Origin of the sequence: Desulforhopalus sp., assembly GCA_030247675.1 — a bacterium.
Taxonomy (GTDB): Bacteria; Desulfobacterota; Desulfobulbia; order Desulfobulbales; family Desulfocapsaceae; genus Desulforhopalus_A.
The window spans coordinates 57,672-115,342 of the sequence record JAOTRX010000004.1; the positions used below are offsets into that span (position 1 = coordinate 57,672).

The following is a 57,671-nucleotide window of genomic DNA, read 5'->3' on the forward strand; positions in this document are numbered from 1 at the left end:
ATCAGTACCACCAGGGAGATGAGATGGTAGCCTTGCTTTCTCAACACCTGCCAGACCGGCTGCGCCACTTCCTTAGGTGGGTTGAAATGCATCTTCCGCGCCTCAAGTTCCACCATGACCAGGGTGCCGATGTAGTACAGCAATGTCGGCATGGACACCATCACCACCACGTCCCAGAAGGAGATCTTCAGGAACTGCATAATGAGAAAGGCCCCGGCGCCCATCAAGGGCGGCGAGATCACGGCGCCGATGCCGCCAGCCGAGATGAGGCCAGCGGCCATATCGGGGGTGTAGCCCGCCTGGCGGAGGATGGGCCACATGATCGGAGTCACCGACATGGTCGTCGCCACACCGCTTGCCTGCGGTCCGCCGAGCAGGGCGGTGGTCACCACCGCACCGCGTCCGGCGCTGGCCGAACTGCGGCCCATTACCGACAGGGACATATCAAGCCAGAATCTGCCGGCTCCCGCCGCATCCATGAACACCCCATAGACCACGAAGAGCATGACAAAGGACACGCTGACCGAGATCGGCACGCCGAACACCCCTTCCAGGGTCATGGTCATATGACCGACGATGCGGTCGAGATCGTAGCCCTTATGGGCAAGCGGTCCGGGGATATAATTGCCCAGGCAGGCGTAGAGGAGAAAGCCCACCAGCACGAGGGTAAAGGCGGTGCCCACCGTCCGCCGCGACAACTCCACCAGCATGAGGATGGTCAGGATGCCGAAGACCATGTCCCAGGTTTCCGGCAGGGTCGAGCGGCGGATGAATTGGTCGAGGTCGTAAAGGGAGTAAACGATGGCGGCAATGCCAAGCAGGGCAAGGACAATGTCCACTCTGTTCAGCCATTTGTTTGCCTTTGGTGAAAACGGCAGGGTGAGAAAGCCGAGGACCAGGATAAAGGCTACATGGACCATACGGAAGGCGTAGGTCTCAATCGTCGCTGCCGCACCGTAAACTGACCAGGCCACAAAGGCGAAAAAGAGCACACCCAAGATGACCTGTTTGCTGTCTCGAAAAACTCCCATCGTCCTCTCCTTGGCTGGTTCTGAAACAAAGAGCATGTACAGGCCGGGTCAACCGGCAATGTTTGTCAACGGCTGAAAGACACGCGAAGCGGAGGGGTAACTTATGGTCAGTTTGGGCGGGTTGTGCAAAAGGCAGTGCCCTGATTTTCTTCTCCGATCAGGGCAAAATTACTCGTTTATTCGAGCATGTGCAATTTTTTTCGGCAGCTTTTCGGCCGATGCCTTGAATAGTTTTAGAAGCCGGCGGCAAGCCCGTCCTTGCGGTGGTCCGAGCCGGCGATATAGCCTTCGGAGGTCCGCCAGATGAGCTGGGCGCCGCCGAAGGCATACCTGACTGCCTCGGCGGAGGTAAGCTTGTGGCCACGTTGCCGGAGGGCATCGCCCAGTATTGCGGCAAGGGCGGGTTCGAGGCCGATGCTGCCGTCGCCATTGACTATCCAGCGCGGCGCGTCGGAGGCGGCCTGGGGGTTCTGGCCGTAGTCGCAGATGCGGGTCACCATCTGCACATGCCCCTGCGGCTGCATATGGCCGCCCATGACGCCAAAGGACATCAGTGGCCGGCCGCTGAGATCAGTGACAAAGCCTGGGATGATGGTCTGGTAGGGGCGTTTGCCCGGTCCGACGCAGTTGGGGTGGCCCGGTGTGCGCACAAAGCCATAGCCACGGTTCTGCAGGCTGATGCCCGTACCTGGCACTACCACTCCCGAGCCGAAGCCCATGTAGTTGGATTGGATGAGGCTGACCATCATGCCGCCGGCATCGGCGGTGCTGAGGTAGACCGTGCCGCCGTGGATGGGAATGCCATGGACCGGGGTTCTCGCCTGGTCCATGCGAATGAGGGCGGCGCGGGACTGCAGATAGTTCCGGCCAAGCAAGGATTCAACCGGCACATCCATGCAGGCGGGGTCGCTGATGTAGCGGAAGGCGTCGGCGAAGGCCAGCTTCATCGCCTCGATCTGCAGGTGGACGCTGTCGGCCGAATCGACCGAGTAGCGCCGCAGATCACATTCCCGGAGGATACCGAGGCAGAGAAGGGCCGCAAGCCCCTGGCCGTTTGGTGGAATCTCGTGCAGCCGGACCTGGTTGTAGTCAAGGCTTATTGGCGTAACCCATTCGGCCCGGTGGCCGGCAAAATCTTCCAGGGTGTGCACGCCGCCCTGGGCCTGGAGGTGTGCCACCATTTTTCCGGCAAGCGGGCCGCGATAGAAACTCTCTCCCCGGCTGGCGGCGATTTCTTCTAAAGTCTGTGCCTGCCCGGCAAAGCGCCACCTGCTGCCGGCCCTGGGCGGCAGGCCATTGCCGGTAAAATCGCGGTGGAGGTCAGGCGCATCAAGGGCTTCCATCTGCCGCGCCCAGCTTGCGGCGGTGATCGGTGTAACGAGGTGTCCCGTTTGGGCGTAGTGGATGGCCGGAGCGAAGAGGTCAGCAAAGGGCAGTAGGCCGAAGCGCTCGGACAGTGCCACCCATTGCGACACGGCCCCCGGGATAGTCACCGTATCGATGCCACGTTCGGGCATGCTCTGCAGGCCGGGATATTTACCGGCAAAATACTCCGGTGTCCAGGCGGCGGGGGCGCGTCCGGAGGCGTTCAGGCCATGCAGGGCCTTGCCGTCCCAGAGGATGGCAAAGCCGTCCGAGCCGATCCCGTTCGAGGTTGGTTCGACAACCGTCAGGGTGATCGCCGCGGCGATGGCCGCATCCATCGCATTGCCTCCCCGGCGCAGCATATCAAGCCCGGCTTCTACGGCCAGAGGATGGGAAGTAGCGACGACATTGTCAGCCAGAAGGGGCATACGCTGCGAGGCGTAGGGGAAATCAAAATTGAAGGGAATCATGAGTTTCGCACCAGCAGGCTGGCATTGGTGATACAGGCGACGCTGGTAGTGTCGCCAAGCCCCTGGAGATGGGCGGCAACCTGCCGGTGATCCCAGGTTTCTACCCCGATGAGCCGGCAGATGGTGTCATCAAGGCCGGTTACCAGGCCGATACGAATTCGCTGCGTTTTGGTCATCATCGCCAGTGCTGTGCCGCCATTGCCTTCGTAATGGCCGGCAAGATGACTAAAGGCAGCGGCAAAACCGCCCATCTCGAACCAGGGGAGAAAGGTTGTCGAGCCGACCCCGTCCCGGCACCTGGCGTACAGGAGCAGGAGACCGCCGTCGCGAACGAACATCGCTGCGTTGTGGACCGCCTTATGGCTCTGGATGAAGTTGATATCCTTTGGAAAACCGCCGCAGGAGGCGACAACCAGATCAAATTGGGGCGAGCTGATTTCACAGGCCTTGCCGTGGATGGCGCAGGCCTGTGTAAAGAGTTCCCGGCCCCGGCCGGCCAGGAGATCGCACAGTCTGCCCTGATCGTCAAGGATGCCGTGGATGGCAAGGTGCGCCGGCAGGGTTTCTTCGATTTCAAAGAGGTCCTCGGCGAGAGGATTGCCGTCCAGACGGCCGGGCTGACAGCCGCTGGCGATGTGCCCTGCCGCGCGGTCGAGAAACAGGGCATGGTTAGTATAGATTGCCTGGCGCTCGCCGCAACCGGGAAAGATCAGCTTGCGCCCGCCGCCGTATCCGGCAAAATAGTGATGGGAAACCGCCCCCATGGTGATGATGGCGCTGGCCGCTGCCAGGTCCCGGCGGTGGCGGATCGGGGTGTTGCGTGTCGTCTTGCCCTGCTCCGTGAAGATATCAGGTTCCCGGCAGTCATGATGGATGAAGGTCAGCTCGTCGTACAGCTGGCCGTAGGCCTGCCGGCATTCTTCATCGCTTTGCCGGGCGTGGGTGCCGTAGGCGACAATGACCCGCAGCACCCCTGGCGCCATGCCATGCGCCTGCAGTTCGCCGATCAGGACCGGCAGGTATTCGGCATAGCCGCAAAGCCTGGTTTTATCGGCCACTACCAGCACCGGCCGGGACAGGTCGAGCGGATTTGCGGCAAGGGCATGTCGCAGCCGCGTCTGAAAAAGGGCGGGGGTGATGAGGGCTTTTTGCTCCTGTGTCCGCAGGATGGCGCTGTGGACCGGCAGGTGCAGTGAGCGTATCTCATCGCCGTAGGGAAGATCGAAGGTGCTGGTGGTCATCTTATTTTTCTCCATTGTCCTTTATCCGCAGTCGATCAAGATACAAAAAAGGCCGGATTCATCTGCTAAGCACAAATGATCCGGCCTTTTAAAATGGTGCGGTGTCGGCGCGAGCTCAGGCGGGTTCGTCAAAATCCAGTTTATAAAAATCAACGGCCTGCCTGGTGAGTTCGAGCGGGCTCTTCGACTGCAGGATGTATTCCGCACTGCAGTCGGTGCAGGTGATGGAGTCACCGACAGTGAAATAATACTCGATAGGGATGTTTTTCAGGCATACTTCACATTTGAAATACTTGATGTGCTTGTCTACGTGTTTGCTGATTTTCCCCATAATCCCGCCCTTGATAATCTAAAGGTTCTTATCGCTTCACCTATACAGACATAGTATTGGTAATACTCATCTTTGATCAAGTCAATGAGAATCATGAAGACAGGGCCGGCAGACAGTCGGCAAACCGCGGCAATTGCCGGGAAAATCCAGCCGGGACGACGGTGGATTTATGAAAGGTAGCAGTGGATCAATTGCCGTCCCCGGTGATTTCCCGGCCGTGGAAGAAATTGAAGATCGTCGATGCCAGCTCCGGACCGATTCCTTTGACTTCCATGAGTTCCGGGGTAGTGGCTGCCTTGAGCCGTTTCAGGCTGCCCATGTGGCGAAGCAGTTCCTGCTTTTTGGTGGTGCCGATACCGGGGATCTGGTCGATGGCCGAGGCGAGGGTGGCCTTGCCTCGGAGTTTGCGGTGGAAGGTGATGCCGTAGCGGTGTGATTCGTCGCGGATACGCATCAGGAAAAGCAGGACTGGGTTGTGCGCCGGTAGGACAATCGGGTTCTTCCGGCCCGGCTTATAGAGTTTTTCCCCCTCTTCCTGCTTTTCCTTGGCGATCCCCAGCCAGTCGATGCTGTCAGTTATTCCCAATTCGCCTGCGACTGCAAGGGCCATGCCGAGCTGGCCCTTGCCGCCATCGACGAGGAAGAGGTCGGGAAGGTTTTCCTCCTCCATGCCGCGGCGTAATCGCCGTTCCAGAACCTCCTTCATCATCGCGTAATCGTTGGGGCCTTCGACGGTTTTTATCTTGTAATGGCGGAAATTCGCCTTGTCCGGTTCGCCCAGATGAAAAGCCACCAGCGAGCCTATTGCCTGCTTGCCGCTGATATTGGAGATATCAAGGCATTCGATGCTCAGCGGCGGACGGGCGAGATGGAGGGTCTTCTGCAAGCTCTCGCCGAGTTTGTCCCAGGATCGGCTCTTCTGTTCCTTTTCCTCGAAGGACTGCAGGGCATTGGCGGTGGCCATGGCGACCAGCTGCAGGGAATCGCCCCGCTGCGGGATCTTCAAGGAAATGCGGCCACCAGCGCTGTCGCCGAGATGCTCGGTGAGCAGCTCAAGATCGGCCGGGGCAAAGGGCAGGAGAATTTCCCCCGGGATGAGGGCGTCGCTGTCGTAGAACTGGCTGAGGACCTGGGAAAGGATCGAGGCGTCGTCGCCGTAAGGGTCGGCGAGAAAGAAAGTCCGGCTGCCGTTGAGCAGGCCGTTTCTGATAAAGAGAATGGCGATTATCACCGCCGCGTCTTTTCTGGCAAAGCCGAAGACATCCTGGTCCTTGTTGTGGCTGGCGGCAATGACTTGTTTTTCCAGGGTGGTGGAGAGGGCGGCGATCTGGTCCCTGAGTTCTGCCGCCCTTTCGAAATCAAGTTCCTCGGCGGCGGCGGACATCTGCTGGGTAAGGGTCTGGGTCAGGTCGCGGTTGCGGCCTTCAAGGAGCATGATGATTTTGTTGACATGTTCCAGGTATAAAGAACGGTCGGCACCTCCAGCGCATGGCGCCAGACACCGGCCGATCTGCCGGTTGAGGCAGGGCCGTGGCCGGGGCTTCAACTCACTGCTCTTGCAGTTTCTCAGGGGAAACAGAGCGGCAATGAGGCGGAGCGTCGCCCACATGCTGCCGACCGAGGAAAAAGGCCCGAAGTAGCGGGCCTTGTCGCGGCTCTTGCGCCTGGCCATGAATACCCGTGGCCAGGTTTCCTGAACGGTTACCTTGATGTAGGGATAGTTTTTATCATCACGGAGGATGATGTTGTACTTCGGCTTGTGTTTCTTGATGAGGGAGGCCTCAAGGATCAGCGCCTCCTTTTCGGTATTGGTGATGATGGTATCGACCTTGCGGACATGGTGCAGCATGACGGCGGTTTTGCTGTGCGCGGCCCCCGAGTAATGGGCGTAGGAAGACAGCCGCTTGAACAGATCCTTGGCCTTGCCTACATAGAGCACGACGGACTTGCCGTCCTGCATCAGGTAGACGCCCGGGGAATGGGGTGCGGATGACAGGGTCGATTCTGGAAACATATGGTGGTTGCCGGTAAAGGGATGAGGGTAGTGGCGATTTGCCACACACCATAGAACATCTTGCGGGGAACGTCATTAGTTCTGCCGGTGAAAAAATATCGGCGATTTACTTTTGCATTCGCCTTTGCTATTATCCCTGCCGAATACAATCATATCTTTCAGGTGTCGCTGCCCGCAGGGGTGGCGGTGAAAAGGGAATGCGGTGCAAATCCGCAACGCTGGGCCAGCGCTGTAAGCGGGGACGAAGACTGTGGAATGACCACTGTTCCGGATGTTTTGGGACGGGAAGGTACAGTCGGAGGGTGAGCCGCAAGTCAGAAGACCTGCCGGGGAGAAAACGACTTTCTTGTCCATATAAGTCCGTGTCGCGGCGTCAGCCCGTGGCACGGACTTTTTTATTGCCCGCCCGACAGGAATAACCAGCATGGAGGAGTATGATGAAGACCCAGCTTGAGTTGGCAAAGGAAGGAAGTGTTACACCGCTTATGGCGGCGGTGGCAAAAGACGAAGGCTTTACCGCCGAGGAGATACGGCAGGGGGTGGCTGCCGGTCATATTGTTATCCCCTGTAATCCGGCAAGGCCCCTGCAGAAGGCCTGCGGTATCGGCAAGGGGCTGCGCACCAAGGTCAATGCCTCCATCGGCACCTCCTCGGATATCGCCAATGTCGCCATGGAGATCCGTAAGGCGCGGATTGCCGAACGGGAAGGGGCGGATACCCTGATGGAGCTGTCCACTGGCGGCGATCTCGACGCCATCCGCCGGGCGGTCCTTGAACATTGCTCACTGCCGGTGGGCAATGTTCCCCTGTATCAAGCATTTGCCGAGGCGGGGAGGAAATTTCACAACCCCAACAAGCTCGATCCGGAATACCTCTTTGAGCTCATCGAGCGCCAGCTGGCCGATGGCATGTCCTTTATGGCCATCCATTGTGGCATTAACCGCTTTTCCATCGAACGCCTGCGCAAGCAGGGTTTTCGTTATGGCGGGCTGGTGTCGAAGGGCGGCACCTTCATGGTCTCATGGATGGAGTACAACAACCGGGAAAATCCCCTGTACGACCAGTTTGACCGGGTCTGCAACCTGATGAAGAAATATGATGCAGTCCTGTCGCTCGGCAATGGCATCCGTGCCGGGGCGATCCATGACAGCCACGACCGGGCGCAGATGGCCGAGATGATCATCAACTGCGAACTGGCCGAAATCGGCCGGGAGATGGGCTGTCAAACTATGGTCGAGGGCCCAGGCCATGTGCCGCTTGACGAGATTGCCGGCAATATCATGCTGGAGAAACGGATGAGCGGCGGGGCGCCGTATTATGTCCTCGGACCTCTGCCCGCCGACTCCGGCGCCGGCTACGACCACATCACCGCCGCGGTTGGCGCCGCGCAGTCGGCGTGGCATGGGGCGGATCTCATCTGCTATATCACCCCGGCCGAGCATCTGGCCCTACCGAACGAGGACGACGTCCGGGAAGGGGTCCGGGCTACCCGCCTGGCCGCCCGGATCGGCGATATCGCCAAATATCCCGAACGGCGAGAGCTGGAGAAACAGGTGGCGCTTGCCCGCCGCGACAGTGATTTCGCCGAATATTTCCGGCTATCGATGTTTCCGGAGAAGATGCGTGAGGTGCGCGACAGCAGGCAGCCGGAAAATCAGGCGACCTGTACCATGTGCGGCGATTTCTGCGCCATGGAGCGGGGCTTTGCTCTTTTTAAGGATGATATCAGCGGCGATAAATGCCGCCACGGGCGGCAGGGCCAGCCGGAGGATTAATAGACTATCAGTTTAGCCAAGGGCCGCGGCGAAGAGCGTCCTCGTATATTCCTGCACGGGGGAGGTGAAAATCTCCTGTGCAGGACCCGCCTCGATGACCTTGCCGTGCTGCATGACCGCGACATGATCGGCCAGGGCCCGGACCACCCGCAGATCATGGGAGATGAACATATAGGTCATCGTATATTTTCGTTGCAATTCGAGCAAGAGAGCGATGATCTGGCCCTGGATGGTGACATCGAGGGCCGAGGTCGGCTCGTCAAGGATGAGGAGCTTGGGGCGGAGGATGATGGCCCTGGCGATGGCGATGCGCTGCCGTTGGCCGCCGGAAAACTCATGGGGATAACGAAAGGCCATCTCCTCCTCCAGGCCGACCTCGCGGAGGGTGTCGCTGACCAGCTGCAATCGTTCCTCCCTGCTTGCCTCCGGCATATGGATACGCAGGCCCTCTTCGACGATCTCCTGGACGGTAAAGCGTGGTGACAGCGAGGAAAACGGGTCCTGAAAGACGATCTGGATATCGCTGCGCAGTGGCCGAAGGCGGCGGTTGGTCCACGGCTGAATGTCCTGGCCGTCAAAGATAATCGCTCCGGTGCTGTGGACCAGTTTGAGAATGGCCATACCGAGGGTGGTCTTGCCCGATCCTGATTCGCCGACGATGCCCCAGGTGCTGCCCCGGTGCATGGTAATGCTGACATCATCGACCGCCCGGATAAGGGTCTTCCGCCGCTTGAAGGGATGCACCCAGCCGCCGTACATGGTGAAGTGGCAGGAGAGTTTGGCCGTTGCCAGCAGCACCGGACCCGGCGGTGGGGCCTGGCGGGTGGTCTGTGGAATAGCGGCCATCAGCTTACGGGTATAGGGATGGGAAGGGGCGGAAAAGACCTTGGCCTTGTTGCCGCTTTCAACGATCCTGCCATGTTGCATGATATACAGGGTGTCGGCATGGCGGTGGACTATTTCCAGATCATGGGTGATGAGCAGCACCGCCATGCCGTATTCTTCCTGGATGTCTTTCATCAGGGCGAGGATCTGCGCCTGAATGGTGACATCCAGGGCGGTGGTCGGCTCGTCGGCGATGAGCAGGGAAGGATGGCAGGCCAGGGCCATGGCGATCATGACTCGCTGCCGCTGGCCGCCGGACAGCTGGTGCGGGTACGAGTGCATGCGCTCGGCCGGTTCGTCAATGCCGGTGCGGTCGAGGAGGCGAATGGCCTCCTTTTCCGCGGTTTTTTTGTCCATGCGCAGATGGAGCATGAGGGGTTCGAGGAGCTGATTGCCGATGGTGTATACCGGGTTGAGCGAGGTCATCGGCTCCTGAAAGATCATGGCGATTCTGTTGCCGCGGATCTTTCTGATCTCCTCCCGGGAAAGGGCCAGGAGATTGCGGTCTTCAAAGCGGATCTGCCCTTCCATGCGGATGTTGCTGCTGTCTTCGAGGAGGCGGAGGATGGAAAGGGCGGTTATCGATTTGCCCGAGCCGGATTCTCCGACCAGAGCGACGGTTTCACCTGCCCGCAGATTGAGCGAGACATCAAAGAGCACCTGGTTTTGCACAGCTTTGTTGTCATCATTAAAGCTGTTGAACCAGAGATTGAGGCGGTCTATTGCAAGAAACATGGCGATTGGCTCAGCTGAAAGGAAAGGGCGGACGCCACCTTACACCTCGGGGGAGAAGAAACGGCAGGGCTGCCTCAGTAACGGATTTCAAAGGTGGTGAAGACTTCATCCCCATCCACCTCGGTCACCTGCAGCCTGTCAACCCGTGCATACGGCGAGCCCTGGCGCAGCCACTGGAGCATGGCGGCAACCTTATTGCTCGGTCCGCGGAGCATTGCCTCAACGGAGCCGTCCGGCAGGTTGCGGACCCAGCCGGTAAGCTGGAGGATGAAGGCCTGCCGGCAGGTATAATCACGAAAACAGACACCTTGGACCAGGCCTTCAACAATAACATGGGTGGTTTGCATGCCGAGCACTCCCGGGACAAAGGGACGATGCGGGGAATACCATTACCCGCAGCTGTGGTTTATTATGCCATGATTGCGCTGCGAAGAATACCGGCAATTTCATTGTTGGCTATTTTATCCATCTCTTTGAAGGAGGTGGTCATGCCGATATCGTATTTGCCGTTTTCAAAGGCCTCGACCCGCACCACCGTGCCGATGAGGATGACCGGGGCGCCGTCGGTCACCGGAACCTTCACCTTGATGAGCGCCCCGAGGGGTAAGGGCCCGTTGTTTTCAAAGAGAATCCCGCCGATGCAGATATCCTTGCTGACGCCGGTAAAGGTATCGGAGTTATGAAAGTCGAGCTCTTTGGCGAGGACCGGTTGATGAATCTTTATCCGGAGATACCGCCTCTTTTCTTCCTTGTAGTGGCAGACGGTGTTTTTGCCGGCGCCTTTCGCCAGATACACGGCGCTGTCGGCCATGTGCAGCAACTGCAGGGGGTCCTGGGAGTTGAAGGGGAAGGAGGCGATGCCGCCGCTGACGGTCAGGTTGATTGTCTGACCGAGGTAGGAAATTTTCAGGGACTCAATCTTTTTTCTTAGTCTCTCCGCGAAGATAAATGCGCTGACGTTGTCAGTGTGGGTCATCAGGAGGACGAATTCCTCCCCGCCGAAGCGGGCGGCAATGTCACTGTCGCGTTTTTCAGCAATGATGGTTGCGGCTATCTCCTTGAGAGCCTCGTCCCCCGCCAGGTGGCCATAGGTGTCATTGATGTCTTTGAAATTGTCGATATCGAGAAAAAGTACAGTAAAATCGTCTTTGTACCTTTTGGCCAAGGCGACCTGCTGGTTGTACGCCTCGTCAAAATAGGGGCGATTGAACAGGCCGGTCAGCTTATCATGAATGGTTTCATGGATGACATTTTCGTAGTGCGAGGCCTCGATCAGTCGTGGATGGTTGAGGTAGCTGGTTGCGGACTGCAGGTAGTCGCAGAGGGCGGTGGTAATATCGATGTTCCTGCCGACTAGTTCAGTAAGTTTTCGCCGGTGTTGCTGGGTCTTTTCCCAGTGCAGGAGGCAGTTTTCTGGTGGTATGTCTATTCCGGCGAGAAGTTTGAAGAGGGTCAGCAGCACGGCAATGCCATCGGTGGCGTACAGGGCATTGACTTTTTCGATGAAGAAATCGTCGTTCTTTGATTCCAGCATGTAACGCATGAGGGTTTTTTGCAAAGTCAGATCCATGTTTTTCCTTATCACTGGGAACGGGTATCACCCGGAGGTGACGGGCAAAGACCCATTGTTTCGAGTCAGGTACATGACGACAAGGCTGAAAATCACAAAATTGTAACGGATCCCTAAGGTAACATGCTGGTGGAGTGTAGTGCAATGTAATTGTGCGTTTTTTCGCGGACAAAGCGGTAGTCGGGAAATGCCATTGTCACCATGCTGATTGGTGATGCTACCCGCTTTTCGGCACCGGTTTTCCGGCGGGCTAATGGATGGAGTGGGGTGGGGGATTTCGGAACGGCACTACGTGGTCAACCCCCGCCGATGACCGGAAAGATGGCGAGGATATCGCCAGGGGCAGGCCGGACGGCAAAGTCGGTGTGACGGGAATTGAGCATGAGCACGCCCACCTCCTCCCTGCTGATTGCCAATTGATCGACGATATCGCCGATGGTTGTTGCCTCGTCTATTTCCCGCTCCTCAACCTTGAAGCGATTTTCGCGAAAAAAGGCGAAGAGTTTAACCGTAATCTGCATTGTTATGTTGCTTTGTCTGTTGATCTTTGCACTTCTCATTATCTGCCCCGGGAAATGGACTTACTCCCCCATTTCCCGGGGCTATCCGCTTAGAAATTCCAGAAGGTGTCGATCTCTTCCCCTTTGAAATCAAAGGTTACATTGTGTGGCGGCAGGGGTTCGGTATAGAAGAACTCCGGCAGCCGGTCATCGGCCGCGGTAAAGCCCGCGGCGGTATTGAAGGCCCTTTCGGTTTTCAGGATGTATTTGCCGAGATTGACCACATCGTCGCCGGTAAGCGACAAGCCATAGCGGGCATTGATCAGATCGATCAGCGCCGGCAGACAGGCGGCGTTGTCCAGGGCGGCAAAGGCGATAAAGAGGCACATACCGGTCGAGTCGATGGCCGCCGTGGCGATCTGCAGGTTGCGCGACAACTCTACCTGGCCGACATTGGTCAGAGGATCGACCTTGCCGCCGACACTGAGGATATTGGTGGCGATGGTATAGCCCATGGTGTGGTCGGCGCCCTGGGTCGAGGTGGCGTAGGTAATGCCGATGCCCTTGATGGCCCGTGGGTCGTAGGCCGGAATTGCCTGATTCTTGACGACCGGCACCCGGGTAATGCCGAAGGCAATACCGACCGAGCCGGCACCATTGCCGATGATCCGGCCAAGGGTCGTGCCCTTGGCAACCTCTTCTTCGAGGATACGGCAAATGCCAAGACCATCACCAAAGGGCAGGACCCCGGCCTCCATGGCGACACCCATGGCGACGGATGTCTCGATGGTATCAATGCCGATGTCGTCCATCAGTTTGTCGGCAAGGGCGATGTGATCAAGGTTGTCGACGCAGCAGTCGGCGCCCATGGCCCAGATCGATTCATACTCAAACCCGGAGGTGAGCTTTTTGCCGCCGGCGTCGTTGTAAATCTGCGAGCACTGAATGACACAACCGGCATGGCAGTTATGCTTGACCTTGCCACCCCGCTGGCTGATGGTGTCGTGCATGGTCTCGCCGGAGATGCTTTCATGTCCGGCAAATTGTCCGCCGGTGAAGTTTTTTGTTGGCAGGCCACCGGATTCGTTAATGATGTTGACCAGGACGTTAGTGCCGTACTGGCCGAGGGCCTGGCTCACCGGATGGTCAACGAGGGCCTTAGAGAAGGCCTTATTGGCCTCCTTGAATTTTTCTGGATTGGCGATGGCCACTTTGCCGTCTTTCGGGTTGACGGTGATGAACTTGATTTTCTTTGACCCCATGACTGCGCCAAGACCGCCACGGCCGCAGGAGCGCAGGCCGCCGTCGGGATCTTTAATGGAGATGTTGGCCGCACGCATGCGCATCTCCCCGGCCTGGCCAATGGTCAGAACCCCCAGCTTTTCGGTGAAGCGCTTGCCGAGGGTCTCGACTACTGCAAAGTTGCCCTTGCCGATCAATTCTGACTCTTCCTGAATGGTCACTCCCTCGGGGGTCAGTGCCAGGCTGTACCAGGCGTCACCCTTGGGCAGCCCTTCAATAATCAGGGCCTTGCACCCGGCACGGGCGAGAAGCTGGGCGGCGGTGCCACCGGCGTTGGCCTCTTTAATAGTGCCGGTAAGCGGGCTCTTGGCGCCGATGGAAAGACGGCCAGAGTTGGCGGCGACCGTACCGGAAAGCAGGCCCGGGGCGATGACCAGCTTGTTTTTTGCGCCGAGGGGATGGCAGGTTGGCTCCACCTCCGCGGCAACAATGGTTGAAGTCAGTCCGCGGCCGCCATGGCCGGCCCAGGCTGCCGGGACGGCTTCAACGGAAGTGGTGAGAGTGGTCATATTGACGCGGTAGATTTTGTCTGCCATAGCAAACCTCCTTGTTGAGTGTGGTACTTCTTGAAAAAAATGTATACATTAGGCCCCTAAATGGGGCTGTTATTCAATGAAAACCCCTGATCCATGTTACTGTGCATACATGACCTCGCCGCAGTCGCGGAGGTTGTATCCTCCCAGGGCGAGGATTGCCGCATGAAAATTACTGTCATTGCGGATCAGGTCGAGGATCGCCGCGATCTTGCCATCCCCCTGGTGGTGCAGGGGTGCAATCAGGTCGTAGCGTTCTTCGGCGATCGGTACAAAGTCGAGGCCAAGGGCGTTGGCTGCCGCCCGGATACCCATGCCGACATCGACGCTGCCGTTGGCAACGGTGGCGGCGACGCTCATATGGGTATATTCCTCATGGTCATAGCCGTAGATTTCCGTTGGCTTGATACCTTCGTCGGCAAGGACCTTGTCCGTCAAAAGACGGGTGCCGGCGCCTTTCTGGCGATTGATAAAGGTATGTTTTCCTTTGGCAATATCGCCAAAACAGGTGATGTTTTTAGGGTTGCCCTTGGCGACGATCAGTCCCTGTTCGCGGTAACAGAGGTTGATCAGCTCAAGCGGCAGACCGCCAAGAAAACGCTTGATGAAGCTGATATTGTATTCTCCCGTCGTCTCGTCGAGGAGGTGGCTGCCGGCCAGATGTGCCTCGCCACGGCGAATAGCCATGATGCCGCCCATGGAGCCGACATGGGCCGAGGAGATCCGCACTATCGGCCGCCGCTTATGGAGATGATTGGCCAGGAGATCGAGGATGTTGTCGTGGCTGCCGATGATGACCGCGGTGGCGTCCACCTCGCTCTGTGACCGGAGGAGTTCGATTTTTACCTTCTCGCCCGCGCCGATCCCTTCGCTGCCCGCTGGAATGGTGAGCAGGCCGTCGGCCCTAACGAGCGACATAACCGCCCCTGCACCTTTGCCGGAGGGTGTGGCCATAAGATTGTCGCCGACCCGGCCGAGGGTAATACGGACAAACTGGTCGACGCCCATCGGCGAGTGCAGCGGCCGGGACATAATGGCCTCGACGTAGTCCGATTTCGGCTCACCCTCGCCAAGAAAGGCCGAGACCATCTCCCGGACAAAGACCCGCATGGTGAGCAGGGCGGAAACCGGGTAGCCGGGCAGGCCGATGACCGGAGTCCCGCCGATCATTGCCAGGATGACTGGCTTGCCGGGTTTCATGGCGACGCCGTGGACGATGACCTCGCCTATCTCGGCCAGTACCGACGAGCTGTAGTCGCGTGTACCGGCGGAGGCGCCGGCGTTGAGGATGACCAAGTCGTTTTCCGCCGCCGCCTTGAGCAGGGCATCCCGCAGCAGCTCCGGGTCGTCGGCAACCGGCAGGTTGCGGCTGGCGATAGCCCCCCACTCCCGCAAATAACCGGCCAGGATACGCGAGTTGAATTCGATGATCTGGCCGGGTTGGGGATGATTGACGGGGTCGATGAGCTCACTGCCGGTGGGGATGACATGGGCCTTCGGCGGCCGCTGCACCTCCACCTCAATGACTCCGGTGGCAAGCATGGCGCCCTGGTCAATCGCCCGGATTTTATGGCCTTCCGGCAGGATCAATTCGGTGGCGACGATGTCCTCGCCGATAATCCGCACATGCTGCCAGGGGGTGGCCGGACTATGCAGCTGCACCTCGTCGTCGCTGACATAATGGACGTCCTCAATCATTACCACGGCGTTGCAGCCCTCGGGAATGGCGTTGCCGGTATTCACCGGAACGAAGCGGGGACTCTTCAGGCGAACCGGTTTGGCCTCGCTGGCCCCGGCCAGATCGAGAAAATGCACGGCGATGCCGTCCATTGCCGCGGCGTTGTACGAAGGTGAGGAGCGCAGGGCAAAGACCGGTTCGGCGGTGGTCCGGCCCAGGCTGTCATCGACCCGGATGGTTTCCTGCGGCCGGCGCTGGTAAAAACCGCTACGTTCCAGGGCCGCATGCCACAATTTCTTGGCCTCGGCCAATGGTTTGTTCTTTATATAAATATCTCGCTGGTTCATGAATAGAGATAGACCTGTATCATTGAATTTTGGGTTACCCCCTGGCTGTCCTCATCAATGAGAAAATAGCCGTGGGCACGGGAAAGGGTGGAAATGGATCCCGATTTTCCGAGGATCGGGTCAGCGGTCCAGGCCTCGCCCTCTTTTGTCAGCTTAACCCGGACAACATCCAGCCGGCCAGGTGCCGAATTGAGGTTGCGGCTGAGTCGTGCGGTAATCGACGGCGCGGATGATGCCGAGTGGTCCCGCATGCCGCACAGATACTCCATTGCCGGGCGGACAAAGAAATCGAAGCAGACCATGGCCGACACCGGATGCCCCGGCAGACCGAAGATCGGGGTGGTGCCGCTCATGCCGATCAGCACCGGTTTACCCGGTTTCAGGGTGACCCCGTGGACAAGAACGCCCGGTGGGCCAAGTTCCTCGATGACCTGCTCGCCGAGATCGCGGACGCCGACCGAGCTGCCACCGGAAAAAAGGACGATGTCATTGTCGCGGATGGCCTGCTGAATGGCTGGGAGAAAAATCTCCTTGCGGTCGGAAACAATCGGGTAGTCGGTGTAGAGCCCTCCGGCCCTGAGCACCTGGCCGGCCAGGGCCAGGGAATTGATATTGCGAATCTGCCCAGGCTGGGGGGCCTCGCTGTGGGGAATGATCTCGTCCCCGGTGGCCAGGATGCCGACGCGAATTTTTTTCGCTACCGTTACGGAGCTGATGCCAAGCCCTGCCAGCAGGCCGATGTCCTGGGGGCGGAGCAGTCGGCCGGCGGCCAGGGCCACTTCGCCAAGACCGATATCTTCGCCCCTGCCGATGACATTGCTGCCGGAGCCGACGCTCTTGACGATCTCGATCAGGGTATCGTCGACCGGCACCGTTTGTTCGAACATAACCACGCTGTCGGCGCCGGGCGGCAGAAGACCGCCGGTGGGGATCTTGTGGCAGGCGCCCGGTTCGACCTGGCCCTTCGGCGCCTCGCCCATCCGCACCTCGCCGGTGATATTTAGGTAGCAGGGTGCCGACTGGCTGGCGCCAAAGGTATCGGCAGCGCGCACGGCAAAGCCGTCCATGGTCGATCTGGCCTCGGCCGGCAGGTCTTGCGGGGAAACAATCGCTTCGCCGAGCACCCGGTCAAAGGCCTCGGTCAGGGGGATGATTTCCGTGGCTGGCTTGTGGTTCTTCAGGCCGCTTAGAAGTATCTCCAGGGCCTGGGGGACGGAGATCAGGCCGCTGCGGCCAAGCATGTCTTTGTTACGCTTTGTTTCAACCATTGGCCTGAACCTCTGCGGCAGATATCTTGAGATGGATTGTTGCCGCCAGAGCAAGCTGCCGCTGCAGGGCGGCGATGTCAAACTCCCTGTCGTCAAGTTGGATACGCAGTATCGCCTGGCTCAGTTCGGGCCGCTTCGATAGGAAGGCGGCGAAGACCCCGGCCGGCAATTGAACTCCGCCACGAAGCAGTTCTTCACCGCGATCAAGGGCTATAGTATTGAAAAGCTTCAGGGTGACCGTCAGCACCTTTGGCGTATCCGGCAATGCGGCGTGAGCGAGTTTGGTGTCGCTGCGCAGTGCCGCATGAAAGCTGTTTTTGCGAAAGATTGCTCCCGCCAGACCGGGCATGGCCGCCGACAGAGCAACTGTCGGACGGTCGCCTTCCAAAGGAATAGTCAAGTCGTCAACAGGGACGCCGTTAAGGAAAATGGTCTGCACGGCACCGGCCAGATATTCGCTGGTAAAACCCGGCAGAGCACCGAGAAACTGGCCGAGACTTGACCCGGCGGGCGTCGTTATTTCTATGCCGGACTGGAAAACAGTGGTAAATAAAGGCAACTTCCCCGAAGAGATTGTCAGCTCCAGATGCGATATAGATGGTTGCTCGTCCATGGAATAGGTTTTACACTGGGGTCGTTGGGAAAAGAGGGAAGAAAGGCAACGGGGCTAATAAAAGTATGTCAAACGCTGCTTGCAGTATAGCAATTTTTTGGGTTTTTGAGAAAAGAAAAACACCCCTTTCGGATCGTATAATTCCTTAAAAGGACAAAAAATGACAACACAATCACTCACACCTCTCGCTGGCTATACCCCTTTTGCCGGACCGGTGGTGACCATCATCATGGACGGGGTGGGGATCGGGGCGCAGGATGAAAGTGATGGCGTCTACATCGCTAACACCCCGATTCTTGACAAACTTTTTCAGGAACCACTGATGGTCCGCCTGAAGGCGCACGGTACAGCGGTCGGTCTGCCCTCTGATGGCGACATGGGCAATTCCGAGGTCGGCCATAATGCCCTTGGGGCCGGGAGGGTCTTTGCCCAGGGCGCGCAACTGGTCAACGAGGCGCTGCAGTCGGGGCGCATCTTTGCAGGGGAGGCGTGGCGGCAGCTGCAACGCTCCAGCCGGGAGGGTGGGACCATCCACTTCATTGGCCTGCTCTCCGACGGCAATGTCCACAGCCATATCGATCAGCTCAATGCCTTGCTCGACCGGTGCATGGCGGAGGGTTTCCCGAAGGTGCGGGTGCATGTCCTTCTCGATGGCCGGGACGTCGATCAGAAAAGCGCCCTGCGCTATGTCGAACCCCTGGAGGCGAAACTTGCTGGCTGTTCAGCCACCGGCCGGGATTATCGCATTGCCTCCGGCGGCGGGCGAATGGTCACCACCATGGACCGCTATAACGCCAACTGGGCGGTTGTCGAAAATGGCTGGCGAGCCCATGTGCTGGGAGAGGGCAGGGCCTTCCCGTCGGCTGCCGCGGCAGTCCGGACCTATTATGCCGAAGATCCGGAGATGACCGACCAGTATATGGCCGCCTTCGTCGTCGCCGATGGCGGTGGCCCGGTCGGCAGGATAGCGGACGGCGATGGCGTGGTGTTTTTTAACTTCCGCGGGGACAGGGCGATTGAGATCTCCAGGGCCTTTGAAGAGGCCGATTTTCGCGAGTTCGACCGGCTGCGGCTGCCAAAGGTGTTCTTTGCCGGGATGATGCAGTATGATGGCGATGCGCAGATTCCGAAAAACTACCTGGTCGAGCCGCCGGCCATCGACCGCACCCTTAGCGAGTATCTGTGCGCCGCTGGAGTCACGTCCTATGCCATCTCCGAAACCCAGAAATTCGGTCATGTCACCTATTTCTGGAACGGCAACCGATCCGGTTATATAAACCGGGAGCTTGAGACCTATGAGGAAATCCTCTCCGACAAGGTGATGTTTGATCAGCGGCCATGGATGAAAGCAGGGGAGATCACCGACAAGGTTATTGCCGCTGTTGAGAGCGGCCGCCATAAGTTTATCCGGCTGAATTTTCCGAACGGCGATATGGTCGGTCATACCGGGGTGGTTCCGGCGGTACGCATTGCCGTGGAAACCGTCGATCTCTGTCTTGGCCGGATTCTCCATGCCCTGGAGAAGGCCGGGGGCCTTGCGGTGATCACCGCCGATCACGGCAACGCTGACTGTTTGTGGACCAATAAAAAGGGCAAGATTGCCCCAATGGTCGCCCATACCCTCAACCCGGTGCCGTTTATCATCAAGGATTACAGCGTTGCCAACCATTTCAAATTGACGGGCGTCGAGGGGCCGGGCCTTGCCAATGTTGCGGCAACGCTTTGCTGTCTACTCGGTTTTGCCCCACCAAAAGAATATGAGCCGGCCCTGGTCGAACTCGTTCGATAATCTTATCAATTGGATACCATGTCAGAATATATCAGCAAATCGGCACAGAAACGGCGGTTCAAGGATGAAGAGGGTGTCGCCGAAGAGCTCAGTCTGCTCACCGACAAGGATTTAAAACGCCTGCCCGCCAGCCAACTGGTGAAAGATGAGATCATCCGCTGCCGGACCGTCAAGGGTGGCGCGAGAAAACGCCAGGTGAAGTATCTCGCCAAGGTCATGCGGGAAGATCCCATGGAGGAAATCCTCGAATTTCTTGCCGATCGCAAGGGCTCGCAGGTGAAGGTGACGAAACTGCAGCGGGAGGTGGAGCGGCTACGTGACGTCATTATCAATGAGGCCATCGAGGATCAGCAAGACGCCCTCCAGGCTGGTGAGGTCTGGGAAGTCGATTGGCAGGGCCCGGAAATCGATGCCGTGGTCGGCCATTACCCGGTGGATGAAGGCGATTTGCGCCGGACCGTCCACCAGTATGTGAAGACACGAATCCATACCTATCACCGGGAGATATTCCGCATTCTCAAGGCGGCGGTCGAAAAGGAAGAAATGCTGCGGAAAAAGGAATGAGTTCTTTCCCGTATCTTTGCCCACTAGCCATTTTTTTTCATAGGAAAAGCCATGTCCATACGCGCCCTCGCCCTTGAGTTGTATCGTGCCCAAAAAAATGTTGCCGAACTGCAAAAAGCGGTGGATGCCGCTAATCCCGGTGACCTTGAGGCCCTCAGTCAGGAGCTTCGAGCGGCGCAGAAAGAAATGGCCCTGCTGCGGAAAATGCTTGATGGCGAGAAGGAATCCGGGCAGTTTCGCAAGACCTTTTCGGGGTTTGGCAGTTGGAAGGGCAAGGTCTGAGGGTTAAGGTCGTCAGAAGTAACTCACCGGAGTCAGAGGAGAATTATGGAAACGTATTTTGCTCCCGCCAAAAGAACACGTGGTGATGCTCTCAGCCGGCAGATCGACATGGTCAGCCAAAGCCCCCTCCTCAACACCTTTCTCAGCACCATGGCCGGAATTCTGGTGATTCTCAATGAGGACCGTCAGGTCATTGGCCTCAATCACGCCTTTTTGAAAATGCTGGGTATTGCCGATCCGGGAGTGGCCCTGGGGCTGCGTTTTGGCGAGAGTGTCGGTTGTCCCAACGCCAAGATCATGGCCGGCGGTTGCGGAACGAGCAAACTTTGTGCATCCTGCGGCGCGGTAATTGCCATTATGACCTCCCTGCAAACCAATGAAAAGGCCGAGCGGGTCTGTACACTTGAACTGGATGACAAGGGGCAAACCAGGAACATGGTCTTGCTGGTACGGACAAGTCCGATGGACAGCATGGGCCATCGGCTCTTAGTGGTGGCCGTCCAGGATATTACCCAGGAGCATTTCCGTGCCAATCTTGAGCGGGTATTTTATCATGATATCAATAATGTGCTGACATCCTTGCTGGGTCCGAGCGAGTTGCTTCTACGAGAAATGCCGTACCGGTGGGAGGTCGTTCAGATCAATGAGGCGGCCAAACGCTTGCGTCAGGAGGTAGCCCTCCAACGGGAGCTCAGCCTTGCCGGAGGTTCCGGTTTCAGTCCAGATCGGCGGCAGGTGTCTTTGAGCGAGATCAATAAGGACATCGAACTGCTCATGCGCGGCCACGCGGCCGCTGAGGGACGGACTATACAGATGGTGCAGGACTGCGAGGATTGTCTGATATATACCGACAAGATATTGGTCAGCCGCGTTCTTGCCAATATGCTGATCAACGCCCTGGAGGCCACCTTGGTCGGTGGCGCGGTAAAATATACCACCCGGCGAGAGGGCCCGCGTATTGTCTGGGAGGTCTGGAACAATGCCTGTATTGCCGAGGGGATCCAGGGAAGAATTTTTCAGCGGCATTTCAGTACAAAAACCGATATTGGCAGAGGCCTCGGTACCTTTTCGATGAAACTGTTCGGCGAAACCTACCTGCGGGGGAATATCTGCTTTACCTCCCGGGAAGGTAGCGGGACGGTGTTCGCCTTCAGCTTGCCGGTGCAGTTGTAATTCCAATTCTAAATCAAGAGTTATACCGCAAGGGCATAAGTTTCGTTTGAGCAGACAAGCTGCTCAACTCAGCTTTACCTTCAAGACCAGGCAAGTGCTAGCGCAGTTCGTCGCTGTCAACATAGGCATAGGCGCTATGTTTATGGATTGACTCGAAGCTTTCCACTCCGGCGGAAAACCAGATAATGTTCGGTTCGGCCAGGGCCGAGACCGCCACCTTGCGCACTACATCCTCGACAAACATCGGATTGTTAAAGGCCTTTTCCGTCACGAATTTTTCATCCGGCCGCTTGAGGAGGGCATACACATCGCAGGAAGCGGAACGCTCGATCATTTCGATCAAATCCTCTGCCCAGATGAAATTTTTGAATTTGACGTTGAGGGTAACCTCCGCCCGCTGGTTGTGAGCCCCTCCCTTGCTGATCTCCTTCGAACAGGGACAGAGGGTGGTAACCGGCACGCCTACCGTCAATATAAAGCCTTCATCGGCACCGATCCCGCCGGAAAAGGTACAGGTATATTCCATCAGGCTGTGGGTGTCGCTGACCGGTGCCCTCTTGTCGAGGAAATAGGGGAAGGTCATTTCCAGGCGGACGCTTTTTGCCTGCAAGCCGGCCTTCATCTCGGCGAGGATTGTCGAAAAGCTGGTGACCGAAAGCTCACCGAGGTGGGTGCTGAGGATAGAGGTGAAGGTCTCGACGCAATTATCCTTACTGCCATCATGAAGATGGGCCTGCATGGAAACGGTGGCGATGGTGTTTTGCAGCTTTCCGCCCTTTTCCTTGACTTTCACCGGAGTCTTCAGACCCCGTAAGCCGACCGTTTGGATATGCATTTTTTTGCTCAAAGAACCTCCATGCCAAGAAATCAGAGAGTTTTGTCGCATTGTGGGCAATGGTTGACTCGTAACCACCGGAAACCTAGATCGTATTGAAACTGTCGTTTCATACTCTTTTTACAGCGGTTCGACAATAGTCTTGGTTGACTTTTCTACTGCTGGAATATGCTGCCGGAGGTAGCGTGCTAAGCGGTAGTGAGGGGGGCTAAACCTTGATCCGTCCTTTGCCCCCCAGAGTCACTATTCCCCGCCGGGGCTGCTGAAGAGGCTTTTGTCTATCGCTTTCTCCCTGGCAGCTTCGCGGGTGATTTTGCCTTCGTTGATGAGCAATTGCAGGTGCGAATCCATGGTCTGCATACCCTGGGATTTGCCGGTTTGGATGAGCGAGTCTATCTGGGTGACTTTGCCTTCGCGGATAATGCTCGCCAGGGCCGGCGAGCCGATAAGCACCTCGACCGCCGCGCAGCGTCCCTTGCCGTCCTTAGTTTTCAGGAGTTGTTGGGCGATGACCGCCTTCAGCGATTCGGAGAGCATGGTGCGGGTCTGGGCCTGTTGCTCGGCCGGAAAGGCATTGATGATCCGGTCGATGGTCTTGCCGGCGCTGTTGGTGTGCAGGGTCCCAAAAACCAGGATCCCCAGTTCGGCGCAGGTCAGGGCCAGGGCGATCGTCTCAAGGTCGCGCATTTCTCCGACCAGGATGACGTTTGGGTCCTCGCGGCTTGCCACCTTGAGGGCCTCGGCAAAGCTTTTGGCGTGGGAGCCCACCTCCCGTTGGGAGAATATGCATTTCTTGTTGGGATGGACAAATTCCAGGGGGTCTTCTATGGTAATGATATGCTTGGCATAGGTCTCGTTGATGGCGTCGATGACGGCGGCCATTGTCGTTGATTTGCCGCTGCCGGTCGGGCCGGTTACTAGGACCAGACCTCTTTGAAAATGGGCGACCGTCTTGACTATTGCCGGCATTCCGAGTTCGTCGAGGGTGAGAATTTTGGTGGGGATGATCCGGAACACGGCGCCAATACCGCGATGCTGGAACAGAAAATTGCAGCGAAATCGCCCTACTCCCTCAATCTCGTAGGCCTTGTCGAAATCCTTTCTGGTCAGCAAGGCTTCCTGTTGGACAGGGTCAAGAATTTCAAAGAGCAGACCTTTGTTCGATTCTGGGGTCAGAACCGGGGCGTCCAGTGGCACCAGCTCTCCGCGTAGCCGCAATAGGGGAGGAAAACCGATGACCATGTGCAAATCACTTGCGCCACGATCGCGCATCTGTCTGAAATATAGATCTATTTGTGCCATGACTGTATCCCTTGCCGGCTTGTGGTGGTTATGGGCATGAGGTTGGTTTGTCCATCAGGACCTCTCATTCCGCCCTCTTCCTGTCGGCAGGAAGGTGGCGCTTTAAGAGTGCCTTGTTGTCGACATTGGCAACTGCCTCATCAAGGCTGATTTTCCCCGCCTCCAACAGTTCCAGGATGGCGTCATCCATAAGCCGCATGCCGAGATTTTTGCCGATCTGCATGGTTGAGTGGATTTGATAGGTCTTGTTATCACGAATCAGATTGGCAATCGACAGATTGCCAATGAGGATTTCCAGGGCCAAATGCATTGATTTGCCATCAGTTCCGGGAATGAGGCGTTGGGTTATGACTGCCTTGAGGGCTTCGCTGATCATAGCCCTGATCTGGTTTTGCGATCCCGAAGGGTAGGAATTGATGATCCGGTCCACAGTCTTGACGGCGCTCGATGTCGATAGGGTGCCAATCACTAAATGACCGGTTTCCGAGGCGGACAGGGCCATGGAGATGGTGTCGAGATCTCTCAGTTCACCGATGACGATGACATCCGGGTCCTGGCGCAGTGCACCCTTCAGGGCATTTTGAAAAGAAAGGGTGCTGGTGCCGAGTTCCCTTTGATTGACGACGCCTTTTTTCAAGGGATGGATGAACTCGATGGGGTCTTCGACAACCAGGATGTGGTGGGCACGCTGCTGGTTGACGTAGTCGACCATCGCCGCAAGGGTTGTCGTCTTGCCATGGCCGGTCGATCCGGTTACCAGGATGATGCCCTGATGGTTATCGAGGGTGGCGCGGACCACATCGGGAAAACCCAGCTGGGCAAGGGTAGGGACTTGCGGAGGGATGATGCGAAAGACGCTGCTCATGCCGCGATTGTGCAGCATGGCGCTTCCTCGAAAACGCCCAAGTCCACTTATTTCGTATGCGAAATCAAGTTGTTGGTGACTGTTGAGCTGGTCTCTCTGAGCCGGGCTGAGGAGTTCGGAGATGAGATGCACGGTCTGTTCGGGGGTAAGAACCTGACTTTTCAGTCGGATCAACTTGCCGGTCCTGCGAACCATGAACGGTTCGCCGGGGACGATGTGCACGTCCGAGGCCTGCAGGTCGACGGCTGCCTTGAAAACCTTGTCCAGTGTTGCCATGCCGGTAGGTATCCTGAAAGAGGTTGCGGTTATTCGGAAGGGCCGGCGGGGCGAATAATTTGGATATTATCCACCGCCACGTTGATGAATTGACTCTTGGCAATTTCTCTGCCGCTGTGGTCGCTGATCGTGGCGCCGGTCACCGCCATGAATCTCTTGACCTCGTTCATATAATCGGTGAGCCGCGCCCCCGGGATCAGGTCGATATCGCCTTTTATAGCGAAATCCTTAGTATAGATTGTCACGTGGGTTTTATCTGTAATCATTTTTGGCCCTCTTGGAGAAAAGAAATAACACGAGTTGGCAGGCAAGGCATCTCTGCGCTACAGTTCTTCTGAGTATCTTTGTTAATGCGGGAGAAGTCAACGTGGCGGAGCAGAAAATGTGCTAAACAGCCTCGGAGGTACGAAGTTTGCGGCCAGATTACTGGACGTAAACAGCTTTGGTGTGCAGGATTGCAATTGTACCGGAAAGGCAATAAAAAAGGGTTTTAAGAGACTGATATCTCTTAAAACCCTTTTTAAATTGCTGGTCGGGATGAGAGGATTTGAACCTCCGGCCCCAAGTCCCCCAGACTTGTGCGCTAACCAGGCTGCGCTACATCCCGACACGTGCTGGACTTTCTACCATGTGTTCGATTGGCTGTCAACACTATCAGCCGATGAGAACCTATTCTTTTGGTTTGTTCAGAAGACTCTGCAATTTCTGCAGTTCTTTCTTAATGATCTGTAATTTATGTGGCTGGTTCTCACGGCTTTGTCGCTTGTTGGTCGGCTGCGGAACTGGTTCGCCACCAGTGGTTCCAAGAAGCTTCCTCGCTCCAGCGATGGTGTATCTCTGATCATGCAGCAGAACCTTAATTTTCAGGATCAGTTCCACATCCTGATAGCGGTACAGCCGCTGCTGGGAATTGGCACGTTTCGGTTTGATGCCGGGAAACTCCGATTCCCAGTAACGCAGGACGTGAGCTGGAACTTCAGCCAGTTTAGCCACTTCGCCGATCTTAAAATAGAGCTTGTTAGGTATCTGCGCTGTCATGCCACCACCCATTCCTCTATAAAAGATGCCTAATACCTATCCTCAGGCGTAGCCGGTTTTCCTTGGCCAAACAACCCAGGAAGGGCCAACTCCTTTTCGTTACATAAAAAAAAGAGAAAGGAGTAGTAGCCAAATCTGCATAAACAGCTCAGTTTTTAGTAGCGGCTTCCGGGCTATTGACCAGTTCCCTCAGCTTTTTGCTGGGCCGAAAACTAATGGCCTGTCGCTTCTTAATGGTAATGGTATCGCCGGTTCGCGGATTTCTTCCTCTTCGCGGCGATTTGTTCCTGACGGTAAATGTACCGAAATGAACGAGCTTGATCGACTGCCCGTCAAGCATAAGTTGCTTCATATTATCGAGGAAGCTGTCAACGATAAGGGAGCAGCTGCTCTGCGAGAAGCCGAGTTGATTGGCAAGTGTCTCGGTCAGTTCCTTCCTGGTTAAATTATTGCCTGTGTCATGCATTACGAAATGTACCCCCAAATTGCTCTGTCAGTAAGCGTACTATTTTTTCGTGGGATTTCTCCACGTTTTTTTCGGTTAAGGTCTTGCTTGGTGATCGGTAAGTAATACTCAGGGCGACGCTTTTTTGGCCCTGCGGGATTTTTCCACCTTGGAAAATATCAAATAATTCACAGCTCTCGATGAGCTTGTCCGGATGCTTGCGTACTGCCTCAAGGAGTTCGCCGGAAGAAACGCTGTCCGGTACCACCAGCGCGATATCTCGTTTAACTGAGGGATATACAGGTAGGCTGGTAAATTTTTTATCGACGGCCTTTTGCCGGCAAAGTGCCTGGAAATCGAGGTCGAAGAAGTAGACATTGTGTTTGATGGCGAACCGCCGCAACACCTCGGGTCTTACCTTGCCAAGAAAACCGAGTTTTTGCGCCCCATGAAAAACATCAAGGGAGTAGCCTGCCTCTGCATAGGGCTCGCCGCATCCGTCTTCCGGGGCGACGAATTGGACCGCATCGTCTGCGGTGGCAGGCAACAGGCCAATTTCCCTGATGATATATTCGACACAGCCTTTAGTGTCAAAGATATCAACCTCTTCTTGTTTGAAATAGAGTGGTGAGCTCTCACCATGGCGATTGCCGGAGAGTACACCGGTAAAGCGCATGGTCTCGATCGGCTGGAGATTGTCTCCGGCCGGCTGGAACACCTTGCCTATCTCGAAGAGTTTGATATCGGTTTTCTGGAAATTGATATTTCGCCGGACATTGTCAAGCAACCCGGGTAACAGCATGGTACGAAGCACCGATTGCTCTTCACTGATCGGATTGAGCAGGGGCACCACCTGATACCGCGGATCATCATTTGCGAGATTGCACATCTCGCCGTGCTTTTCCGAGACGAAACTGTAGTTTATCGCCTCGCTGAAACCGGCCGCGGCAAGCTTGTCTGCAATGCGCAGCCGTTGTTTGCGCTCACTGTCCTGTTCCGGGTAGCTCAGGTCGACCTTGGGCAGGGTGATAGGGATTTTATTGTAACCGTACAGCCTGGCAACCTCCTCAATGAGATCGGCCTCCCGCTCTATATCCATACGGAAGGAGGGCGGGTCAACAACAATAATTTCCTCACTCTGTAGACGGCAGGGCAAGCCGATGGATCCCAAGCGATCGGCTATTTCGCTGGCGGTGATGGTGATGCCGAGGAGGGACATGGTTCTTGCGACACTGAGTGTTATGGCCGGTGCAGTTTTCTTTCCGCCATAGCAATCGACGCCGCCATCGGGTGCTTTGCCGCCTGCCACTTCACAGATCAGTTGCACGGCACGGTTCAGGGCATTGACGGTTCCCTCCGGATCCACCCCGCGCTCAAAACGGTAGGAGGCCTCCGATGCCAGATTGAGCTTCCGGGCGGTGCGGCGAATCGAAACCGGATTGAAACAGGCGCTTTCCAAAAGAATAGTGGTGGTACCCTCGCTCACCTCAGAATTCTGGCCACCCATGATACCGGCTACGGCCACAGGTTTTTCGCCATCGCAGATCATCATCATCTCGGGGCTCAGCTGACGGGCTGAGCCGTCCAGGGTGGTAAAGGTCATCTCGTCCTGCCGAGGTGCCCGAACGACGATTTTCTGCCCGGATAGGGTGGCGAAGTCAAAGGCGTGCAGTGGTTGGCCGTATTCCATCATGACAAAGTTGGTGATGTCGACGATGTTGTTGATCGGCCTTTGGCCAATGCTCAGCAGCCGCTTGCGGAGCCACCAGGGCGAGGGGGCAATTCTGACGTTCTTGATCAGCCGGGCGGCATATCGAGGGCAGAGATCAGCGGACTCAACCTCGACCGAAAATTCCTTGCTGGTATTGTCGATCTTGGCTCCGTGCACGGGCAGTACGAGAGGTTTACGGAGAACTCCGGCTACTTCCCTGGCGATGCCGATGACCGAGGCGCAGTCGGGGCGATTAGGGGTGAGATCAACCTCGATAAAGGTGTCTTTCAGGCCGAGTGCCTCAATAAAGGATTGACCATGCTTGGTGTTTTCCGGCAGCTCCATGATGCCGTCGTGAGCGGTACTGAGGCCAAGTTCTCGTTCCGAGCAGATCATACCGGCGGAAGCGACTCCCCGGATCTTTGATTTGCCGATCTTCAGGTCACCAGGCAAAACCACGCCGGGGAGGGCGACCACTACCGCCAGGCCTTTGCGGACATTGGGTGCTCCGCAGACTATCTGGTGCGTCTCGTCGCCGATCTGTACCTGACAAACCGTCAGTTTGTCGGCATCGGGATGTTTCTCGGCGGCAACGACAAGGCCGGTGCGCAGCGGGGCGAGCTCTTCGTAGAGTGGGCTTACGGCGTCAACTTCCAGGCCGAGCATGGTAAGATGGTCGGCAAGCTTCTCGGGCGTCAGGCCGTCAAGATCCACATAGTTTTGCAACCAGTCAAGAGTAAGCTTCATAGCAATTTTCTGATGTGTAGTGAAATAGACTAGAACTGTGAAAGAAAACGTTGATCGTTTTCGTAAAACAGTCGAATGTCGTCAATCCCGTACTTGAGCATAGCGATACGTTCGATACCCAGGCCAAAGGCGAAACCGCTGTAGACCTCGGGATCATAACCGACCATTTTAAAAACCTCCGGATCAATCATGCCGGAGCCGAGTATTTCCAGCCATCCTGTTTTTTTGCAGACCCGGCAACCGGAACCGCCGCAGATAACGCAGGCTATGTCCACCTCGGCGCTTGGTTCGGTAAAGGGGAAAAACGATGGCCGGAAACGAAGGGGCAATTCTTTTTCAAACATTTTTCTGGTGAAGACGGTCAACACACCCTTGAGATCGGCGAAGGAGATATTTTTGTCGACCAGGAAACCTTCCACCTGATGAAACATCGGGGTATGGGTGATATCGGAATCACAACGGTATACCTTGCCCGGGGCAATAACCCTGAGAGGCGGCGCCTGTTTCTCCATGATCCGGGCCTGCATCGGCGAGGTATGGGTGCGAAGCAGTACCGATTCGCTGATATAGAAGGTATCGTGCATGTCCCTGGCCGGGTGGTGGGCCGGAATGTTCAGCGCTTCGAAGTTGTAGTAATCAAGCTCGACATCCGGGCCTTCGGCAACAGAGAATCCGAGACTCTCGAAGATCGCACAGGTATCCCGCATGACCTGAGTAACCGGATGCAGCCTGCCGGTGGCGGGGTGCCGCCCGGGCAACGTAAGGTCGGGAGTTGTTCTGCAGGCAATTCCTTCAGCCGCGCCGGAGAGGGCAACCTTTTTTGCTTCAAAAAGAACCTCAATTTCGGCTTTTATGTTGTTCGCGAGTTGCCCGACGCGGGGGCGGTCTTCAGCGGGCACAGACCCAAGCTGGCGCATGAGGGTGCTGAAGTCACCTTTCCGTCCGAGAAAACGGACACGAAATTCCTCAAGTTGTCCGCTGTCGGTTAACTGTTCAAGATTTTTCTTGGCCTCGGCTTCCAAGCTTTGTAACTGGTGTTCCATATTCGCTGCGAAAGGTAGTTGCCCAAAGAAACAGCATGCCGGTTATTGGTTACGAAAACCAAAACCGGCATACAGAAAAAACACTGGAGGAGGGTCTGCTATGCGTTGGCTTCTCTTGCTATCTGCACCACTTTCGAGAAGGCAGCGGCATCGAGTATTGCAAGGTTAGCAAGGACCTTACGGTCAAGACCAACATTGGCTTTTTTCAGACCACCCATCAACTTGCTGTAGCTCATGTCATTCATATGAGCGCCGGCATTGATCCTGGCTATCCACAACTGGCGGAAATCTCTCTTCTTGACCCGCCGGTCACGGAAAGCATAAACCAAGGCGCGATCAACTGCCTCGGTTGCTGTTTTATAGAGGCGCGACTTGCCTCCCCGATATCCTTTGGCAAGCTTCAGCACCTTGTTTCTTCTTCTGCGGGCCTTAAAGCCCCGTGTTACGCGTGGCATTTGTAAACTCCTTTTTATCCTGCCCGCCGGGAAAACCGACGGGCTCTCTAGGCTGTCACTGACCAGCCTGCATTAAAACCAGCAGGTTGGTAATGAGCCAGAATCATTACATATACGGTAAAATCTTCCGAATTCCCTTGAGGTTGGTAGCATCAACCATATCGGATTGACGCAAACCGCGCTTTCGTTTCGTTGATTTTTTGGTCAGGATGTGGCTGGAAAACGCCTTGGAGCGTTTGATTTTTCCTGATCCAGTAACTTTGAAGCGCTTGGCGGCGCCTCGATTGGTTTTCATTTTCGGCATGATAGAACTCCTTTCACCTCAATATCACAATCGCTGGCGATTGCTCTTTCTTTTAAAAAATGAGCTTAACGGGGCTCAAACAAAAAAATTATCCTTTTGGTCCTACAAACATCACCAGTTGCCGACCTTCCATCTTCGGTTCTTGGATAATGGTTGCATCCTCTTTCAAGGCTTCGGCGATCTTATTCATTGAATCGAGGCCGATGGTTTCACAGTACACAATCTCCCGGCCACGAAAACGCATGGTGAGTTTCACCTTGTTTTTTTCGGCAAGGAATTTCTTGATATTCTTTATTTTAAAATTGAGATCGTGGTCATCGGTTTTTGGCCGGAACTTGATCTCTTTTGTTTCAATAACTGTCTGCTTCTTTTTAGCTTCTTGTGTTTTTTTCTTCTGCTCGTAGCGAAATTTATCGTAATTCATCACCCGGCAAACGGGTGGGTCAGCATTCTCCGAAACAACCACCAAATCGAGACCTGCTTCAAATGCTATGTTTTTTGCTTCTTCGGACGAAACAATTCCCAATTGATTGCCATCAGCATCAATAAGTCTGACCTTGGGGAAGCGAATTGCCTCGTTGGTTACTGATTGTCCTTCTCGCTGTGCCGGTACACTCCTGCCTTTTCTGTTAATAACTTTACCTCCTCGATTCTACGAGCTTGATATTGCAAATCGTCCTGAGAGGATGCCAATGGCATGCACCCAGGCAATACATTCTACCGTTTTCGCCTAGTATCCGCGCCCTGTCCGGACCTCAGATGCTATTTTTTCGGCAAACTCGGCTATGGCCATTGGTGGCAGGTTAGCCCCGTCACGCTGGCGAACGGTTACCGTCTGTTCAGATTTTTCTTTGTCACCGATGATAAGCATGTACGGTATTTTAGCAACTTGCGCTTCTCTGATTTTATAGTTCAATTTTTCGTTACGCAAATCCTTTTCTACTCGCACACCGGCTTTGCGAAGCTGTTGATATATTTCTTCACAATAATCGGCCTGGTCGTCAGTGATATTCAGAATTCGTGCCTGCACCGGGGCAAACCATAGGGGGAAGGCCCCAGCATAGTGCTCAATGAGCACGCCGATAAAACGTTCCAGGGAGCCCATCAAGGCTCGATGAATCATTATCGGTTGGTGGTCGGCGTTATCGGTGCCAGTAAAGTGCATCTGAAATCGTTCCGGCAGATTGAAGTCGACTTGGATGGTCGAACACTGCCAGGAGCGGCCCAGCTGGTCCTTGATTTTAATATCGATCTTCGGTCCGTAAAAAACGCCTTCGCCTGGATCGATTTTGTAGGCAAGCCCCCTGTTTTCTAGGGCGAGCTTCAATGCCTCAGTGGCCTTTTCCCAGTTTTCGTCGCTGCCGACGTACTTGGCCGGGCGAGTCGATAAGTAAATATCATAATCGGCAAAGCCAAAAGAACGCAGGATATGCAGGTTGAGATCGAGAATATTGAGGATCTCATCTTCAAGCTGGTCCGGCCGGCAAAAGATGTGGGCGTCGTCCTGGGTAAAACCGCGAACCCTGAGCAGCCCATGCAGTGCGCCGGCCCGTTCGTAGCGATAGACTGTGCCCAGTTCGCACCAGCGGATCGGCAAATCGCGATAACTTCTTTTGTCGCTGTTGAAAATACCGATATGGAAAGGGCAATTCATCGGCTTCAGCTGATACTTCACTTCATCGATATCCATCGACGAGTACATATTCTCGCTGTAGAAATCGAGATGGCCCGAGGTTTTCCAAAGATCCTGCCGAGCGATATGGGGCGTGTACAGCAGCTCGTAGTCGTGCCGGTAGTGCTCGTCTTTCCAAAAGTCCTCAATGAGGCGGCGAAGCTGGGCCCCCTTTGGCTGCCAGAGAATAAGACCGGGACCGATTTCGTCCTTGATGGTGAAAAGCTGAAGCTCTTTTCCCAACTTGCGATGGTCGCGTTTTTTTGCTTCTTCGAGGTCGCTGAGATATTTTTTCAGGTCTTTTTTATCAAAGAAGGCGGTACCGTAAATGCGTTGCAGGACATCGCGGGTTTCATCGCCGCGCCAATAAGCACCAGCCACGCGCAGGAGTTTGAATGCCCTGATGAACGAGGTGTTGGGCAGGTGCGGGCCACGGCAGAGATCGGCGAATTCACCAACCTGATACAGGGAGACTGACTCGGTTCGCAGATCCTCTATGAGCTCGACCTTAAATTTTTCCTGCTCGGCCGTAAACCTCTTGATGGCATCACTGCTCGATATTTCAGTTCGTTGAAATGGCAGAGCCCGGCGACCCAGCTCTTCCATCTTCGCCTCGATCGCCTCGAAATCTTCCGGGCTAAAAGGCTGGGTGTGCAGAAAATCGTAGTAAAACCCGTTTTCTATCGATGGGCCTATGGCTATTTTAACCTCTTTGCCGAAGATCTCCCGTACAGCCAGGGCCATGATATGGGCCGTGCTGTGACGCAGGACATCGAGTGCCTCATCGCTGCCGATTTGAATCGGGACGAGTTCAGTATCGGTGTGGAGGGGGGTAGCAAAGTCGACAATAGCCTCGCCTATCCGGGCGGCAACGGTGAGTTTTCGTTGCTTGTTGGAGAGGAGTGAGGATAGCGCCTCCTGTACTGTGGTCCCTGCGGGCACAGATATCGATTCTCCTTCGAATAGGGTGACTGTAATTTCAGGCATGAGGTATTTGTATATAAAAAAGAAGGCTAAAGAATTAACACCTTTGCAAAGGAGTTCTTACTTTAGCCTTTTATCTTGGTAGGCGCGGAGGGGATTGAACCCACGACATCCACCACGTCAAGGTGGCGCTCTCCCACTGAGCTACGCGCCTGGGTAACTCTATTCGCCACGGAACCGTTGGTTCCGCTTCAGCGGCTTCCCGGGCTGGCAAGAGCCATTTATTAACATGATTGAATAGGCGGTGCAACATTTTTTTAATGGCGGGAAGGGAAAAACTGGCGGAGAGAAGGGATCAAATTTCTTTGATTTTTTCCTGTCGATTAGCCCTTGCAGGAAAAGGATAAGCCCTTTGAAACGGCAGGTATCATTGAGCTGGAGAGCGTCTTTGAATTGCCTTGGCCAGGGTGTATTTGTCGGCATATTTGATATCCATACCCATGGGAATACCACATGCCAGGCGGGTGACATTGATTGGAGCATGCTGGAGGATGTCGATGAGGTAGGAGGCTGTCGCTTCGCCGGGCACAGTTGAACTGGTGGCGATAATTACCTCTTTGACGACACCGCTTTCGATGCGGGCGAGGAGTTCTTTGATTTTCAGTTCATCCGGCCCCATTCCGTCTATAGGGGAGATGACACCGTGGAGGATGTGATAATGGCCGCGGAAGGAGTCGGTTTTCTCGATGGCCAGCAGATCCCCGGATTGCTCGACCACGCACAAAGTGTCGGCCTGGCGGCGTGGATCGGCGCAGATTGCACAGGGGTCCTGGTCGGAAAAAGAAAAGCAGCAGGAACAGAGCTGGATAGAGTCGTGAAGCTTGGCTAGGGACTCGGCTAGTTCTCCTGCTTGGGCTCGCGGTTTGCGCAAAATACTCAGAGCCAGGCGGGTTGCGGTCTTTCGGCCGATGCCCGGAAGGCGGGCCAGGTTGTCGATGAGTTTTTCCAGGGCTGGCGGGATGACCTGCATACAGCTCTCTACGATTGCATGAAATTGGAGAGGCCAGGCAGGTTCAGGCCGCCGGTGAGCTGTGCGAGTTCACTCTTGCTAAGTTCCTTGGCCTTGCGAAGAGCGTCGTTGGTTGCGGCAACGATGAGATCCTGCAGCATCTCGGGCTCGTTGGCATCGATAACCACTTTTTCAATCGCCGCCGAAAGGACCTCTCCCTGGCCATTGACGGTTATCTGCACCATGCCACCACCGGCGCTGCCGACGATGCTTTTTTTTGCCAGATCCTGTTGGATTTTGGCCATTTTTTCCTGCATGACTTTTGCCTGCTGCATGAGACTGCTTAAATCCATAATATAAATCCTGGTGGTGTTTTTGAGAAAAGGCTGCTTAGGGCGAAGGCTTATTTATTATGCTGGCTTATGCGAATGTCGCCGACATCGCCGTTGAAAATCTCTGCCGCCATAATCACCAGAGGGTCGCTGGCGAGTTGGGCTCTTTTCTGGTTTGGCGATTCGCCGTTGCTTGCCTCTTGTGGATCCTCGTTCTTTGGAACGACAAATCTGAGCCGTAAGGGTTTCTGGAAAAAATCGACGGCAAACTCGGTGAGGATCTGTCGATGCTCTTTTTGCCGTAATAGCGAGCAGTTAGCTGGATCGCTGTAGGTTAATTGCAATTCGTCTTCACCTTCCAAACGCACACCGTCGGCCCTTTGCAGGTCCTGCGCCATCCAGACCTTTCGCTCTTTAACAAAATGAATGAATTCAAGCCAGTCTTTCCGCACGCTTTTTACGTGGGGGTGGCTCTTCGTTTCTTTCACTTCCGGTGCCGCGGGTTTTTGCGGAGTGGCTTCTTCGGCTTGAACTTGGGCCGGCTGCAGTGGAGCTGCGCCAATTTTTTCGGTAGCCGGCTTGTTGTCCGGTATTTTCTCAGGTGGCGGGCCCACCTCCAGCGGGGCTGAAGGCTGGCTGGTCTCCTGCACCGCTTTCGTTACCGGCTGTTCGATCTTTTTGGCCACGACATGTGTTGCCTGTTCGGGGGGCAAAAACGTCGTCGCCGGGCAGGCGGGCAGTGAGTCGAGGATTTCCTTGAGATGGCCGAGAAGCGTGGTAACCGGGACAACATTGGCGGATTCGATGATTTTTAAAAAGGCCGTTTCCATTGTCAGTCGCGGTTGATTGGCGAATCTCAGTTCTTCGGCCATGGCCATGAGGAGGGCGAGTTTCAGGTGCAGGGTTTCCCGGGTGTAGTTTGTGGCGAGGCTCTGCAACTCGGAAAGCTCTTCGGTGGGAAGGTCGATCAGCCCCGTGCAACCGTCGATTTTACAGAGCACTAGGGCACGGAAACAGGCCATAAGGTCATCGGCAAACCGTTTGATATCAATACCAAAGCTGAAGATCTCGGCAAGAGCTGTGAGTACCTCGGTAAGCGAACCCTCAAGTAAGCCCCTGGTCAGGCGCATGAGCACCTCGCGGCTCACCAGGCCGAGAACCTCAACGACATCCTGGCTGGTGATAGTTTTTTCGCCAAAGGAAAACATCTGGTCAAGGAGGCTCAAGCCGTCGCGCACCGATCCACCCGCCTCGCGGACGATGAGGGAGAGGGCGGCAGGTTCGATGGCAAAGCCCTCCTGGGCGGCGAGCTTTTGGAAATGGTCATAGAGCTCACCGGCACTGATCCTTTTCAGTTCGTATTGCTGACACCTGGAGAGAATGGTGACGGGGATCTTGTGGATTTCCGTGGTGGCGAACATAAAATAGACGTGCGCCGGAGGCTCCTCCAAGGTTTTTAACAGGGCGTTGAAGGCCTCGGTGGTGAGCATGTGTACTTCATCGATGATGATGATGCGGTACTGCGCCGAGGTTGGGAGAAACTTGATTTTCTCCTTGAGTTCCCGAATCTCCTGGATGCCCCGGTTCGAAGCGCCGTCGATCTCGGTGAGGTCAAAGGATGAGCCTGAGGCAATTTCCCGGCATGAGGGGCATTGGTCGCAGGGTCGATCAGCCGGTTCAGCCTGGCAATTGATTGCCTTGGCCATGATGCGGGCGATGGTGGTCTTGCCGACACCCCGCACTCCGGAAAACAGAAGGGCATGGGCCACCCGGTTGCGGAGGATGCTGTTCTGCAGGGTGCGTATTACCGGACGTTGGCCGACGACCTGATCGAAAGTCTGCGGGCGGGATTTCCTGGCAAGTACGAGATAGGACATGCAACACCGTGGCTGGTCTTGAAAAACTGGTACGTGAAGCGCTGGAAAAATGATAGCCGGGTTACCTGCGGCACACAAAGAGTGTCGCTACCGTTGCTTCCTTCCGGACCTGGCGGGGTTCGCGATTCTTTGTTGCGCAGGGCCCGGCTATCAAAGTCGAACTCATATGGTGGCGGAGAGAGTGAGATTCGAACTCACGGTACTTGCGTACACACGCGTTCCAGGCGTGCACCTTAAGCCACTCGGTCATCTCTCCAACTCGAATGCTCAAAAATGTGTGGTACTATGTATACCGTCATCTGTCTTTTGGCAACCAAAAAAGTCATGGCGATTTTAAAAAGGGCGGGGTCTGGACTGCGGCGGCGCTCCGTCTACCGCGGAAGAAATTCTTCAGCAAAGCGGCGCATTCAATGGCTAAAACGCCGCCGGTGACAGTTATCTTGTGGTTCAGCCGCTGGTCATTGCCAAGGGTATACAGGGAGGTCGCGGCGCCGGTTTTCGGATCGGTGGCCCCATACACCAGCCGGCTGACCCGTGCCTGGATCAAGGCCCCCATGCACATGATGCACGGTTCAAGGGTGACGTACATTGTTGTTTCCGGCAGACGGTAGTTGCCCAGGCGTTTCGCTGCCCCCCTGATGGCGAGAATCTCCGCGTGGGCCGATGGGTCGGATAGGCTTATTGGACTATTGCCGGCAGCGGCCAGCAACTGTTCTCCGGCAACTAGCACCGCACCAACCGGGACCTCACCCCATAGTCCGGCCTCTCTGGCTTGCTGCAGGGCGAGTGCCATCCACTGTTCGTCGATCTCTATCATTTTTCGGGTATCGATAACATTATTTTGCATTTTCCGCGCAATGCCCTTATAAGGGGAGGGTAAAGAGTTACGAATTTGAAATATCATTTACTGTCTTGTAATCAATTCTATGTATAAAATACTTATTTATGATTCACTCAATGTGACGAGTGATTGTATGACTTCGGCCTTAAGAGATCGTTGTGAGTTGACTACTATAGCCAATGAAGACGATTTTCAAGCGGAGATTCGAGCTCGCCAGTTTGATTTGATCTTTATTGATATCGACTCCCTGGATGGGCAATTCTTGGCGCTTCTCCGGCAGATCCACAATAAGGATCCCTTCCTGCCGATCATCATGACCAGCAAGGTGGAAAAGGCCGAGATCATTGTCCAGGCGATGAACGAGGGGGCGAGCGACTTTCTTGTCCAGCCGATTGCCCAGAGCCGGGTCAATATCGCCGTCGACAAGGCCATCCAGATCCGTGATCAGCGCTTTGAGATCGCCTATCATCGCCGCAAGCAGGATGTGGTCTACGACTTCAAGGATGTCGTCGCCCACAGTCGTATCATGCAGCAGATTCTCAAGAGCCTTGAGCGTTTCGCCAAGACCGACTCGACCATTCTCATTACCGGCGATACCGGGACCGGCAAATCGTTTTTATCGGGAACGGTGCATTTTAACTCGCCGCGCCGGCAGAAACCCTTCGTCAAGATCAACTGTGCCAATATTCCCGAAGATCTCCTCGAATCGGAATTGTTCGGGCATGAAAAGGGGGCCTTCACCGGCGCCGATAAGCAGCGGATCGGCAGGTTTGAGCAGGCCAGCGGCGGCACAATTTTTCTCGACGAGATTGGCGAGATGAATATGCGTCTGCAAACCAAGCTGTTGCGGGTCCTTGAGGAGAAATCCTTTGAGCGGGTGGGGGGCAACAAGACCATTTACAGCGACGTGCGGATCATCGCTGCCACCAACAAGGATCTGGTTGGGCAGGTAGAGAAAGGCCTGTTTCGTGAGGATCTGTATTACCGCATCAATGTCCTGCCGGTCAGTCTGCCCTCGCTTCGCGACCGGCGTGCCTGCATCCTGCCCCTGTCAGAACTCCTCCTGAAGAAATGCTGCACCTCCATGCACCGCGATATCCACGGCTTCACCGACAAGTCCATGAGCCTGATCCAGGACTACGACTGGCCCGGTAATATCCGCCAATTGGCCAACACCATTGAACGGGCGGTGATCCTTGAAGATGACCGGCGGGTGCACTCCTATAACCTGGCCTTGCCGGAAAAATCGTCGCGGCCGTCCGGGGTGATCATCCCGCAACCGGTCAGCAAGGAAGAGGCTGGAGCGTTGCCGAGCGATCTTTCCGAATCCCTGGCCGAACAGGAGAAGGACCTCATCCTGAGGGTGCTTGATGAGTGTCTGTGGGTGCAGAAGAATGCCGCGATAAAACTCGGCATAAGCCCTAGGGCCCTGAACTATAAAATCAGCAAGCTGAAAATTGCCCATCCGCATTGGCGGCGCAATAAGGTCATCGAATAAAGCTGAGTAGAGCAGCTTGTTTGCTCATACGAAACTGGCCCTTGCGGTAACACTACTCGATTTTTGCTACCATCTCCTCGATCACGGCAAGGCCGGTCTGCCAAAACTGTGGGTTGTCGAGGTCAATTCCGAAGGGTTGCAGGAGCTCATAAGGCGACAGAGACCCTCCCTCGCTGAGAAGCTCAAAATATTTATCGACAAAGGCCGCTCCCTCCCGGCGATAGATGCCGTACAGGGCGAGGACCAGCAGTTCGCCAAAGGCATAAGAGTAGACATAACCCGGGGTCTCCAGGAAGTGCGGGATATAGGACCACCAGATACCGTAGTCGTCACCCAAGTGGACCGTGTCGCCGAACATCGCTTTCTGGGTCGTTAGCCAGTAATCACTCAGTTGGTCGCTGCTCAGCTCTCCATGCTCTCGCCTGCCCTCGTGCATCAGGTGCTCGAAGCGGTTCATGGCCGTTTGCCGGAAGACGGTTGCGAATATCGATTCGAGCTTCTGGCAGATGAAGGCACGTTGCTCGTTCTTGTCCCGGAGTAGAGCCAGTTGGCTGTTGAAGACCAGCAGTTCGGCGAAGACCGAGGCGGTTTCGGCAAGCGGCAGCGGTGTGTCGCTGTTAAAATGGCCCTTGCTTGCGGCAAGCACCTGGTGCACGCCGTGGCCAAGTTCGTGGGCGACCGTTGAGACATCCCGCAGATTCCCGGTATAGTTGACCATGACATAGGGATGCGCCTGAGGAACGCAGGGGTGGGCGAAGGCGCCGCCCCGCTTGCCCTTGCCAAGCGGCGTATGAATCCACTTGCCAGTAAAAAACATCTCGGCGATCTCCGCCATACGCGGCGAAAATTCGGCGAAGGCGGTGAGCACGGTTTGCCGGCAGGAAGACCAGCTGATCTGCTGGGTCGGCAGGGAGGGAAGGGGCGCGTAGCGGTCGAAATGCTCAATTTTTCTGAGGCCGAGAAGGCGGCGTTTTACCCGGTAATAACGGTGCACCAAGTCGTAGCGGGAAACAGCCGCTTCGATAAGGGTAGCGACGGTCGAGTTCCGCAGGTCATTATGCAGGTTCATGGTGTCGATCCAGCCGGGGTGTTTGCGCAGCCGGTCGGTGATCATCTTGTCCGCCGCCAGGGTGTTGAAGATGTGGGTGAGGATATGGCTGTTTTGCCGCAGGCCTTCGGTCATTTCCACCGCGGCGCGCCTTCTTGTCCGCCGGTCGGCGGCGTACAGGTCGGTCAGCACCTCTTCTTCGCTGCGCTTTTTTCTACCGAACTGGATTTGACTAACAACCTTATCAAATAAGGTCGTCCAGGAATTCCGGCCCACCGCCTCTTTTTCGAGAAGGAGTGTTTCCTCTGCCAGGGAGAGCTGGTGGGGGTGGTACTTGCGGAGGCAGGTGAGATAGTGGCGATACCGGCCGATCACCGGATCATTCAACAAAATCCCAGTCGTGTCGTCATCAATGCGATTCCACTCCAGCTTGAAAAACACCGTTTCCGTGCCGCATCTGCTGACCAGTTCGTGAATTTTCTGGTCGAGGGCTCCGGCTGCGGCATTGTCCGTCTGGGTGCTGAAATTGAGAAAGGCGAAGGTGGCGAGCTTGGTGAGGGTGCAGTCAAGGGCCTCCAGTCGTTCCACCAAGGCCAGCAAGCCCGGTGCGTCCAGTTCGGCGACGTGTGCGTAATAGTGGGCCTTGATTGCGGCTGCCTCGGTTTCGCACCAGGCGATATCGATGGCGATGTCCGGGGCCTCGACCGAGGCGTAGAGATCGCCGAGGTTCCACAGGACATCTGCGGTTCCGAGATCGTTATTGGTTGGTATCGTATCGGCCATGACTGCTTCCCTCGCTACCGCAGACCGGCAATAAACGGCCCAACCGCCTGGGCGCCCTGGGAATCAACGAGGCGGATTGTTTCCGAGCCGATGACCGCCATGTCCGCCTTGCCGGTAATTGCCGCAACGTCGTCGCGGTTGCGGATACCAAAACCAACCGCCAGGGGCAGATTGGTGGCGGCCCGGCAGCGCGCCAGATAGGTGTTGAAGTCGGCGCCGAATTCCGATTGCTTGCCGGTTACCCCCCGCCTGGCGACGCAGTAGATGAAGCCGGCAGCCGATCTGTTCAGCTCGGCCATACGCTCATCCGTTGAGGTTGGGGCGAAGATCAGCACCGGGGCGATCTGGAACTCTTTTGCCAGCCTGAAGAAATTTTCACCCATCTCCGGCGGCAGATCGGGGATGATCAGGCCGGTGATTCCGGCACTACGGCAGTCCTTGAAAAATCGTTCTTCACCGTACTTGTAGACGATGTTGTAGTAGGTCATGAAGAGAAAGGGGATGTCGTAGCGGCCAGTCATCTCGGCACCGAAGGCCAGGCAGTCGGTGACCGTGGTCCCGGCGGCCAGGCTGTCCTGATTGGCCTTGAGGATGACCGGCCCGTCGGCCATCGGTTCGGAAAAGGGGATCTGCATCTCGATGCAGTCTACGCCGCCAGCCACCATCTGTTCAATGACCTGGCGGTTGGTCGCCAGGTTGGGGTAGCCGAGGACGATATGGGTCATCAGCAGAATTTTGTTTTTCTCCAGCCGGGCGCGGAGTCGTTTTTCGAGTACCATTATATGTTCACCGTTCTTTTTTGGTAAAAAGGAGGAGGTTATTTGCTGTATTCTGCAGCGCGGGCGATGATGAATTCCTTCCAGGAAGGGTCATTGAAGGCGTGGGCGATAGTGAAGATGTCCTTGTCGCCCCGGCCCGACTGGTTGATGATGATGGCATCGTCCGGGCTGAGCAGCGGAGCCTCCTTGAAGGCCTGGACAAAGCCGTGGGTTGACTCAAGGGCCGGAATTATCCCCTCCATGCGCATGGTCAGGTCGAGGGCGGCCATGACCTCAGCGTCAGTGGCGGCGGCAAATCTGACCCTGCCTTTCTCGGCCAGATCGGCGAGAATCGGGCTGACTCCCACGTAATCAAGGCCCGCTGCCACCGAGTGGGTTTCCAGCATCTGGCCGTCGCTGTTTTGCAGGAACATGGTCTTATAGCCCTGCGCGACCCCTGGGCTGGCGTCGACGCCACAGAGCCTTGAGGCGTGCATGCCGGAATCAAGCCCTTTGCCGCCGGCCTCTACTCCCACCAGCTGTACCTCGCTGTTGTCAAGAAAACCCTGGAAGATGCCCATGGCGTTGGAGCCGCCGCCAACACAGGCGAAGACCCGGGCAGGCAGCTTGCCGTGGTGGGACAGGATCTGTTCTTTTGCCTCACGGCCGATGATCGATTGAAACCAAGAGACCATTTCCGGAAAAGGCGCGGGTCCACAGGCGGTGCCAAGAACGTAATGGGTGGAGTCGACATTGGTCACCCAGTCACGAAAGGCCTCGTTGATAGCGTCTTTCAGGGTTCTCGAGCCGTCTTTCACCGGCACCACGGTGGCCCCCATCTTTTCCATCCAGAAGACATTGGGGCGCTGCCGGAGGACATCGACCTCACCCATATAAATAGTACATTCAAGACCAAATTTAGCGGCCATGGTGGCGGTGGCCATGCCATGCTGGCCGGCGCCGGTTTCGGCGATGACCCGTTTCTTGCCCATCCGTTTTACCAGGAGGCCCTGGCCCATGACATTGTTGGCCTTATGGGCACCGGTGTGGTTGAGGTCTTCGCGCTTGATATAGATCTTCGCCCCGCCGAAATGTTTGGTGAGATTCTCGGCAAAGGTAAGTGGCGTCGGCCGGCAGGAATAGGTGGACATCAGCTCCAGGTATTCCTGCCAGAAGAGGGGATCGTTTTGCGCCTCGCGTAGAGCGACCTTCAGATCGGCAAAGGTTTGATGGAGGATCTCCGGGATGTACGCGCCACCCCACTGGCCAAAAAAACCGTTATCTTTCATCATGTTCTCCGTGCTGTATTGCCTGTGACAGCTGGTGGAAAGGCTGCCTAAAAAATCCGGCCGGCCGCTGCCGGGAAGTTAATATTGATCAATCTGTCGAGCCTAATATTTTAATTCGAGATGCACTTGAATGTTCGGGAATGAATTTGATAAGCTTCTACCACACCAATGCTGCAGAAAGTCACCCAGCCTTCACGTTCAAGGAGAATCGTATGACCACAGATGGAGCTGTTGCCAGCAGTTCGAAAATCGATTCAGAAAAGGTATTAACCTTCCCCCGTGGCATACCGGGGTTTGAAAAATACACTACTTACCTTGTATATCACAAGGAAGAAAATAATCTGAGCGCGTACTGGCTGGAATCCACCGACGAACCGGAGATTACCTTTACCATTGTCGATCCGGGCCAGTATGGTCTCAGCTATGACCTGGAGTTGACCGAGGACGAGCGTAATGTCCTGCAGGCGGAAAAGGCCGAAGAGCTTGCCGTGTTTATGATGCTTACCAAAAAAGAGGACACCGGCAAGCAATCGACAAGCCTCAGTGCCAATATCTCCGGGCCGGTGGTCATCAATCCGCGCACCCGGCTTGCCTTACAGAAGGTAATCCTCCGGGCCCATTTGAGTACCATCGTCGTCCAGAAGGAATAGGGCGAAGGCCGCCTATCCTCTGCCTCCCTCAAGCTGTCTCCGGCAGGCCGCGGCGAAATCTTCCGGGTAGTGGCCGTTGATAAAGCGCAGCTGCGCCTCACTAAAGGCCCCCGGCGACTCCGGCAGCCGAGGGAGGAAGGCATAGAGGAGCGGCTGCCGCTGGTTTCTCGTCCTCCCCAGCCTCTTCCCGTATTCAATAGAGGTGACCATCCTGGCCCCAAGTCCGGCGAGGACCTTTTGCGCGGTAAGAATGCCGGTGTCGAGGGAGCGGCGGGTCTCCATGTCGCATTCAAGGATATTGCCGGGCAGGCTGCCGTCACCCCTCGGCAGGGTCATTAGCTGCAGTTCCCATTGCGAGGTCTGGGCCTTGGGGACAAAGAGCATGACCCTGCCATCACTCCAAACCACCAGGTCGGTCGGCAAATCGTTGCGGCCATCCATCCGCTGGTTACCGGCCAGGGCCGCCCGGTAATCAGCAAAGAAGTCACTTCCGTGAAGACCAGCGTACTCGTCGATCAGCTCGGCCAGCATATCGCCGCAGCTAAAAGACGGCAGCATCCCTACCGCATGCTCGCAGCCCCCGTTGTAGATGGTCACATGCTCCGGAACCATGGCGTATTGTTGGTGGATCTGCTGATGCGAGGCATGCAGCCGGTAGTGCGACGGGGCAAAATCAAAGCCGTAATTCCAGCCCCAGAGGGTGGCCGGACCATGGTCGCCGGTCGGCAGTTTTTCGAGGATTGCCAGGCGCAGGGCCTCAAGCGCCTCGGGGCTGAGCACGCCTTTCGCCTCCGGCAGCGGCAGCTTGACACCTTGGGCGAGGCAGACGTAGGTGCGCTGATAGTACAGATGGCGCAGAGCATGGATGTCTGCCCGGCTAAGGGCCTGGGTAGAGTAACGGATGGCGTCGTCGGCCATGTTGGCGGCATAGTGGCCGCCGGGGATGTATGAGTTCTGTCTCAGGTATTCAAAGACGTGGGTGTCGCCGTCCATCGGCCATTCACCGACTATCTCGCTTGCCCCCTGGGCGCCGGGGCGAATGACCATGATGATTTTATAGGTATCCGGCAGGTGCCGGTTGTTGGCCACTGCCTCATAAAGGGCGTGGTTGTGGATGACCGGCCGTAAACCGGACCTTCCTTCCCGGTAGCGCAGGCCGGTCGGCCGCCCGTGATCACCGACAAATTCGCAGGATAGCCCGGCCAGGGCCACCAGATCCTCCGGGTCTGTTGAGCAGGTGGCCAGAGCGAGGAGGAGCGGTTCCGGCAGTTGGCCGAACAAGCCCCTGTCAAGTCCGGCGATTTGCAGGCTTGCGCTCAGGGAAACCGCGGCAGGCGGGCCCAGATACATCCGGCCGGGATTGATGGCACTGGCGTCGGCCCATTCCTTGTCGATATAGGTACAGCCCCTGAAGGGGAAGGGGTTGGGAATTTCATAGATCCAATCGGCGGCGGCAACGGGTACATCTTCCAATGGGTAATTACGGGTGTTGTCCACCGGTGTGTTGTTGCCATTCAGTCCAAGAACCTCTATCCGGGTGTTCTGGCGGAGATTGCTGACGGTATAGCTCGGTTTATGGATCCCGTACTGGAATGTCCCGGCCGGGGTAACACATGTTCTCAGGTGTTTCATGGTACAATCGAACCTATGCAGATGCTTGAGCTGATTAGGTTATTTTGCCGCAGGAGGGAGGGGGGAAAACTCTACCGGCACCCAGCTGTAACTGCCCTTGCCCTCCGCCCGCACATGGCCGATACCCGGAAAAGGAAGGTGCATGCCGGCCACCAGGGATTTGCTGGCGGCCATGGCCTTCATGATGCTGCGCCGGGTGGCGATTGCCTGCTTCTGATCGACATCGAACTCGATGGATACGCCGGGTTTGGCGAATTGCACCGCATGGGCATGGACCAGATCACCCCAGATCAACAGCTTCTGTTCTGCCGATTGCACGGCAAAGGCGGTGTGACCGGGGGTGTGGCCGTTGGCCGCAACAGCTATAATCCCCGGAACCAGCTCACTGCCCGCCCTGAAGGTCTTCCACTGACCGCTTTTGAGATACGGGGCAGCGCTGTCACGGGCCATCTTGAAGAACGGCTGCATTGCCGCCGGCGATTCGTCGGCGATTTTCTGCGACAGCCAGAAGTCGTTATCAGCCTGGGATACAAAGACCGTGGCCTTCGAAAAAAGTGGCTGGCCATTGGCATCGTTCAGTCCGCCCATATGGTCGGCGTGCAGGTGGGTAATGACCACGGTATCCACCTGAGCCGGCTGGTAACCGGCGGCTTGCATGTTTTGGACGATATAGCCAAGAGAGGGGCCGAAAAGCTTCGAAGCCCCGGCATCCACCAGCACCAGGTTGGACCCGGTATTGATCAGGTAGGCATTGACTGCCGTCTGCATCTTCGGATTGCCGACAAACATCCGGGACAGGAGGCTATTGAGGTTGGCGGCCTCGACGTTTTTGAGAAGACTCGTGTCAAGCTCAATGGCGCCATCGTAGAGAGCGGTAATCTCAAACTGACCGAGCTGGGTCCGGTAATAGCCGGGCACCTGGGTTGCCGCTTTCGGGGCAGCAGCTTCGGCATGAAGCGGCAGACATGTGAGGACTGCCGCGACGAGTAGTAAAATTTTTCCAATATATCTTGTCATAGAAATCTCCATTATTGAAATTTGAAGGAACTTTCTGGTGCTCGTAACCTTTCGAAAAGCCAAAAAAACATTGATTCTCCCGGGGGGCCCCCATTGTATCTTCCCTGCAGCCGTTACAAGGAGTATTGGCATTGATTTTCGGCTTCCGTGGCTGAACTATAATTCATGAATTGATGATTTCCAGTTTTTATCACAGGTTGTACCAAGTAGATATGTATGGAGTTAATTTGACACAAGCTTGGTTTTTCATTTACCCTGGTAGATGGCGGCAAATTAATTATTCCCAATTTTATAGGGACGTATAAGCAAATCACTATAGCACGCGCAGTCTCCTTTGAGGAGGCAAGGGAAACCTATGAAAAAGAAGCGTTACTTCTTCGTTCCATGGCCGGTTTTCTTGTTATGGCTGCTGCTGTCTTCTCCACTGCATGCCGCTGATGCCATTAAAATTGCCGCCATCTTCCCGGCAACCGGGCAGTCGGTGGCCGAATACGGCATGCGACCGCATTTTTCAGGAATACGCTTGGCTGTTAGACAGATCAATGATGCGGGCGGTCTGCTCGGCCATCCTGTTGAACTCCTCGAGTTCGGAGATCAGAGTACAGCTTTAGGTGCTAAGCAGGCGGCTCAGGAGGCAATCAAGGCAAAGGCAGTTGCAGTTATCGGTGCATCGCGCAGCTCTTTTTCTTTGGCGATGGCGCCGGTCCTGCAGGCCGCGGGCATTCCCATGATCACTCCAGTATCCACCAGCCCTGAGATTACGCTTGTCGGCGACTACATCTTTCGAGTCTGTTTCATCGATGATTTTCAAGGCGAGGTAATGGCGACATTTGCCGTCAGGGAACTGGGCGCCAGGACGGCAGTTGTTCTCACCAATACCAGTCAGAAATTCAGTCTCAGTCTGGCCGGGCTTTTTATAGAAAAATTTAAGAAATTGGGTGGAAAGATCCTTTGGGAAGGTGATTATCTCGGTGATGCCGTCAATTTTGAAGAACAGCTTGTGAAGGTGAAAGAGTTGAATCCTGATGTCTGTTTTGTCCCGGGTTACGACACCGACACCGGCTTTATCGTCAAACAATCCCGGGAAATGGGTATACAATCGATCTTCCTCAGTGGCGATGGATTGCAGGAACTGTACAAATATGCCGGGAACGCCGCGGCTGGAACACTTTTTGTAAGCCACTGGCACCAAGAAAGCCAGGATCCTGCGAGCCGGCAGTTTGTCCAAAGGTATCAAAAAGAATCAGCAACGACTATAGATCCAATTGCCGCCTTGAGCTACGATGCGGTCATGCTCCTAGCGGACGCAGTGCGGCGGGCCAATTCCCCGGAACCGGTGAAGATCCGCGCGGCTCTTGCAAAAACCCGCGGATTCACAGGGGTTACCGGGGATATTACCTTTGATGCAAACCGTAACCCGGTTGATAAATCGGCTGTTGTGCTCAAATTTGAAAAGGACTCCTGGGTGTATGTGAAAACGATTACCCCATAAAGCTGAGTTGAGCAGCTTGCCTGCTTGTACGAAACTTATGCCCTTGTGGTATAAAGCTGAGTTGAGCAGCTTGCCTGCTCATACGAAACTTATGCCCTTGTGGTATAAAGCTGAGTTGAGCAGCTTGCCTGCTCATACGAAACTTATGCCCTTGTGGTATAAAGCGCATTGGGAGGTTCTGGAAAGAAGATGAAGAATATCCTATTACTGTTTGCAGCTTGTCTCATTCTGATACTTTCATGGCTGGCGCCGCCGATCGCCTGCGCCTCAGAAACCATCAGGATTGCTGCCATTTTCGCCAGGAGCGGTGAGGCGGCAACGTCCAACATCGTCATTTTTAACGGCATTCATTTTGCAATAGGAGAAATCAACAAGAAAGGTGGTCTGCTGGGAAAAACCGTTGAGGTCGTCGAAATCGACAACCAGAGCACGGCCCTTGGCTCCAAGGCGGCGGCCGAAAAGGCGGTAACGGAGGGTGTGCAGGCGGTAATCGGCGGGTCGCGCAGTTCCCATGCCCTGGCCATGGCTCCAGTCCTACAAGCGGCTAAAATTCCAATGATTTCTCCCAGTGCTACCATCCCGGAGCTTACCGCGGTAGGCGATTATATCTTCAGAACATCCTTTACCGATGACTTTCAGGGAAAGATCATAGCCACCTTTGCCCTCCGTGACCTGGATGCCGGAACCGCCGTGGTGCTGACCAATACAGGAAGCAAATACAGCATAGGACTTTCCAAGGTGTTTAGTGAACAGTATCACAAGGCCGGTGGTGAAATCCTCCTGGAAGGCGAGTATCTTGAGAATGTCACTGATTTTGCGATGTTGCTTGAAAAAGTCCAAGCCCTCAAACCCAAGGTTGTCTTTCTTTCCGGCTATTTCAGGGATGTTGGAACCATTATGAAAACCGCCAAAACCTTGGGGATGCGACTGCAATTTGTCGGCGGCGACGGCTGGAACGAAGACCTTCTGTATCAATATGCCGGTGACGCGGCAGAGGGCAGCTATGCCTGTTCCAGCTGGAGCAGAGGCAGTACCGATTCCTTGAACCGGCAGTTTGTCGATACCTTTGAAAAGACCTATGGGCGTATCACTTCTTTTCTGATTCCATTGGTGTATGATTCCTGCAACCTCCTCGCCGACGCCATCACCCGGGCACGTTCACAGGATCCCGTAAAAATCCGCGATGCGCTGGCAGCTACAAGGGGGCTGAAGGGGGTCACCGGCGACATCACCTTTGATGAAAATCGTAACCCTCTGTACAAATCGGCGGTGATCCTTAAATACGAGAAAAGTGCGGCGATCTATTACAAGACTTTTCAGCCTTGATGGATATAAAGCTGAGTCGAGCAGCTTGCCTGCTCGTACGAAACTTATGCCCCTGTGGTATAAAGCTGAGTCGAGCGGCTCGTCTGCTCAAGCGAAATCTATGCCTCTATAGCATAACAATAAGTATGGAAATTGTCGGGATATGACCTGGACATTAAGACAGAAAGTCAATGTGGCGATTTTGGTTACCTTCCTCCTGATCGCCATGATCTTTGTTTTCATCCAATTACCCTTCCAGCAGCAAAACATGCGGTCGTCCCTGAAGCAGAACGAGATGCTCCTTCGGGCCATGGCCGATCGTGATCAGGAGCCCCTGGCCAACGAGATATTTGAGGACCGGAAACGGGCAATGGCCATACGCCTCGCCCAGATGAGCAAGGTTGACGGCATTCTCAATATCGCCGTCTATAATAATGCCGGTAAGTTAATGGCAAACGAAGGGCGGAATCCTGCCGCACCCCAGCTCTCGCCGGAACATCTCCCACAAGCGCCGGAGACCACGCTGGTACGTCAGGAACGGTTGGCCGGAAAGGGGATTCTCATTTTTGTACAAGCCATCGATGTCGTTGGTGAGCGCATCGGTTTTATCCGCTTCGACTATTCCCTTGCCGAAATGGAGGGGCAGCAGCGGCAGTTTTATCTCATCTTCGCCGGGCTTCTCGGGTCGATTTTCATCGTCATGCTGGTGCTGTTGAATCTGATTCTGTCGCGGATTGTCATCAAGCCTATCTCTTCGCTGCGCGATGCCATGCTGCACATGAAGAGCGGGGATCTGGGCAGTCAACTGCAGGTGTGGAGCGATGACGAGATAGGCGATCTCACCACAGCCTTCAACCGCATGTCCGCCGATCTCGCCGGATCATACCGGCATATCGAAAACCAAAACCGCGATCTGCGGGATAGTGAGGACAAGTTTCGCCTGACCTTTAACTTTAGCCCGGATGCGGTGACTATTTCCAAACTCAGCGACGGCACATATGTTGATATCAGCGAAGGTTTCATCAAGGCGACCGGCTATACCCGGGAAGACACAATAGGAAAAAGGCCCTCGGGGCTCAACATCTGGCATGCGTCGGCAGACCTGCAAAGATTTCTCCTCGGACTTCAGGAAAAAGGCTTTGTCGAAAACCTTGAGGCGCAATTCAGGAGGAAAGACGGCAGTCTTGTCACCGGCTTGCTGTCTGCAAGAGTCATCCCCTTAAAAGGCGAGGCCCATATTATTGCCATCACCCGCGATATAACCGAACGCAAAGAACGTGAAAAAGAACTGCTGAAGATTGAAAAGCTGGAATCCCTCGGTGTCCTGGCCGGGGGAATTGCCCACGACTTCAACAACATCCTCACCGGCATCATGGGCAACATTTCCCTTGCCAAGGTCTTTCTCGATACCAGCCACAAATCATATAAGCCTTTGACTGAGGCGGAAAAGGCCTCGTCGAGGGCCGGAGAGCTGGCCCATCAGCTGTTGACCTTTGCCCGTGGCGGCGAACCGGTCAAAAAGGTGGTTTCACCGAAAGATATAGTCAAAGAGGCACTTTCCTTTACCCTTCATGGGTCAAACATCAAGGCAATCATCGATATACCCGATTCAATCCATGCCGTGGATGCGGACGAGGGGCAGATAAGCCAGGTTTTTCACAACCTGATCATTAATGCCTCGCAGGCGATGCCGGAAGGCGGTCAGATTACTGTCTCCGCGCAGAATGAAACGCTTGCCGGCAATAATTCATTATCACTGCAGCCCGGCCCGTATATCCGTCTGACTTTTACCGATCAGGGCTGCGGAATTTCCGCCGATGATATGCAAAGGGTCTTCGACCCCTATTTTACCACCAAATCAACCGGTAATGGTTTGGGGCTCGCCTCGGTCCACTCGATTATCAACCGGCATGGCGGTCATATCAGCGTCAGTTCCACACCGGGCAAGGGAACGTCCTTCACCATATATCTTCCGTCACTTGCCGCTGAATACGCGAGCATCCAAACCGGCATGGCGACTGAGGTATTGGGGGAACACAGGGGTGGGGCGATTCTCGTCATGGATGACGAGGAGATGATAAGGAATATTGCGGTGTCAATACTCACTCATCTGGGGTATGAAGTGACAACCTGTGCCACCGGCGAGAGTGCCATTGATCTCTACAAGACCTCCGTCGAGGCCGGTTCACCCTTCATGGCGGTCATCATGGATCTGACTATTCCCGGAGGGCTTGGCGGCAAACAGGCGGCCGAGCAGATTCTTTCTCTGTATCCAAGGGCCTGCCTGGTTGTGTCGAGCGGCTATTCGAATGACCCTATCATGTCGAATTATCAGGAATACGGTTTTAGCGCGGCGATTGCCAAACCCTACAACATCCAGGGGTTTGAGAAGGTGCTGGGCTCGTTGCGGTTCCATTCTTGACTGGTCTGGATATTGCAACAATTTCGCGTATGAATAGAATATTCCTTTTGCCACCTGCCCAACGGGTTTTCTTTTTCCTGCTCTGCTTTGTCCTTTTCTTTCCGGGACCAAGCTGCGGCGAGGGCATGAAGAAAACCGTACTGTATTTGAACTCCTATCATCATGGCTACCAGTGGTCTGACTCGGAACATGACGGCATTCGCTCGACGCTTGACAGCAGTCCCTTTAAGATCGACTTGCAGGTCGAGTACCTGGATGCCAAGAAGTATAATATCGATCCGGTCATCCAGGGGCTTTTGGAGGTTTTTCAGAAAAAATTCACCGATGAGCGGTTCGATGTGGTCATCGTCTCGGATGATGACGCCTTCAATTTCGCCCTGCGTTTCCGGGAGACGCTTTTTCCCGGGGTTCCCATTGTTTTTTGTGGAGTCAACGATCTCAGCGACGAGGAGTTGGCCCTGGGCAAACTGACCGGTGTCGTCGAGAGTTTCGATCTGATGGGAACCATCGATGTGGTTCTGAAACTCCATCCGGACAAGAAGCGGATGGTCGTCGTCGGCGACACATCAACGGCGGGACTGGCCATCAAGAAGCAGATTGAAAACCTTGTTCCCCGATATAAGGACAAACTGCAGGTTGATTATTGGACGCAGATCAGTCTTGACGACGCCAAGCAACGCGTTCAGAACCTGCCCGATGACACTTTCCTCTTTTTCATTCCGTATTATCAGATCATCAATAACCGTACCTACACCGCCGAAGAGGTGATGAACGCCCTGTATCGCCATTCAAGGGTACCCATTTATACCTGCTGGGAATTCCTGCTGGGGCACGGCGCGGTGGGTGGTAGCATGCTTTCCGGCTATAAGCACGGGCAGACCGCCGCCAGCATGGCCCTGAGGATTCTTGGCGGCACCGCCGCCGAAGCTATTCCGGTACTGCGGGAGCCGAACGGTGCCTACCGCTTCGACTACAAGGTCATGCGCCATCTACAGATCCCGGAAAAACTGTTACCACGAGGCAGCACCCTTATCAACGCCCCCAAATCCTTCTATGAATTGCCGAAGGAGTTGTTCTGGACCATCATCGTCAGTCTGCTTATCCTCCTGATCACTCTGATATTTCTGGTTTTTACCATGCTCGGCAGACGGCGGGTTGAGCGCAAGATAAAGGACCAGCTAACCTTTCAGGAAACCCTGATGGATACCAATCCGCAATTGGTGTCCTGGAAGAACCTCGACTTTAAATATCTCGGGGCCAATCGGGCCTTCGCCAATTTTTTCGGGTTGAACGACCCCAGCGAGGTCATCTCCAAAACAACCAAGGAGGTGGTTTCCAACCGGGACTATGTCCAGTGGTCGCAGGGTGCCGACGCGGCAGTGGTCAGAAACCGCGAGGCCTTTCGGAAGGTCCGCAAAAAACTGACCGATCATACCGGTAATGTCGCTTGGATCGAGGTCAACAAGGTCCCGCTGCGCGACCAGTCCGGTAAGATCGTCGGTATCCTCAGCACCGCCGAGAATATCACTCGGGAACTCGACCTGGAAAAGCAACTGCTGCAATCGCAGAAAATGGAGGCCATTGGCACCTTGGCCGGTGGTATAGCCCATGATTTTAATAATATCCTTACTTCGATTATCAACTCGACGGAGCTTGCCATAGGCGATATCGATCCACAGACTCAGACCGCCAAGGACCTGGAGCGGGTGCTCAAGGCGGCGCGGCGGGGTGGACGGGTCGTTAAACAGATCCTCGCCTTCAGCAAACCCTCCCAGGAGGGCTTTCGCCCGACCAACCTGACCTCGGTGGTAACCGAGGTAGCCGGACTTATGGAGGTCTCACTTCCTGGAAATATTGAGATGCGCTCGCATATTTCCCCGAATATCGGCTCGATCCTCGCCGATCCAACACAGATCTACCAGGCAGTGATGAATCTCTGTACCAATGCCTTTCATGCCCTGCGGGAAAGCGGCGGAAAGCTGCAGATTCGCCTTGAAGATGTCCGTCTGGTTGGAGAAGAGGCGGGGGCCCTGAATCTGGAGGAGGGAGAGCATATTCAGTTGACCGTAGCCGACAACGGGCCGGGTATTGCTCCTGCCATCATCGATAAAATCTTTGACCCCTTTTTTTCCACCAAGGACAAAGCAGAGGGCACCGGTCTCGGCCTGGCGGTCGTGCACGGCATCGTCAAGGCCCATCAGGGTGCGCTGCGGGTTGATAGCGAGGAGGGAACCGGCACGACCTTCCGCCTCTATTTCCCGAGAATCGCCATGACCGACGACCTTCCTGAGCAGAAAGATGTCTTTTCCGGTGGCAGGAGCGGCACCATCCTCTTTGTCGAGGATGATGAGGACCAACTCCATACCACCCCGCGCATACTCGAAAATGCCGGCTTCTCGGTCACTGCCGTGGCCTTGCCGCAGATGGCAATCGATCTGGTGGCTGCTCAGCCGGAACGCTTTGAACTGCTCATTACCGACTATGATATGCCTGCCATCAACGGTGTGGAACTGATCGAGCGGATTCACGTCCTCAACCCGAGGATGCCGTCCCTTCTCATCTCCGGCAGGGAGGATGCGATCAAGGCCGCCCATGCCGTCCCGTCAATCCGTCGGGTATTCATCAAGCCTTACGATACCATCGATCTGACCTTTACCATCAACAGCATTCTCGACGAGGAATAGCTCTATGGCCAACATCTTGATAATAGACGATGATCAGGAAATTTGCGAAACCTTGACTAGTCTCGGCACCAGGCTGTCGCACAGCTGCCGGTCCGCCTATTCGGTCGACGCCGGTCGCCTGGCCGCCCGGCAGGGGGCCTTTGATATCCTCTTTCTCGATGTCCGTCTGCCGGATGGCAACGGTCTCGATCTCCTGCCGGAATTCATGGAGATGGCTGATCCGCCGGAGATCATCATCCTCACCGGCAAAGGCGATCCGGATGGTGCCGAACTGGCCATCCAGGGCGGCGCCTGGGATTATATCCTCAAACCTTCGAGCATCCAGGAAATCTCCCTGACCCTCAGCCGGGCCCTGAAATACCGGGAGGAAAAAAGGACCAAGGCGGAAGGCGATACCCTCAATATCGAGAAGGTGGTCGGCCACAGTCCGCGGATGAAGGCCTGTTTTAAACTGATGGCCCAGGCAGCGCGCTCAGACTCGAATCTCCTCATCACCGGCGAGACTGGCACTGGCAAGGAGCTTTTTGCCAGGACCATCCACGAAAACAGCAGGCGCTCCAGCGGCAAGTTTGTCTTTGTCGACTGCGCGTCTCTGACCGAATCTCTGGTCGAATCGACCCTTTTTGGCCATAGAAAGGGGGCCTTCACCGGGGCTCAGGACAGCCGCATCGGCCTGATAAAACTTGCCGATAACGGCACGCTCTTTCTTGACGAAATCGGCGAGATGCCTCTTTCCATCCAGAAGGCCTTTCTGCGGGTTCTCCAGGAACGGACCTTTCGCGCCGTCGGCGACACCCAGGAGCAGACCAGCAACTTCCGGCTCATTGCCGCCACCAACCGTAACCTCGATAAGATGGTGGAAAACAACGAGTTCAGGAGCGATCTGCTGTTTCGAATCACCACCATGCGTCTCCTGTTGCCGCCTCTGCGCGAGCGGCCTGAGGATATCAAGGCCCTGGCCGACTTCAAGACGGCCCAGCTCTGCGCCCAATACGGGATGCCGGTGAAGACCATGGAGGAAAATTTCTGGGAGACCCTGGAGAACTATAACTGGCCGGGTAATGTCCGGGAACTCTTTAATATCATTGAGCGATCGATCATCGCCGCCGGTACTGAAAAGAATCTTTTCGCTATGCACCTACCACGGCAACTGCGCATCCAGGTCGCCAAGGAGCAGATCCGCAAGATGACCGGCTCCGAGGTCCTGTCCGATAGCAGTGGCGCTGAGCCGGATGAGGATGTTCGGGTGATTGGCCAGGAGATTTTTCAGGATATCTTCGACCGGCCCCTTCCATCACTGAAGAGCTTCAAGGGGGCCTCGGAAAAGATTTACCTCAGCGAGCTGATCCGCCAGTGCGGCGGCGAAACCTCGCGTATCCTCGAGATTTCCGGCCTGTCCCGTTCACATTTCTATTCCCTGCTGAAAAAATACGGCCTGTCCATCCAGAGCGACGAAGGGCGAAGCTGAAGGGGGCACGCCTCCGTGCACCCCAATGTCATTCACTTAAAAAAAGGTGCACAAAGTGCACCCTACACGCCACCGCTATTTGGGGTCAAACGTAGGGTGCATTGCATGCACCTTCAACTGCATTTAAACCCGAATAGCGGTAGCCGCCTAACCCTTGGAACCGAGGCGCAGGCCGCCGTGGATGAAGACCGTCTCGCCGGCCATGGCCTCGTTGCGGTACAGCTCGGCCACCAGACTGACGACCTCCTCCGGCTCGATGAGGCGGCCGATCGGTACCTGCTCGACGATCTTGCCGAGGACCTTGGCGTCGATATTTTTAACCATCGGCGTGCCGACATAGCCGGGGGCGACGGCATTGCAGCGGATCTTGTCGGCAAAGCCGCGGCGGAAGAACTCGGCGGTGAGAACCTTGGGCATAACCGCCATCGCCGCCTTTGACGAAGAGTAGTTGAGCTGGCCGGCGGTGCCCAGCGAACCGGTAGAGGACACCAGGCAGACCAGGCCGGTACAGTTGTTGTTGACCATCCTCTCGACACATTCGCGGATCGTCAGGAAGACCCCAGTGAGGTTGATGTCGATAACCTTCTGGAATTGGGCAAGCGACATCTTGCCGACCACCTTGCCGGTGTCGCGGTCGGTCTTGATCATCATCGCATCGCTGGTAATGCCGGCGAAAGGTGCCACCAGGTTGATGGCACCGTAGGTGGCGATGGCGTGGTCGGCGAGTTTTTCACAGTCCGCCTCCTGGGTGACGTTGCAGCACAGGGAGGTGACCGCCTCGCTGATCTGGCGCAGCTCAGCCTCCGCCGCCGAAAGCGGCTCCTGGGCGATATCGGCGATGACCACCTTGCCGCCCTGACGGAGCCAAAACTCAGCCAGGGTCCTGCCTATGCCGCTGCCGCCCCCGGTGATGACGGCCACGGAATTCTCTATCTTCAGCATGACTTCTCCTTTGCGGTGCTGTCCACCGCCGACCTGATTGTTATAGGTAAAACCAACAAATTTTGTGGATTTTCGGATAAATATAAAACCAACCCTGCAGTTCATGCAAAAATCGCTCCACAAGGTCACGAAGTTGCTGGCCGGCTGATTGTTCTGGCACCCTTCTTGCTTGGGACCAGTCAGATACCATGTGGCCCATGCGCCTGCCTGCAGCCCGCCTGCTTTAATCAACCACCTTTATCCACCGAGCGATATCCATGAAAAATCCCGCCGTATCCCCCGAAAGTCCGTCAGCAGTCGCGAGTACCATCCGCAATCGCAAAGAGAAGATCGTCTCCGCCGGTGAGGCGGTGCGTCTCATCGCCAGCGGCGACACCATCGCCACCGGCGGTTTTGTCGGCACCGGCTTTCCCGAGGGACTGGCAATCGCTCTGGAGGAATACTATCTGGCTGAAGGGCAACCTCGCGATCTGACGATTGTTTATGCCGCCGGACAGGGTGACGGCAAGGAAAGGGGACTCAATCATTTCGGTCACCTCGGCCTGGTGCGCAGGGTCGTCGGCGGTCACTGGGGCCTGGTGCCGAAGCTGCAGAAACTCGCCCTGGAGAACAAAATCGAGGGCTACAACCTGCCCCAGGGGGTCATCTCCCACCTGTACCGGGACATCGCCGCCGGCAAGCCGCGGACCATTACCCATGTTGGTCTCGGCACCTTCGTCGATCCCCTGAACGGCGGCGGCAAGATCAACAGCATCACCAGTGAAGACCTGGTCGAGCGCATTCAATTCGATGGTAAGGACTACTTGGCCTATAAGACCTTTCCCATCAATATCGCCCTGTTGCGTGGCACCACCGCCGACACCGACGGCAATGTCACCATGGAGCGCGAGGCCCTGACCCTGGAGGCACTGGCCATCGCCACCGCCGCCCGCAACTCCGGCGGTAAGGTCATCGTCCAGGTGGAGCGCATTGCCGCCCGCGGCAGCCTCAACGCCCGGAACGTGAAGATTCCCGGCATCCTCGTCGACTGCGTCGTGGTCTCCGAGCCATCCTGTCACTGGCAGACCTTCGGCACCCAGTACAATCCCTCCTTCAGCTGTGAGGTGAAGGTGCCGATGCGCTCCCTGCCGCAGATAGGGATGGGGGACCGGAAGATCATCGCCCGGCGGGCGGCATTGGAGCTGGTGGCCGATAGCATTGTCAACCTCGGCATCGGCATGCCGGAGGGCATCTCCAGCGTCGCCAACGAGGAAAAAATCCTTGAGTATATGACCCTGACGGCAGAACCGGGGGTTATCGGCGGGCTGCCTGCCGGCGGCCTTGATTTCGGTGCCGCCTTCAATACCGATGCCCTCATCGACCAGCCTTCCCAGTTTGATTTTTACGACGGTGGCGGGCTCGACCTGGCCTTTCTCGGCCTTGCTCAGGCCGATCGGCAGGGCAATCTCAATGTCAGTAAATTCGGGACGAGACTGGCCGGGGCCGGGGGTTTTATCAATATCAGCCAGAATGCCAAGAAGGTGGTCTTTGTCGGTACCTTT

General features: G+C 55.8%; 48 protein-coding genes, 3 tRNA genes, 1 other RNA gene and 1 riboswitch (2 of these 53 cut by a window edge). Of the genes, 13 read left to right on the forward strand and 39 right to left on the reverse strand.

All coding sequences use genetic code 11. The annotated features are described in order from the left end of the window. From OEL83_09830 to uvrC, 5 genes are all read right to left on the reverse strand, one after another. Nucleotides 1–1,031, reverse strand: partial view of a TRAP transporter fused permease subunit gene (locus tag OEL83_09830; GenBank protein MDK9707339.1) — the 5' portion only. Its footprint begins 859 nt before the window's first position; only the first 1,031 of its 1,890 coding nucleotides appear in the window; its start codon is at nucleotides 1,029–1,031; the stop codon falls past the left edge of the window. 233 nt (nucleotides 1,032–1,264) lie between these two features. After that, complete coding sequence (locus OEL83_09835) at nucleotides 1,265–2,866, reverse strand: gamma-glutamyltransferase family protein (GenBank protein ID MDK9707340.1); 1,602 nt, start codon at nucleotides 2,864–2,866, stop codon at nucleotides 1,265–1,267. Then, nucleotides 2,863–4,122 carry a lactate racemase domain-containing protein gene (locus OEL83_09840; GenBank protein MDK9707341.1) on the reverse strand — a complete coding sequence of 420 codons (1,260 nt, stop codon included), beginning with the start codon at nucleotides 4,120–4,122 and terminating at the stop codon, nucleotides 2,863–2,865. Before OEL83_09840 ends, OEL83_09835 begins: the two co-directional genes overlap by 4 nt. 100 nt (nucleotides 4,123–4,222) lie before the next feature. Continuing rightward, a complete protein-coding gene (locus OEL83_09845; GenBank protein ID MDK9707342.1) occupies nucleotides 4,223–4,438 on the reverse strand; it encodes a hypothetical protein in 216 nt (71 codons plus the stop codon). Nucleotides 4,439–4,625: 187 nt separating this feature from the next. Continuing rightward, nucleotides 4,626–6,452, reverse strand: coding sequence for an excinuclease ABC subunit UvrC (gene uvrC / locus OEL83_09850; protein MDK9707343.1), 1,827 nt, complete (start codon nucleotides 6,450–6,452; stop codon nucleotides 4,626–4,628). Nucleotides 6,453–6,595: 143 nt separating this feature from the next. After that, nucleotides 6,596–6,798: riboswitch (cobalamin riboswitch) on the forward strand. Nucleotides 6,799–6,889: 91 nt separating this feature from the next. Here uvrC and thiC point away from each other — a divergent pair. Further along, nucleotides 6,890–8,227 (forward strand): phosphomethylpyrimidine synthase ThiC, encoded by a 1,338-nt coding sequence (gene thiC, locus OEL83_09855; GenBank protein MDK9707344.1) that lies wholly within the window; start codon nucleotides 6,890–6,892, stop codon nucleotides 8,225–8,227. Between the two features lie 12 nt (nucleotides 8,228–8,239). Here the strand turns inward: thiC and OEL83_09860 are convergent, their stop codons facing one another. The 8 genes from OEL83_09860 to OEL83_09895 all read right to left on the reverse strand — a co-directional run bounded on the left by OEL83_09860 (nucleotide 8,240) and on the right by OEL83_09895 (nucleotide 17,658). Next, nucleotides 8,240–9,847 carry a dipeptide ABC transporter ATP-binding protein gene (locus OEL83_09860; GenBank protein MDK9707345.1) on the reverse strand — a complete coding sequence of 536 codons (1,608 nt, stop codon included), beginning with the start codon at nucleotides 9,845–9,847 and terminating at the stop codon, nucleotides 8,240–8,242. 74 nt (nucleotides 9,848–9,921) lie between these two features. Further along, a complete protein-coding gene (locus OEL83_09865) occupies nucleotides 9,922–10,194 on the reverse strand; it encodes an acylphosphatase (GenBank protein ID MDK9707346.1) in 273 nt (90 codons plus the stop codon). 62 nt (nucleotides 10,195–10,256) lie between these two features. After that, on the reverse strand, nucleotides 10,257–11,417 hold the full coding sequence (locus tag OEL83_09870) for a GGDEF domain-containing protein (protein MDK9707347.1): 1,161 nt from the start codon (nucleotides 11,415–11,417) through the stop codon (nucleotides 10,257–10,259). A 296-nt stretch (nucleotides 11,418–11,713) separates the two neighbouring features. After that, complete coding sequence (locus OEL83_09875) at nucleotides 11,714–11,938, reverse strand: MoaD/ThiS family protein (GenBank protein MDK9707348.1); 225 nt, start codon at nucleotides 11,936–11,938, stop codon at nucleotides 11,714–11,716. A gap of 89 nt (nucleotides 11,939–12,027) precedes the next feature. Beyond that, nucleotides 12,028–13,755, reverse strand: a complete 1,728-nt coding sequence (locus OEL83_09880; protein MDK9707349.1) for an aldehyde ferredoxin oxidoreductase — start codon at nucleotides 13,753–13,755, stop codon at nucleotides 12,028–12,030. A 96-nt stretch (nucleotides 13,756–13,851) separates the two neighbouring features. After that, entirely contained in the window at nucleotides 13,852–15,777 is a 1,926-nt protein-coding gene (locus OEL83_09885; protein MDK9707350.1) for a molybdopterin biosynthesis protein, read from the reverse strand. Continuing rightward, nucleotides 15,774–17,045: a molybdopterin molybdotransferase MoeA gene (locus OEL83_09890; GenBank protein ID MDK9707351.1), complete on the reverse strand. Its 1,272-nt coding sequence runs from the start codon at nucleotides 17,043–17,045 to the stop codon at nucleotides 15,774–15,776. Before OEL83_09890 ends, OEL83_09885 begins: the two co-directional genes overlap by 4 nt. Beyond that, the gene (locus tag OEL83_09895; protein ID MDK9707352.1) at nucleotides 17,038–17,658 is read right to left on the reverse strand and encodes a hypothetical protein; all 621 of its coding nucleotides are present in this window, start codon (nucleotides 17,656–17,658) and stop codon (nucleotides 17,038–17,040) included. The genes OEL83_09890 and OEL83_09895 overlap by 8 nt, the downstream gene beginning before the upstream one ends. Before the next feature lie 160 nt (nucleotides 17,659–17,818). On the opposite strand from OEL83_09895, the gene gpmI reads away from it, so the two are divergent. Genes gpmI through OEL83_09915 form a run of 4 tightly spaced genes read left to right on the forward strand, consistent with a single transcriptional unit; the run spans nucleotide 17,819 to nucleotide 21,466 of the window. Further along, nucleotides 17,819–19,447 (forward strand): 2,3-bisphosphoglycerate-independent phosphoglycerate mutase, encoded by a 1,629-nt coding sequence (gene gpmI / locus OEL83_09900; protein ID MDK9707353.1) that lies wholly within the window; start codon nucleotides 17,819–17,821, stop codon nucleotides 19,445–19,447. Nucleotides 19,448–19,465: 18 nt separating this feature from the next. After that, nucleotides 19,466–20,011, forward strand: a complete 546-nt coding sequence (locus tag OEL83_09905) for a DUF615 domain-containing protein (GenBank protein MDK9707354.1) — start codon at nucleotides 19,466–19,468, stop codon at nucleotides 20,009–20,011. Nucleotides 20,012–20,062: 51 nt separating this feature from the next. Next, on the forward strand, nucleotides 20,063–20,293 hold the full coding sequence (locus OEL83_09910; protein MDK9707355.1) for a hypothetical protein: 231 nt from the start codon (nucleotides 20,063–20,065) through the stop codon (nucleotides 20,291–20,293). Nucleotides 20,294–20,338: 45 nt separating this feature from the next. Continuing rightward, a complete protein-coding gene (locus OEL83_09915) occupies nucleotides 20,339–21,466 on the forward strand; it encodes a HAMP domain-containing histidine kinase (GenBank protein MDK9707356.1) in 1,128 nt (375 codons plus the stop codon). Nucleotides 21,467–21,563: 97 nt separating this feature from the next. Here OEL83_09915 and folE2 read toward each other — a convergent pair whose 3' ends face one another. The 20 genes from folE2 to tadA form a co-directional block, all read right to left on the reverse strand. Next, nucleotides 21,564–22,313: a GTP cyclohydrolase FolE2 gene (folE2, locus tag OEL83_09920; protein ID MDK9707357.1), complete on the reverse strand. Its 750-nt coding sequence runs from the start codon at nucleotides 22,311–22,313 to the stop codon at nucleotides 21,564–21,566. Between the two features lie 231 nt (nucleotides 22,314–22,544). Beyond that, nucleotides 22,545–23,603, reverse strand: a complete 1,059-nt coding sequence (locus tag OEL83_09925) for a type IV pilus twitching motility protein PilT (protein ID MDK9707358.1) — start codon at nucleotides 23,601–23,603, stop codon at nucleotides 22,545–22,547. A gap of 64 nt (nucleotides 23,604–23,667) precedes the next feature. After that, nucleotides 23,668–24,744, reverse strand: coding sequence for a PilT/PilU family type 4a pilus ATPase (locus tag OEL83_09930; protein ID MDK9707359.1), 1,077 nt, complete (start codon nucleotides 24,742–24,744; stop codon nucleotides 23,668–23,670). Nucleotides 24,745–24,773: 29 nt separating this feature from the next. After that, nucleotides 24,774–25,010: a hypothetical protein gene (locus tag OEL83_09935; protein ID MDK9707360.1), complete on the reverse strand. Its 237-nt coding sequence runs from the start codon at nucleotides 25,008–25,010 to the stop codon at nucleotides 24,774–24,776. A gap of 263 nt (nucleotides 25,011–25,273) precedes the next feature. Further along, nucleotides 25,274–25,351, reverse strand: a tRNA-Pro gene (locus tag OEL83_09940). Between the two features lie 62 nt (nucleotides 25,352–25,413). Then, the gene (locus tag OEL83_09945; protein ID MDK9707361.1) at nucleotides 25,414–25,782 is read right to left on the reverse strand and encodes a MerR family transcriptional regulator; all 369 of its coding nucleotides are present in this window, start codon (nucleotides 25,780–25,782) and stop codon (nucleotides 25,414–25,416) included. A 148-nt stretch (nucleotides 25,783–25,930) separates the two neighbouring features. Beyond that, nucleotides 25,931–26,248 carry an integration host factor subunit alpha gene (locus OEL83_09950; GenBank protein MDK9707362.1) on the reverse strand — a complete coding sequence of 106 codons (318 nt, stop codon included), beginning with the start codon at nucleotides 26,246–26,248 and terminating at the stop codon, nucleotides 25,931–25,933. Next, complete coding sequence (gene pheT, locus OEL83_09955) at nucleotides 26,241–28,685, reverse strand: phenylalanine--tRNA ligase subunit beta (protein MDK9707363.1); 2,445 nt, start codon at nucleotides 28,683–28,685, stop codon at nucleotides 26,241–26,243. Before pheT ends, OEL83_09950 begins: the two co-directional genes overlap by 8 nt. Before the next feature lie 29 nt (nucleotides 28,686–28,714). Then, nucleotides 28,715–29,728 (reverse strand): phenylalanine--tRNA ligase subunit alpha, encoded by a 1,014-nt coding sequence (pheS, locus tag OEL83_09960; protein ID MDK9707364.1) that lies wholly within the window; start codon nucleotides 29,726–29,728, stop codon nucleotides 28,715–28,717. A 98-nt stretch (nucleotides 29,729–29,826) separates the two neighbouring features. Further along, nucleotides 29,827–30,183, reverse strand: a complete 357-nt coding sequence (gene rplT, locus OEL83_09965; GenBank protein MDK9707365.1) for a 50S ribosomal protein L20 — start codon at nucleotides 30,181–30,183, stop codon at nucleotides 29,827–29,829. Between the two features lie 106 nt (nucleotides 30,184–30,289). Continuing rightward, complete coding sequence (rpmI, locus tag OEL83_09970; GenBank protein ID MDK9707366.1) at nucleotides 30,290–30,487, reverse strand: 50S ribosomal protein L35; 198 nt, start codon at nucleotides 30,485–30,487, stop codon at nucleotides 30,290–30,292. A gap of 88 nt (nucleotides 30,488–30,575) precedes the next feature. Then, entirely contained in the window at nucleotides 30,576–31,121 is a 546-nt protein-coding gene (gene infC / locus OEL83_09975; GenBank protein MDK9707367.1) for a translation initiation factor IF-3, read from the reverse strand. A 96-nt stretch (nucleotides 31,122–31,217) separates the two neighbouring features. Next, nucleotides 31,218–33,146: a threonine--tRNA ligase gene (gene thrS, locus OEL83_09980; protein ID MDK9707368.1), complete on the reverse strand. Its 1,929-nt coding sequence runs from the start codon at nucleotides 33,144–33,146 to the stop codon at nucleotides 31,218–31,220. Nucleotides 33,147–33,222: 76 nt separating this feature from the next. Further along, nucleotides 33,223–33,297: transfer RNA gene (locus tag OEL83_09985), tRNA-Val, on the reverse strand. A gap of 213 nt (nucleotides 33,298–33,510) precedes the next feature. Further along, entirely contained in the window at nucleotides 33,511–34,113 is a 603-nt protein-coding gene (recR, locus tag OEL83_09990; protein MDK9707369.1) for a recombination mediator RecR, read from the reverse strand. Nucleotides 34,114–34,121: 8 nt separating this feature from the next. Beyond that, the gene (locus OEL83_09995) at nucleotides 34,122–34,445 is read right to left on the reverse strand and encodes a YbaB/EbfC family nucleoid-associated protein (protein MDK9707370.1); all 324 of its coding nucleotides are present in this window, start codon (nucleotides 34,443–34,445) and stop codon (nucleotides 34,122–34,124) included. Between the two features lie 50 nt (nucleotides 34,446–34,495). Then, nucleotides 34,496–36,301: a DNA polymerase III subunit gamma/tau gene (gene dnaX / locus OEL83_10000; GenBank protein ID MDK9707371.1), complete on the reverse strand. Its 1,806-nt coding sequence runs from the start codon at nucleotides 36,299–36,301 to the stop codon at nucleotides 34,496–34,498. Between the two features lie 51 nt (nucleotides 36,302–36,352). Further along, nucleotides 36,353–36,450: signal recognition particle sRNA small type (gene ffs, locus OEL83_10005), an RNA gene on the reverse strand. 21 nt (nucleotides 36,451–36,471) lie between these two features. Continuing rightward, nucleotides 36,472–36,557 (reverse strand) — tRNA-Ser (locus OEL83_10010). 66 nt (nucleotides 36,558–36,623) lie between these two features. Beyond that, on the reverse strand, nucleotides 36,624–37,148 hold the full coding sequence (gene tadA / locus OEL83_10015; GenBank protein ID MDK9707372.1) for a tRNA adenosine(34) deaminase TadA: 525 nt from the start codon (nucleotides 37,146–37,148) through the stop codon (nucleotides 36,624–36,626). A gap of 79 nt (nucleotides 37,149–37,227) precedes the next feature. Between tadA and OEL83_10020 the strand changes: the two genes are divergently transcribed. Beyond that, nucleotides 37,228–38,640, forward strand: a complete 1,413-nt coding sequence (locus OEL83_10020) for a sigma-54 dependent transcriptional regulator (GenBank protein MDK9707373.1) — start codon at nucleotides 37,228–37,230, stop codon at nucleotides 38,638–38,640. A gap of 52 nt (nucleotides 38,641–38,692) precedes the next feature. Here OEL83_10020 and OEL83_10025 read toward each other — a convergent pair whose 3' ends face one another. Genes OEL83_10025 through trpB form a run of 3 tightly spaced genes read right to left on the reverse strand, consistent with a single transcriptional unit; the run spans nucleotide 38,693 to nucleotide 42,518 of the window. After that, nucleotides 38,693–40,471 carry a M3 family oligoendopeptidase gene (locus OEL83_10025; GenBank protein MDK9707374.1) on the reverse strand — a complete coding sequence of 593 codons (1,779 nt, stop codon included), beginning with the start codon at nucleotides 40,469–40,471 and terminating at the stop codon, nucleotides 38,693–38,695. Nucleotides 40,472–40,485: 14 nt separating this feature from the next. Then, nucleotides 40,486–41,250: a tryptophan synthase subunit alpha gene (gene trpA / locus OEL83_10030; GenBank protein MDK9707375.1), complete on the reverse strand. Its 765-nt coding sequence runs from the start codon at nucleotides 41,248–41,250 to the stop codon at nucleotides 40,486–40,488. Between the two features lie 38 nt (nucleotides 41,251–41,288). Next, on the reverse strand, nucleotides 41,289–42,518 hold the full coding sequence (trpB, locus tag OEL83_10035) for a tryptophan synthase subunit beta (protein ID MDK9707376.1): 1,230 nt from the start codon (nucleotides 42,516–42,518) through the stop codon (nucleotides 41,289–41,291). Between the two features lie 212 nt (nucleotides 42,519–42,730). Between trpB and fliW the strand changes: the two genes are divergently transcribed. Beyond that, nucleotides 42,731–43,168, forward strand: coding sequence for a flagellar assembly protein FliW (gene fliW, locus OEL83_10040; protein ID MDK9707377.1), 438 nt, complete (start codon nucleotides 42,731–42,733; stop codon nucleotides 43,166–43,168). Between the two features lie 12 nt (nucleotides 43,169–43,180). Here the strand turns inward: fliW and OEL83_10045 are convergent, their stop codons facing one another. Next, entirely contained in the window at nucleotides 43,181–44,800 is a 1,620-nt protein-coding gene (locus tag OEL83_10045) for a hypothetical protein (GenBank protein ID MDK9707378.1), read from the reverse strand. A gap of 39 nt (nucleotides 44,801–44,839) precedes the next feature. Further along, nucleotides 44,840–45,817 (reverse strand): MBL fold metallo-hydrolase, encoded by a 978-nt coding sequence (locus tag OEL83_10050; protein ID MDK9707379.1) that lies wholly within the window; start codon nucleotides 45,815–45,817, stop codon nucleotides 44,840–44,842. Nucleotides 45,818–46,172: 355 nt separating this feature from the next. Here OEL83_10050 and OEL83_10055 point away from each other — a divergent pair, with 355 nt between their 5' ends. The 5 genes from OEL83_10055 (at nucleotide 46,173) to OEL83_10075 (ending at nucleotide 55,188) form a co-directional block, all read left to right on the forward strand. After that, complete coding sequence (locus OEL83_10055) at nucleotides 46,173–47,309, forward strand: ABC transporter substrate-binding protein (protein MDK9707380.1); 1,137 nt, start codon at nucleotides 46,173–46,175, stop codon at nucleotides 47,307–47,309. 189 nt (nucleotides 47,310–47,498) lie between these two features. Beyond that, on the forward strand, nucleotides 47,499–48,635 hold the full coding sequence (locus tag OEL83_10060) for an ABC transporter substrate-binding protein (GenBank protein MDK9707381.1): 1,137 nt from the start codon (nucleotides 47,499–47,501) through the stop codon (nucleotides 48,633–48,635). A 142-nt stretch (nucleotides 48,636–48,777) separates the two neighbouring features. Beyond that, a complete protein-coding gene (locus OEL83_10065; protein ID MDK9707382.1) occupies nucleotides 48,778–51,036 on the forward strand; it encodes an ATP-binding protein in 2,259 nt (752 codons plus the stop codon). A 125-nt stretch (nucleotides 51,037–51,161) separates the two neighbouring features. Continuing rightward, nucleotides 51,162–53,720: an ATP-binding protein gene (locus OEL83_10070; protein MDK9707383.1), complete on the forward strand. Its 2,559-nt coding sequence runs from the start codon at nucleotides 51,162–51,164 to the stop codon at nucleotides 53,718–53,720. A gap of 4 nt (nucleotides 53,721–53,724) precedes the next feature. Further along, nucleotides 53,725–55,188 (forward strand): sigma-54 dependent transcriptional regulator, encoded by a 1,464-nt coding sequence (locus tag OEL83_10075; GenBank protein ID MDK9707384.1) that lies wholly within the window; start codon nucleotides 53,725–53,727, stop codon nucleotides 55,186–55,188. Between the two features lie 147 nt (nucleotides 55,189–55,335). Here the strand turns inward: OEL83_10075 and OEL83_10080 are convergent, their stop codons facing one another. Then, entirely contained in the window at nucleotides 55,336–56,130 is a 795-nt protein-coding gene (locus OEL83_10080; GenBank protein ID MDK9707385.1) for an SDR family oxidoreductase, read from the reverse strand. A 257-nt stretch (nucleotides 56,131–56,387) separates the two neighbouring features. Between OEL83_10080 and OEL83_10085 the strand changes: the two genes are divergently transcribed. Further along, nucleotides 56,388–57,671 carry the 5' portion of an acyl CoA:acetate/3-ketoacid CoA transferase gene (locus tag OEL83_10085; GenBank protein ID MDK9707386.1) on the forward strand. 333 nt of this gene lie beyond the right edge of the window, so 1,284 of the gene's 1,617 nt are visible here — the first part of the coding sequence; the start codon lies at nucleotides 56,388–56,390; its stop codon lies beyond the right edge, outside the window.

Bases quoted from the DNA above. Each gene is read 5' to 3' on its own strand.
- OEL83_10055 (MDK9707380.1), top strand. From the start codon at position 46,173: ATGAAAAAGAAGCGTTACTTCTTCGTTCCATGGCCGGTTTTCTTGTTA.
- OEL83_10045 (MDK9707378.1), bottom strand. From the start codon at position 44,800: ATGAAACACCTGAGAACATGTGTTACCCCGGCCGGGACATTCCAGTAC.
- OEL83_10065 (MDK9707382.1), top strand. From the start codon at position 48,778: ATGACCTGGACATTAAGACAGAAAGTCAATGTGGCGATTTTGGTTACC.
- OEL83_10020 (MDK9707373.1), top strand. From the start codon at position 37,228: ATGTATAAAATACTTATTTATGATTCACTCAATGTGACGAGTGATTGT.
- recR (MDK9707369.1), bottom strand. From the start codon at position 34,113: ATGCAGGTCATCCCGCCAGCCCTGGAAAAACTCATCGACAACCTGGCC.
- OEL83_10070 (MDK9707383.1), top strand. From the start codon at position 51,162: ATGAAGAAAACCGTACTGTATTTGAACTCCTATCATCATGGCTACCAG.
- fliW (MDK9707377.1), top strand. From the start codon at position 42,731: ATGACCACAGATGGAGCTGTTGCCAGCAGTTCGAAAATCGATTCAGAA.
- OEL83_09865 (MDK9707346.1), bottom strand. From the start codon at position 10,194: ATGCAAACCACCCATGTTATTGTTGAAGGCCTGGTCCAAGGTGTCTGT.
- uvrC (MDK9707343.1), bottom strand. From the start codon at position 6,452: ATGTTTCCAGAATCGACCCTGTCATCCGCACCCCATTCCCCGGGCGTC.
- OEL83_09860 (MDK9707345.1), bottom strand. From the start codon at position 9,847: ATGTTTCTTGCAATAGACCGCCTCAATCTCTGGTTCAACAGCTTTAAT.
- OEL83_09905 (MDK9707354.1), top strand. From the start codon at position 19,466: ATGTCAGAATATATCAGCAAATCGGCACAGAAACGGCGGTTCAAGGAT.
- rpmI (MDK9707366.1), bottom strand. From the start codon at position 30,487: ATGCCGAAAATGAAAACCAATCGAGGCGCCGCCAAGCGCTTCAAAGTT.
- trpA (MDK9707375.1), bottom strand. From the start codon at position 41,250: ATGGTACTCGAAAAACGACTCCGCGCCCGGCTGGAGAAAAACAAAATT.
- OEL83_09910 (MDK9707355.1), top strand. From the start codon at position 20,063: ATGTCCATACGCGCCCTCGCCCTTGAGTTGTATCGTGCCCAAAAAAAT.
- OEL83_09930 (MDK9707359.1), bottom strand. From the start codon at position 24,744: ATGGCAACACTGGACAAGGTTTTCAAGGCAGCCGTCGACCTGCAGGCC.
- OEL83_09845 (MDK9707342.1), bottom strand. From the start codon at position 4,438: ATGGGGAAAATCAGCAAACACGTAGACAAGCACATCAAGTATTTCAAA.
- OEL83_10050 (MDK9707379.1), bottom strand. From the start codon at position 45,817: ATGACAAGATATATTGGAAAAATTTTACTACTCGTCGCGGCAGTCCTC.
- OEL83_09895 (MDK9707352.1), bottom strand. From the start codon at position 17,658: ATGGACGAGCAACCATCTATATCGCATCTGGAGCTGACAATCTCTTCG.
- thrS (MDK9707368.1), bottom strand. From the start codon at position 33,146: ATGCCTGAAATTACAGTCACCCTATTCGAAGGAGAATCGATATCTGTG.
- pheT (MDK9707363.1), bottom strand. From the start codon at position 28,685: ATGAAGCTTACTCTTGACTGGTTGCAAAACTATGTGGATCTTGACGGC.
- OEL83_09870 (MDK9707347.1), bottom strand. From the start codon at position 11,417: ATGGATCTGACTTTGCAAAAAACCCTCATGCGTTACATGCTGGAATCA.
- OEL83_10075 (MDK9707384.1), top strand. From the start codon at position 53,725: ATGGCCAACATCTTGATAATAGACGATGATCAGGAAATTTGCGAAACC.
- trpB (MDK9707376.1), bottom strand. From the start codon at position 42,518: ATGAAAGATAACGGTTTTTTTGGCCAGTGGGGTGGCGCGTACATCCCG.
- rplT (MDK9707365.1), bottom strand. From the start codon at position 30,183: ATGCCACGCGTAACACGGGGCTTTAAGGCCCGCAGAAGAAGAAACAAG.
- dnaX (MDK9707371.1), bottom strand. From the start codon at position 36,301: ATGTCCTATCTCGTACTTGCCAGGAAATCCCGCCCGCAGACTTTCGAT.
- OEL83_09885 (MDK9707350.1), bottom strand. From the start codon at position 15,777: ATGAACCAGCGAGATATTTATATAAAGAACAAACCATTGGCCGAGGCC.
- OEL83_10080 (MDK9707385.1), bottom strand. From the start codon at position 56,130: ATGCTGAAGATAGAGAATTCCGTGGCCGTCATCACCGGGGGCGGCAGC.
- OEL83_09875 (MDK9707348.1), bottom strand. From the start codon at position 11,938: ATGCAGATTACGGTTAAACTCTTCGCCTTTTTTCGCGAAAATCGCTTC.
- thiC (MDK9707344.1), top strand. From the start codon at position 6,890: ATGAAGACCCAGCTTGAGTTGGCAAAGGAAGGAAGTGTTACACCGCTT.
- OEL83_09835 (MDK9707340.1), bottom strand. From the start codon at position 2,866: ATGATTCCCTTCAATTTTGATTTCCCCTACGCCTCGCAGCGTATGCCC.
- gpmI (MDK9707353.1), top strand. From the start codon at position 17,819: ATGACAACACAATCACTCACACCTCTCGCTGGCTATACCCCTTTTGCC.
- OEL83_09890 (MDK9707351.1), bottom strand. From the start codon at position 17,045: ATGGTTGAAACAAAGCGTAACAAAGACATGCTTGGCCGCAGCGGCCTG.
- OEL83_10060 (MDK9707381.1), top strand. From the start codon at position 47,499: ATGAAGAATATCCTATTACTGTTTGCAGCTTGTCTCATTCTGATACTT.
- OEL83_09915 (MDK9707356.1), top strand. From the start codon at position 20,339: ATGGAAACGTATTTTGCTCCCGCCAAAAGAACACGTGGTGATGCTCTC.
- OEL83_09840 (MDK9707341.1), bottom strand. From the start codon at position 4,122: ATGGAGAAAAATAAGATGACCACCAGCACCTTCGATCTTCCCTACGGC.
- OEL83_09950 (MDK9707362.1), bottom strand. From the start codon at position 26,248: ATGCATGACACAGGCAATAATTTAACCAGGAAGGAACTGACCGAGACA.
- OEL83_09880 (MDK9707349.1), bottom strand. From the start codon at position 13,755: ATGGCAGACAAAATCTACCGCGTCAATATGACCACTCTCACCACTTCC.
- pheS (MDK9707364.1), bottom strand. From the start codon at position 29,728: ATGGAACACCAGTTACAAAGCTTGGAAGCCGAGGCCAAGAAAAATCTT.
- OEL83_09995 (MDK9707370.1), bottom strand. From the start codon at position 34,445: ATGGATTTAAGCAGTCTCATGCAGCAGGCAAAAGTCATGCAGGAAAAA.
- tadA (MDK9707372.1), bottom strand. From the start codon at position 37,148: ATGCAAAATAATGTTATCGATACCCGAAAAATGATAGAGATCGACGAA.
- OEL83_10025 (MDK9707374.1), bottom strand. From the start codon at position 40,471: ATGGCCGATACGATACCAACCAATAACGATCTCGGAACCGCAGATGTC.
- OEL83_09935 (MDK9707360.1), bottom strand. From the start codon at position 25,010: ATGATTACAGATAAAACCCACGTGACAATCTATACTAAGGATTTCGCT.
- OEL83_09925 (MDK9707358.1), bottom strand. From the start codon at position 23,603: ATGGCACAAATAGATCTATATTTCAGACAGATGCGCGATCGTGGCGCA.
- OEL83_09945 (MDK9707361.1), bottom strand. From the start codon at position 25,782: ATGACAGCGCAGATACCTAACAAGCTCTATTTTAAGATCGGCGAAGTG.